Origin of the sequence: Cedecea neteri, from assembly GCF_000758305.1 — a bacterium.
Lineage (GTDB): Bacteria > Pseudomonadota > Gammaproteobacteria > Enterobacterales > Enterobacteriaceae > Cedecea > Cedecea neteri_C.
On the sequence record NZ_CP009458.1, the window covers coordinates 746951 to 804621 of the forward strand.

The window sequence follows — 57671 nt, forward strand, 5'->3', positions numbered from 1 at the left end:
GTGTCCAGCATGAGTAATACCTTTACGTTCCTTAATGCCGGTATTTTAATCTCTATCTTCCTGAACGCCTGGCTGATGGAAATCGTGCCGCTGAAAACCCAGCTGCGATTTGGTTTCCTGCTGATGGTGCTGGCCGTCGCTGGCCTGATCTTCGGTCATAACCTCGCGATCTTCTCCGCTTCCATGTTCGTTCTGGGGCTGGTGAGCGGGATAACCATGTCGATTGGTACCTTCCTGATCACCCACATGTATGAAGGGCGTCAGCGCGGTTCCCGCCTGCTGTTTACCGACTCCTTCTTCAGCATGGCCGGGATGATTTTCCCGATGGTCGCCGCTATTCTGCTGGCTCGGAGCATTAACTGGTACTGGGTCTACGTGTGTATCGGCCTGGTTTATGTTGCTATCTTCCTGCTGACCCTGGGCTGTGAGTTCCCGGCGCTGGGCAAACATGCGAAGAAAGACGACCAGCCTGTCACCAAAGAAAAATGGGGCGTTGGCGTGCTGTTCCTGTCCATCGCGGCGCTGTGCTACATCCTCGGCCAGTTGGGCTTTATCTCCTGGGTACCGGAATACGCCAAAGGCCTGGGCATGAGCATCAACGATGCCGGCAAGCTGGTGAGTGACTTCTGGATGTCTTACATGTTCGGCATGTGGGCGTTCAGCTTCATCCTGCGTTTCTTCGACCTGCAGCGCATTCTGACCGTGCTCGCTGGCGCAGCCACCGTGCTGATGTACCTGTTTAACCACGGTGACCCGGCTCATCTGGCCTGGTTTATTCTGTCGCTTGGTTTCTTCTCCAGCGCCATTTACACCACCATCATCACCCTGGGCTCTCAGCAGACCAAAGTGTCTTCGCCTAAGCTGGTTAACTTCGTTCTGACCTGTGGCACCGTGGGCACCATGCTGACCTTCATCGTCACCGGTCCAATTGTCGCGCACAGCGGCCCTCTGGCTGCGCTGCACACCGCCAATGGCCTGTACGCTGTCGTCTTCGTCATGTGCCTGCTGCTTGGTTTCGTCACCAAACACCGTCGTCATGGCGCAGAGGCTGCTGCGCACTAATCGCCCTGAGATTTGCCCTCTCCCAGCCGGGAGGGGGTTCCTTCACTCTCCCGCTATTATTACGATTTTCGCAATAATGAATTGCCGATAAGGCTTATTCCTGCCCATTGTTGCCTGTGGCAACCTGTTTGCATCGTTCGGGGCCCTTCCCGTTCAGCCAATCAGGAACCGATTTATGAAACTCTATGACTTCCCTCTGTCAGGCCATGCCCACCGCGCTCGTCTGTTTCTTTCCCTGCTCGGCCTGCCCCATGAGCTTGTTGAGCTGGACCTGAAGGCCGGCGCCCATAAGCAGCCGGAATATCTTGCGCTGAACCCGTTTGGGCAGGTCCCTCTGCTGGACGATGAAGGCACGCTGATCCCTGACTCCAACGCCATTCTTGTCTATCTGGCGAAAAAAAGTGGCCAAAGTGCCTGGCTGCCGGAAGACCCACAGGGCGCGGCAGCCGTTCAACGCTGGCTTTCCGTCGCCGCCGGAGACCTCGCCTTTGGTCCTGCCGCAGCCCGCCTGGTCACGGTTTTCGGTGCCAAATTTAACCCCGACGAGGTGATTGCGCGTGCTCACATCTTCCTGGGACGCCTTGAGCAGCATCTCGCCAATCGGGAATGGCTGGTCGGCGATCATCCAACCATCGCTGATGTCGCCATTTACAGCTATACCTCCAGCGCACCTGAGGGGAATGTAGATCTCTCCGGTTATCCAGCCGTTATGGCTTTCCTGCGCCGTATTGAAGCACTACCTGGGTTTGTACCTTTCGTCAAAACGGCCGCAGGCCTTAACGCCGTCGCCTAGCCTCACGCTTTCGGGGAGAAAAAAATGAGCGAGAAGATGACGAAAAAGTCGGTCTGGCATGAAGGTGAAATATTCCTGCAGGATAAGGCTGGCGTAACCGAACGCATGGCTGAAGTGGGCCAGCGAGTGATACGCGATTACATGCCTGAACAGCATCGTGACTTCTACGCTCAGTTGCCTTTTATCGTCATCGGCAGCATCGCCCCGAATGGCGAAGCGTGGGCAACATTTCTGGAAGGTGAGCCTGGTTTTGTCTTATCTCCGACCTCAACCCACCTGACGATTGCAGCGTCGGTGCCAGGTGAAGATCCGGCCAGAGAAGGAATGGTGCCCAACGCATCTATTGGCCTGCTGGGAATCGAGCTTCATACCCGACGGCGTAACCGGATGAACGGCACGCTGCAGCAGACGGAGGGCGGCCTTCAGGTTGAAGTCGACCAAAGCTTCGGTAACTGCCCGCGCTATATTCAACTCCGTGAATTCACTTTTACCCGTGCGCCCGGTAGTCATGCAGGTGGTACGGTAGAGACGCTCCCGGGGCTGGACGCTGAAGCAAGCGCAATGATTCAGGCAGCGGATGCCTTTTTTGTCGCCTCCTGGGCCGAAAGAGACGGTAAACAGCAGGCAGATGTTTCCCACCGTGGCGGCAAACCGGGCTTCATCCGGGTTAGCAACGACGGCACGCTGACCATTCCTGACTTCAACGGCAATCTCTTTTTTGCCACGCTAGGTAATATTCTGCTTAACGGCCAGGCTGGTCTGCTTTTCGTGGACTTTATCAGCGGCGACATGCTGCAAATGACCGGCGAAGCAAAAGTCATTCTGGACTCACCGGAAATCGCCGCCTTCCAGGGCGCAGAACGGCTATGGACGTTTAAAGCCCACCGGGTTGTACGCCGCCGCAACGCGCTGGCATTGCGCTGGAAGTCTGAGGCTAAAGGGCATTCCCCTCATTCACTGATGACCGGCAGTTGGCAGGAAGCTGCGAGCAAGATAAAAGCCACAGAGCTGGCAACACGCTGGCGACCATTTTGCGTGGTAAACATTGTCGATGAGAGCCGCTCGATCCGCTCCTTCTATCTTCAGCCGGATGATGGCGCGGGTCTGCTACCCCATCTCGCCGGACAGCACTTGCCCATTCGCGTGAAACTTCACGGCGCAGAAGCCCCGGCAATCCGTACTTACACGCTTTCATCGGCTCCGTCCGACGGCTTTTATCGCATTAGCGTCAAGCGGGAAGGAAGCGTCTCCAGCCACCTGCACAACGGCGTTTCCATTGGCGATATTATTGACGTTCGTGCTCCGGCAGGTGGTTTCATCCTTGATGCGCATGCGCCACGCCCTGCCGTATTGCTGGCCGGCGGCGTGGGCATTACCCCGATGCTCGCCATGCTGCGGCACATTGTCTATGAAGGGTTACGCAAACAACGTATCCGACAAACATTTTTGTTCCAGGCAGCAAGACAGGTGGAAGATTTGCCTTTTACTCAGGAGATTGGCGAGCTGGTCGCGGCAGCCAAAGGTGCCGTGCAAGTGATTCGCGTCCTCAGTCAGCCTGGAAGTGCTCAACCTGGTGTGGACTATGATGTTCATGGCCATATCGATATGCCTTTGCTGACCAGTCGTCTGCCGTTTAACGACTACGATTTCTACCTTTGCGGTCCGGCGACGTTCACCCAATCTCTCTACGACGGACTGCGGAAATACAACATCGGCGATGACAGAATCCATGCTGAAGCCTTTGGCCCCTCAGCGCTGGTTCGCACCACAGACAGCCAAACGTCAAAACCTGGCGCCCTACAGCCTTCCACCAGCCCCGTACCGATTGCTTTTATGCGTTCGCTAAAAGAAGCTCGCTGGTTGCCGGATTCAGGTTCGCTTTTAGAGCTGGCCGAAGCCAGGGGATTAACCCCGGAATTCAGCTGTCGGGAAGGCCACTGCGGAACCTGTCGGACTAAACTCCTCAAAGGCTCAGTCACCTACCCGAAAATCCCGTCCGCAAGCATGGCAAATGATGAGGTACTGATTTGCTGCGCAGTTCCGGCACAGCTGCCCGCAGGTGAAGAAAACCGCATTCAGCTTGAGTTATAACGCCGCGATTGCGTCATACCCGGCGAATAGCGAATACTGAAGCCCCCTTTTCGTCAGGCATGAGGTTGACCATGGATCGTTGGCAGGCGATGAAAATTTTCGTCAAAGTCGCAGAAACCGAGAGTTTTGCCGCAGCAGCGCGCCAGCTCCATATCAGTGCCCCGGTGGTCACCCGCGCGATTGCCGCGCTGGAAGAGGTCATCGGAACCCGGCTATTTATTCGCACCACACGCACAGTGAAGCTGACCGAGCCTGGCCTGCAATACCTCAACGACTGCCGCACGATTCTCACCAGCATAGAGGAAGCCGAGGCTGCAGCGGCAGGCTCCTATGCCACGCCGTCCGGGATCCTGTCGGTCACCGCCTCTGTTCTGTTCGGCCAGAAATTCGTCCTGCCTGTCATCACTGATTACCTTGATGCATGGCCAACCATGCGCGCCAGGTCGTTGTTCGTTGATCGCCAGGTGAACATCATAGAAGAAGGCATTGACGTTGCCGTACGTATTGGGCACCTGCCCGACTCCGGACTGACGGCAACCAAAGTCGGTACCGTTCGCCGGGTTGTATGTGCTTCGCCGGGCTACCTGGAAAAATACGGCACGCCGATAACACCTGCGGATCTTAAAAACCATCGTATTGCCTCTTCGGCCAGCGCCTGGGCCTCACCGGAATGGCGCTTTGCGGGTGAGCAACGCGTCATGATCAATGCCGCGCTCCAGTGCAACAACAACGAGTCATCAATTGCCACCGCAAAAGCGGGGTGGGGATTGACGCGAGTCCTGGATTATCAGATAGCGTCGGCCCTGCGCGACGGCACACTGCAAATCGTACTAAGCGATTACGAGCTTGAGCCACTCCCCATACATGTGGTGCATACCGAAGGCCGCCACGTTTCTGCAAAAGTACGCACTTTTGTTGATCTGATTGTTGCCCGGCTCCGCGCGAACCCTTTGCTGAACTGAATATCCCCTCATCTCTGCCCTGGCGAAAAACCAGTCAATTCCATAACTTACAAAAATACATCAAAATCAATGATATACCTCTTAATGGGTATATAAAGGCGCATTTGATTTGCATCAATAATCACCACGGCTGAATCGTTAAGGTAGGCGATAATAGAAAAGAAATTGAGGCAATTATGAGCAAAGTCAGAATCGCAGTGATCGGTAATGGCATGGTGGGCCATCGCTTTATCGAAGACTTACTTGATAAAGCCCCGCCGGACCAGTTCGACATCACCGTATTTTGTGAAGAGCCGCGTAAAGCCTACGATCGCGTGCACCTTTCTTCTTATTTCTCCCATCATACCGCTGAAGAACTCTCCCTGGTCCGCGACGGCTACTACGAAAAACATGGCGTAAAAGTCCTGATTGGCGAACGCGCCATCACCATCAACCGCCAGGAAAAAGTGATCCACTCCAATACCGGCCGCACCGTTTATTACGACAAACTGGTGATGGCGACGGGTTCTTACCCATGGATCCCACCGATTAAAGGCTCTGAAACCCAGGACTGCTTCGTTTACCGCACCATCGAAGACCTTAACGCCATTGAATCTTGCGCCCGCCGCAGCAAACGCGGTGCCGTCGTCGGCGGCGGCCTGCTGGGGCTGGAAGCGGCCGGGGCGCTGAAAAACCTCGGCGTGGAAACCCACGTTATCGAATTCGCGCCAATGCTGATGGCCGAGCAGCTTGACCGCATGGGCGGCGAGCAGCTGCGCAGCAAAATCGAGCGTATGGGCGTGCGTGTCCATACCGGCAAAAATACCCAGGAAATCGTCCAGCAGGGCACCGAAGCTCGCAAAACAATGCGTTTTGCCGACGGCAGCGAGCTGGAAGTGGATTTCATCGTTTTCTCCACCGGTATTCGTCCTCAAGACAAGCTGGCCACACAATGTGGGCTCGAAACAGCCCAGCGTGGTGGGATAACCATCAACGACAAGTGCCAGACTTCCGATCCGGATATTTATGCCATCGGAGAGTGCGCCAGTTGGAATAACCGCGTCTTCGGGCTCGTTGCGCCGGGTTATAAAATGGCTCAGGTCACAGCAGACCACCTGCTCGGGAGCGAAAACGCCTTTGAAGGCGCGGACATGAGCGCCAAGCTGAAACTGCTCGGCGTTGACGTCGGCGGTATTGGCGATGCTCACGCTCGCACGCCAAACGCCCGCAGCTATGTTTACCTCGATGAAAGCAAAGAGGTTTACAAACGTCTGGTGGTCAGCGAAGACAACAAAACCCTGCTCGGCGCAGTGCTGGTGGGCGACACCAGCGACTACGGTAACCTGCTGCAGCTGGTGTTGAACGCGATTGAGCTGCCGGAGAACCCGGATTCGCTGATCCTGCCAGCACACGCCAGCAGCGGCAAACCTTCAATTGGCGTCGATAAACTGCCGGAAAGCGCGCAAATCTGCTCCTGCTTTGACGTCACCAAAGGCGACCTGATCAAAGCCATCAATAAAGGTTGTCATACCGTCGCGGCGCTGAAAGCCGAAACCAAAGCCGGGACCGGCTGCGGCGGCTGTATTCCACTGGTAACTCAGGTGCTGAACGCCGAGCTGGCCAAAGCCGGTATCGAAGTGAACAACAACCTGTGCGAACACTTCGCCTTCTCGCGCCAGGAGCTGTACCACCTGATCCGCGTGGAAGGAATCAAATCCTTCGACCAGCTACTGCAAAAATACGGCAAGGGTTACGGCTGCGAAGTGTGTAAACCTACCGTGGGTTCGCTGCTGGCTTCCTGCTGGAATGACTATGTGCTGCAGCCGGAGCTAACGCCGCTGCAGGACACCAACGATAACTTCCTCGGCAACATCCAGAAAGACGGCACCTACTCGGTGATCCCGCGCTCAGCAGGCGGCGAAATCACGCCTGAAGGGCTGATGGAAGTGGGCCGTATCGCCCGCGAATACAACCTGTATACCAAAATCACCGGCTCCCAGCGCATCGGCCTGTTCGGCGCACAAAAGGACGATCTGCCGGAAATCTGGCGTCAGCTGATTGAAGCCGGGTTCGAAACCGGCCACGCCTATGCCAAAGCGTTGCGTATGGCGAAAACCTGCGTCGGCAGCACCTGGTGCCGCTACGGCGTGGGCGACAGCGTAGGGTTCGGTGTCGAGCTGGAAAACCGCTACAAGGGCATCCGTACCCCGCACAAAATGAAATTTGGCGTCTCTGGCTGTACCCGCGAATGTGCGGAAGCGCAGGGCAAAGACGTGGGCATTATCGCCACGGAGAAAGGTTGGAACCTGTATGTATGTGGTAACGGCGGCATGAAACCGCGCCACGCGGACCTGCTGGCGGCAGATCTCGACCACGATACCATCATCAAGTATCTCGACCGCTTCATGATGTTCTACATCCGCACCGCCGATAAACTCACCCGTACTTCCGTGTGGCTGGAGAACCTGGAAGGCGGCATTGATTATCTGCGTAGCGTGATTGTCGACGACAAGCTCGGCTTGAACGATCAGCTTGAAGCAGAGCTCAACCGCCTGCGCGAGAAAGTAATCTGTGAGTGGACAGAAACAGTGAATACGCCGCAGGCGCAGGTTCGCTTCAAACACTTTATCAACAGCCCGCAGCGCGATCCGAATGTGCAGACAGTTAGCGAGCGCGATCAACACCGTCCGGCCACGCCGTATGAGCGTATTCCGGTCACTCTGGTAGAAGTGGAGGAACACGCATGAGCCAGTGGACAACCGTTTGTCAGCTAGACGATATCCTGCCAGCAACCGGCGTTTGCGCCCTGGTCGGTTCGGCACAGGTGGCTATTTTCCGCCCACGTAAAGACGAGCAGGTTTACGCCATCAGCAATATCGACCCGTTCTTTGAAGCCAGCGTGCTTTCCCGCGGGCTGATTGCGGAACATCAGGCCGAGCTGTGGGTTGCCAGCCCGCTGAAAAAGCAGCACTTCCGCCTGCGCGACGGCCTGTGCATGGAAGATGAAAGCCGCTCCGTGCCGCACTATGAAGCTCGCGTGCAGGACGGGCTGGTGCAGATAAAAGCGTAATCCATAAAACAACCCTCACCCTGCCCTCTCCCTGAGGGAGAGGGTACCGACAGTATTCCTCCCTCGGGAGCGAGGGAACCGATCGAGCAACAATAGCGGCGACGGATGCCCCCCTCTCCCTTTGGGAGAGGGCCGGGGTGAGGGTAATTCATTCTAATTTTTATTTTTTAACTTCATTGGGATAGCAAAAATGTTCACCGATACCATCAATAAGTGTGCAGCGAATGCCGCGCGCATTAATCGTCTCTCACAGACAAACCCTCTGGGCTTCTGGGTGAGTTCCGCCATGGCGGGCGCCTACGTTGGCCTTGGCATCATCCTGATTTTCACCCTTGGTAATTTACTCGATCCGGCCATTCGTCCGCTGGTGATGGGTGCGACCTTCGGCATCGCCCTGACGCTGGTGATTATCGCCGGTTCCGAACTGTTCACCGGTCACACCATGTTCCTGACCTTCGGCGTGAAAGCGGGCACCATCTCTCACGGCCAAATGTGGGCGATTCTGCCGCAGACCTGGCTTGGCAATCTGGTAGGTTCAGTGTTTGTTGCGCTGTTGTATAGCTGGGGCGGAGGTAGCCTGCTGCCGGTAGATACCAGCATTGTGCACACCGTCGCGCTGGCAAAAACCACCGCGCCAGCGATGGTGCTGTTCTTTAAAGGGGCGCTGTGTAACTGGCTGGTTTGCCTGGCAATCTGGATGGCGATTCGTACCGAAGGGGCAGCGAAGTTCCTGGCAATCTGGTGGTGCCTGCTGGCATTTATCGCCTCCGGCTACGAGCACTCCATCGCCAACATGACGCTCTTTGCCCTCTCCTGGTTTGGTCACCACAGCGAGGCTTACACGCTGTCTGGCATCGGCCATAACCTGCTGTGGGTCACGCTGGGGAACACCCTTTCCGGCGTGGTATTCATGGGTCTGGGTTATTGGTATGCTACGCCGAAAGCCGAACGCCCGCAGCCTGCCGCCGCAGGCGCAGCGGAAACCGCCCGTAATTAATTGAGGATTGACCGTGGATCACCTGCCGATATTTTGTCAGTTACGTGGCCGCGCCTGCCTGCTGGTAGGCGGTGGCGATGTCGCTGAACGCAAAGCGCGTTTGTTGCTGGAGGCAGGTGCGCGCATCACCGTTAACGCCCTCGAATTCAGCCCGCAGTTTAAAGTGTGGGCTGAGCAAAATATGCTGACGCTGGCCGAAGGGGCGTTCTCTGAAACGCTGCTGGACGAAAGCTGGCTGGCGATTGCCGCTACCGACGATGATGAGGTGAATCAGCAGGTTAGCGATGCCGCTGAATCCCGCCGAATTTTCTGCAACGTGGTGGATGCGCCGAAACAGGCGAGTTTCATTATGCCGTCGATTATCGACCGTTCCCCACTGATGGTCGCGGTCTCTTCCGGCGGTACGTCCCCTGTTCTGGCCCGACTGCTGCGCGAAAAACTGGAAGCCAGCCTGCCACTGCATCTGGGTAAAATCGCCGCTTTTGCAGGTACTCTGCGTGGTCGTGTAAAACAAACTTTTGCCACCATGGGCGAGCGTCGCCGTTTCTGGGAAAAATTCTTTACTAACGATCGTCTGGCGCAGTATCTGGCCAACGAAGACCTGCTTGCCGTTGAAAAAGAGACGGAATCACTGTTCTCCACCCCACTCGATCACCGTGGCGAAGTAGTGCTGGTTGGCGCTGGCCCCGGCGATGCAGGCTTGCTGACGCTGAAAGGCTTGCAACAAATTCAACAGGCTGACGTTGTGGTTTACGACCGCCTGGTGTCAGACGACATCATGAATCTGGTCCGTCGCGATGCCGACCGCGTGTTTGTCGGCAAGCGTGCGGGCTACCACTGCGTGCCGCAGGAAGAGATTAACCAAATCCTGCTGCGGGAGGCGCAAAAAGGCAAACGCGTGGTTCGCCTGAAAGGCGGCGATCCGTTTATCTTCGGGCGCGGCGGTGAAGAACTGGAAACCCTGTGCAACGGCGGAATTCCGTTCTCTGTCGTCCCTGGGATCACCGCAGCGTCCGGCTGTTCCGCCTACTCAGGTATTCCACTTACTCACCGGGATTACGCGCAAAGCGTGCGCCTGGTCACCGGCCATTTGAAAACCGGCGGTGAACTCGACTGGGCGAACCTGGCAGCAGAGAAACAAACGCTGGTGTTCTACATGGGTCTGAACCAGGCCTCGGCCATTCAGCAACAGCTGATCGCCCACGGCATGGAAGAGAGCATGCCGGTGGCGCTGGTGGAAAACGGCACGGCAGTGAATCAGCGCGTCGTGGACGGCACGCTGAACCAATTAGGCGAGCTGGCCACCCAGGTCGGCAGCCCAGCGCTGATTATCGTGGGCCGTGTGGTGGGTCTTCGCGACAGGCTAAACTGGTTCTCAAACCATTAAATACCAAGGGAGGCATAAGGCCTCCCTTTTACTTTTCTGCCTCTGCACAGCTATCCCGCAAAATTCTTAATACGGTTTCTGCGCCACTGCGGTTAGGGTTGATGCGGATCATCCGCTTTTCGAGGCCAGGCTCGGCCTGCCTGAACGTCCCGGAAAGCCGATAAAAAAGCGGCGGGATCTCATACTTAGATTCTGCGCCTACCGGATAAGGCAATGCGCCCAGCTTTTGTGCGGCGGCCAGCACCTTTTCGGCAATCGGCCGATGAAACTCCACCAGCAGCACCTTCGACTGCGCATTGGCAATAAATGCATTTTTAACCTGAGGCACAGCGCCCTGAGACAATAGCTCAACCAGCGTATCGTTCACCTGTGCCTGAACGGCATGCATCACCGGGGCGAAGACCAAACCGCGCAGCACCTCCATAGCCTGAAAGCCCTGGACCTGGCTGCCGCCGGAGTACATGCTCTGGCGCACCGCCTGAACGGCCGATTTGTCGCCGACCACAACGCCGACGCCCACCGGGCCAAACAGTTTAAAGCAGGAGAAAGTCGACAACGTGGCCCCACACTCGCAGCCGATTTTGTCGACCTTCATCACCGCATAGTTATCGTCGGCCAGCGACGGCAAAGCGTGGCGATTAAAGCAGGCCACCACCTCAGCCAATGAATAGGCATCATCCAATGTCTGCCGGGTGTGCTGAATCAAAGCCGCGACGGGTCGATGAGCCGCAATAGCGGCTTCCACGTCATTTAACTTATTGAAATCGGCCCGAATCAGCGCCAGCCCCATCTGTTCGGCGATAACCGCCGTGGTCGGATACAGAGGAGCCTGATGAATCAGCAGCTTATCGCCAGCGTTTAGCAATGCCATCAGTCCGCTACGAATCGCCCCGGTTCCGGCCCCCTGCACCAGCGCAGCGGCTGGCGCAGAAAAGAAATCAGCCAGTACGGCCTCAACTCTCTGCGTAGTGTTTGGCTGATTCAGACCGGGTACCAGGCCGACATCCCCCAGGCTCAAAAAATCAGCGCCTGGAAAATGCCGGCAGATAATATCCACCAGGGCGAACTGCTTCTGCTGGGCCTGAGCCAGGCTCAGGCTTTGCAATGGCCAGCTTTCCACACAACCCCCTTAGGCCGGGATAAACAGGCCGCAGAAGAACAGAATATTCAGCACAATGCCGGTTATCATCACCGCCACAACCGGCGCGGCCATTTTCTGCACCGGGCGACCCAGTGATTCGTTCAGGAAGTACAGCGCCGTCGCAATGGTGAAGCCGGTATAGCCCGCCATCTTGATGGCGGCAAAGATAGAGCCAATCAGCAGCGCCATCTCCATCAGCATGTTCATCGCGTTACGAATGTTATCCGAGGCGTTGCGTACCGAAGGATAACGGCCCAGCCATTTCCCAATGGAGCGCAGCAACAGGACTTCGGCAGAAATCACCAGCGCGCCGACCACAAAAGCGATGAGCGGATTAGCAATCAGGTAGCCCACGGCAAAGACAAAGGTGAACCCGGCCACAGCGTAAACACCGGTCGCCAGCGCCGTCGTGGCAATCATCGGCACAAAGCCCAGGCCACGCATAAACTCGGCCAGCGCGGCCTGATCAATCAGGCTTTGAGACTGCGTCGGATCCAGTCCAACCTTGTAAGCTTTCTCCAGCGTAAAGATGGACACCTCACTGCCTGCAAACAGCTTCATGCTGGCAACGGCGGCGATCAGCCCGCCAACGATGGCAATATACGGCAAATTCTTGATAATCCGGGACGTCCGCTCTTCAAACACCGACTGCCCGTGAGCATCGTGTTCATGTTCACCGCGGGAGCGCAGATCCTGAAAAATCGCAATCGCCAGCAGCATAATCATGCCCACGAAGATTTCGATGGATTCCGGGTTAAGCTGCGGGAAGAAACGCACCACCAGCACGCGGGTCAGCAGTACAACCACCGCCGCGAACAGGCTGTTCTTCCAGCCAAACTGGTAGAAAATCGCGACCAGCGGGAACAGCGCAAAGGCAGAGACCACCGGAGAGCTCAGCTCACCCAACGAGCCGAGAACATCTACCGGCAGCGCGGTCAACAGGTGGTTCACCGGCACCAGGCAAGTAAGAATCAAAATCCCCCAGACGGCACCCAGTCCAAACGCCAGCACGCTGTTGGCCGCCAGCACGCCGAGGATGTCGGTCGGCAGGAACAGCAGCCAGCTGTTGAGCAGCCCGGTTTTCAGGGTGAAGGAGATCCCAACGGAAGCCACAAAGCCGATACTCAGACCGAAAGCGATACTCCCCGCCTCGCGGCGGTTCATATTGCCTTCAATAAGCTGCGGCAGAATCGGTCGAATCCCGTCGTGGAACACCGCCGCGGAGCGGTGCGCCAGTAAAGCCGTCATCCCGGTCAGCAAGGCAACAACAACAAGGTGAAGGTAGAATTCCATACGGATGCCTTTATTTTAAATGGTTAACGAGCAGTGGGATGGCGTGCTCGATATGCTCAACGGAAAGGCCAAACGCCACTTTGCCTTCTGAGACCAGGCGGGCGATTTGCTCTTCTTTCGCTTTAATACCGGGCTTGGCGATGGTGCAACTGCGGTTGTAGCCAATCACCGCGATGGCGATAGACAATGCCGCACCCGCCCCGGTATTACAGGCCCCAATGTAGTAATCAAGCTGGCCGGATTTCACCTTCAGCGCGGCGTCCATGTCGTTATAGATAAACACTTCGAAGCTGCCCGGTGCGGCGGTTTCGATGGTCTGTTTGATGAGTTCGCGCTGTAGGCCAGCGACACCGATCTTTTTCATGGGAAATCCTTACTTATAAAAGACAGAGGGGTTGTCACGTAACATCAAATCGACGTCTGACTGGCTGAAACCGGCCTCCAGCAGCATCGGCACAAACGTGGTAAGCAAATAGTCAAAACCAGGCCCGCCGTTCGCTTTCAAATGGGAGCGACGAGTAATGTCCATCGACAGCATGACGTGGTCGAGTAGCCCGCGATCTTTGAGCGCGCTCAGCATCGCAATGCGTTTTTCGTCCGGGTAATAGCTGTTTTTGCCGATGGTATCGAACTGGACGTAGGCGCCCTGATCGATCATCCGCAGGATGTTGTCCAGATTGTCTTTCAGATCGCAGTGCCCGACGGTGACGCGGGAAAGATCCACGCACCATGACTTCAGCAACGCGAGCTGTTCAAGGCCCATGGTGCTGAATGACGTGTGGGTAGAGATCGGCCTGCCGGTTTCATGATGGGCGATGGCTGCAGCCTGGAAAACTCGCTTCTCTACCGGGGTGATAACGTCCACGCTGGAGCCAATTTCCGCGATGATCCCGGCTTTTAATGCCGTGCCGTCGATACCGATTTCAATTTCATCGATCATCTCCTGCGCCAGCACTTTCACTGGCGTGGTGGCTACATGCGGCGGGAAGAAATCGTGCTGGTAATAACCGGTGCAGGCCATCACGTTCATCCCGGTATCACGGATGATATCCAGCAGGAACTGTGGGTTACGCCCCATGTAGCGGTTGGTCATTTCAATGATATTGCGCACGCCCTGCGCGTAGAGTGACTTCATCTCACCGCAAATCAGCTCGTACTGATCCAGTCGGCAATCGATGTTGTCCTTGAAGCTGGAAAGATCGATATGAAGATGCTCGTGGGCATAGGTATAGCCCGATGGATCGATATGCTTATGCCCCGTCATGGTTCACTCCACCTGTTGAAGAGATATTCAGCAGCGGCAGGAACGACGTTCCGTTCTGCGGCGCGGCTGCCCTAAAAAAGTCACAAACTGTGGCGCCCACATCTGAAAGCGTAGCGCGTGCGCCCAGATAAGTGCCTGTTATACCGGGTTGCCAAACCAGCAACGGCACGTTTTCACGGGTGTGCTTACTGTGGCCAATCGTCGGGTCGTTCCCGTGATCCGCCATCACAACAAGGCAATCCCCGACCTGCATATCGGCCATCAGCAGAGCCAGGTTTTTGTCTACCAGCTCAAGCCGCTCGGCGTAGCGCACAACGTCTTCTGCGTGTCCCGCCAGATCGGTTTCCTGAATATTGGTGCAAATAAAGGCGCTGCCAGGTTTATTCAGCTCATCCCGAGTGATATCGAGAATGTGCTGTGAGTCGACCAGATTCTGGTAGCTGGTTCCGTGTGGGTTAATGGCAATATCCGCCACTTTGCCTACCAGCACGGTTTTAACGCCGACATTATGCAGCTGCTGCGGAGCCTGAACGCTGGCATCCACGCCGTAACCCATATGCACCACCTGGAACCCACTTTTGTATACCCCGGAACGCGGGGCGTTAATGCCGACATAAAGCCCCTGTTTCTCTTCCGCGGCGTTAATCAGCTGCTCGCTGCTCTCAAGCAAGCCACCAAACGCAATGACCCGACCCACTTTGACGCAGCGGCGCACGACTTCGCCAATGGCACGTACTTGCTCAAACGATATGGCGCTGAGGTTGGCACTGATGTTAAACACCTGCCCGAGATCGGCCTCAAGATTATCGCCCACGGCGACGGCCTGATTTACCCACAGAAACTGCAGTTCAGCGCCTTTGCGTTCAACCTGCCAACCTGCAGCGCTTAGTTCACGTTCAACGTCGTCGATCACTGCAGAAAACGGCATACGGAGTGGCGTTTGTGGCCGAGTACCCAAAATTTCCTGATGCCCCATAAAGGTGTCACCGCCCTCATGCTGCAGCGCCGCAGTGCCATACACGGCATCGGCGTTCGGCTTCATCACATTGGCCGTAAAGCCCAGCGCATTAATCAGGCCCAGCTTCTCAAGCATGGGTAAACGCAGGTCGGGAAAATGCTGCAGGATATGTCCGCAGGTGTTCGCGCCGATGTCCTGCGGCCTGACCTCCGGCACATCATCCATCGCGCCTACGCCAAAGCTGTCTATCACCAACACCAGAAACTTACTCATGTTGACCTCCCGGAATAGGATGCCCAAGGCTGTCGTACAGCGCTTCAAGTACCGGGTTCCCGCTTTGGATGCCGGACACCAGCGCCACATCGCTGCGGGTGACAAAAATCTGCGTGCGGAAGCACATCACCACCGGGCTGCCAACGGGATAGCTGCCTTCCAGCGCCAGGTGATAGTCAATGCTGGTGTTGTCTGGCGGCAGCAATCGTGCCTGCTCGAGCTGTGTATCACTGCTGAACACCAGCGCATTCTGCGCATGGCCACGACGATAATATCCGCCGCCGAAGCAATAGCTTTTGCCCTGAAACTGGTGGGAAACTTCCGTCAGATAGAGCATCGCAATCGCCTCCGGCTGGTCACCATGCTGGTTCGCCGGAATGGTCCCGGTCAGCGCGTGGCCCGGTTCGGCATGAGTGACCCCGTGCTCCGCCAGAATAGAAAAAGTACTGCAGCTTGAGGCCGACGGCGCGTTGATTTGCTCGATCTCAATCCCCTGTTCGTGCAGCAGGTCCCGCGCCTTCAGCAGCGTCATCAAATTGCGGGTGGGCTGTGTCTGTTGCTGCTCTTCGTTCCAGAGCAGGCAGGGAAAATGCGTCAGCCCGGCAAGCCGAATGCCCGGCATAGCGCGAATGGCACCTACCACATCATCCAATTCACCCAGCGGGAAACCGGCTTCCTGACCCGGGTAAAGTCGGTCGTACTCGGCGAACACTTTCAGCATCACAGCCTGAACGCGCCCGCTCGCCAGCGCGGCATCAGAAACTTCACGGGCTTTTTCCAGCGAAAAAAGAGTGATGATTTCCGTCTCACTGTTCACATTTTCTTCAACCAGGGCCGCCGGCACCTGCACCAGATGGCCCACATGCGAAACGGGCACATTGGCTTCACGCAGCGTGCGGGCTTCTTTAAAATCAACGGCCACGGCGCCTTTAAAGCCCAGCTCAATCAGCTTGTTGGCAAGCCACGGGTTACGCCCGATTTGCTTGGTCATAAAGTAGAGCGTGATGCCGTGCTTCTGCGCGGCCGCGAGCAGCTTCCGGCCGTTCTCCAGAACCTGATCGACATCGATGATCCAGGTATCGGGAAGTACTGCGCCCTGCCGCCAAAGCGTTCTGGCGGCATCAATCAACACCGGGTTCTGTGCCTTGAGTGCCTCAATAAACATGCCTTGCCTCGCGACCTGAGAAATAAACCTCTTAAATAATCATTTTTTTGAATATTTAAGTTGAGAAAAAACGCTGCCGATAAATCCGTTAGCTCTTATGAATCAGCCACAGGCTGAACAGGTTAGCCAGCAGATACCCTTCTTCGTTCGGGTGCAACTGCACGTTGAACGGCGACAGTAATGCGTGGTGGGCCTGCTCCACTTCGCCAAAGACGCTGTCGCTTTTAATCTCCGCCAACAGTTCGGCATCCAACGGGTTCACCTCTTCCCCACGACGGCTACGCATCAGTGCGTTAGCCATGTGGGTGATCGCCATTGCCCCCTGGTCGTTCTGCAGCGGGATAGCCCAGTGGCTCTCGAGCAGCGTCACAACCACTTTCATGCCATCACAAATATCCCGGTCGATGACGCCTGCTTCACACAGCAGATTGAGCCGGTCTTCCATACTGATTACCTCTGTCAATAGCTTGGTTCCTGTTCACCGCTCAGCACGCTTTGCTGATGAGCCAGCAGGGCATTCTTATCCACCACCGTTCGCAGCAATTGCTGAATGGGGATATCTTCGCTGCGCGTCAGCACCACCGCTTCCGATGCCGTCAGGAAGCATTTGTCCCCGTTTAACGGGAGGGCGGTCAACCCCAGGGCCGTTAAATCGGCCTCGTTGCTAACGTTCCAAATCACTGCATCCACGCTGCCCTTCGCGATTCTGTGCAGGCACTCGTGGTAGGACACGTCGAGCAATTCCACATCCTGCCCGGCGAAATAAACATCCGTCATGATGCGCTGATCCGCCGAACGGGGATCAATCCCAATGCGGCGAATACTCTCCTGCTGCCCGGCGCGGCAAATCAGTTTGTGCTCGCCCACGTAGGTGTGCGGCCCCAGCGCCAGTGCGATAAAAAGATCCGGGTTGCTAAGGTAGCTGTCCGCAGCCAGCCTGGACACGACGGCCAGGTCATAAACGCCATTCAGCAAACATTCCACGCGAACATCCGACCCACGCATGTGGGCATAGTAAAACGGGATCCCGTCAAACTGCGCCTTCAAACCGCTGGCCAGCCCTTCATAAAGCCGGGTGTACGGCAGCGGCATAGCACACACTACATTGCCGATATCCGCGAACGCCAATAGGGCTTTGTTATCCATGCTCAGCAAGTAGCTACCGTTGCGGCCACGGCGTTCAACACTCACCGCTCCAGCCTTCTCCAGCGTCTTCAAAGCGGCCTGCGTCAGGCCAACGGAAAAGCCGCACTCGCCTGCCAATTCATCTATGGTTTTCAGTCTGTTACCACATTTCTCACCCAGTAAATAACGGGCCAGACTGGATTGGGCAACGCCCTCTTTTTTAATAAAGCTGCGGCTCATCAGTTATCTTCAATTTATTGAATGAATATATCTTCATAAAATTGAATATAGATGGCAAAGGGGAAAATGACAAAAGGAGAATGCAGTCACAAAAAAGAAATAACCCGCCAGGCGGCGGGTTATTCATAGGGAAAGATTATGGGTGAGCGACGAAACCGATCGCTTCATACACCTTTTTCAGCGTCTCACCGGCACGAGCACGGGCTTTTTCTGAACCTTCTTTCATTACCTGCTGCAGGAAAGCTTCGTCGTTACGGTAACGGTGGTAGCGCTCCTGAAGCTCGGTCAGCATACCGGACACGGCTTCCGCCACTTCGCCCTTCAGATGACCATACATTTTGCCTTCAAAGCTGGCTTCCAGCTCAGGAATCGCTTTGCCGGTGACGCCGGAAAGAATGTCCAGCAGGTTAGAAACACCCGCTTTCTCTTTCACGTCGTAGCGAACGACAGGCGGCTCTTCGGAATCGGTCACCGCGCGCTTGATCTTCTTCACTACGGATTTCGGGTCTTCCAGCAGGCCGATGACGTTATTGCGGTTATCGTCCGACTTAGACATCTTCTTGGTCGGCTCTAGCAGGGACATCACGCGGGCACCGGACTTAGGAATAAACGGCTCCGGCACTTTGAAGATGTCACCGTACAGCGCGTTGAAGCGGCTGGCCACGTCGCGGCTCAGCTCCAGATGCTGCTTCTGGTCTTCACCCACCGGGACCTGATTGGTCTGGTACAGCAGAATGTCTGCGGCCATCAGCACCGGGTAGTCAAACAGACCTGCGTTGATGTTTTCTTCATAGCGGGCAGATTTGTCCTTGAACTGAGTCATGCGGCTCAGCTCACCGAAATAGGTGTAGCAGTTCAGCACCCAGCCCAGTTGCGCGTGTTCCGGCACGTGGGACTGAACGAAGATGGTGCTTTTTTTCGGGTCAATGCCGCAGGCCAGATACAGCGCCAGAGTGTCCAGCGTAGCTTTGCGCAGCGCGGTTGGGTCCTGGCGAACGGTGATCGCATGCTGGTCAACGATGCAGTAAATGCAGTGGTAATCATCCTGCATGTTTACCCACTGACGCAGCGCACCCATGTAGTTACCGATAGTTAATTCGCCAGACGGCTGGGCGCCGCTAAATACGATGGGCTTACTCATGTTCTGCTTCCTGATTTGCTAAAGGTGGTAGCCCGAAAGCGGGCAATAAGTCTTCGAAACGATCGAACACAACGTCCGGGTTACTCAACCCAATCGCTTCGCCATAGTTATAGCCCCAGGTCAGGCCGACGCTTGGGCAGCCGGCCGCCTGTGCAGCCTGAATGTCATTGCGGGAATCACCGACAAAAAGCAGCTCATCAGCCGCTAGCCCCAGCGCTTCCATGACTTTGTACAACGCTTCCGGGTGCGGCTTTTTCTCTTTCACATCGTCACCGCCGATGATGGTCTGGAAATAATGGGCGATGCCCAGATCTTCCAGCAGCGGCGTAACAAAAGGCGTAGGTTTGTTGGTAACCACGGCGAGCGGCAAGCCTTTCTCTTTCAGAGCAGCAAGCGTTGCGGCTACGCCCGGGAACAAGAAGCTCCCCTCTTCAACCGTTTCCGCATAGTAGCGATCGAACAGTTTGCGCGCCATATTCAGCTGCGCGAGGTCGGGCTCTTTATCCTTCAGCGACCACTTAAGCGCCCGCTGCATCATGATATCTGCGCCGTTACCAATCCAGGTGACAACGCGATCTTCACCTGCCACTGGCAGTTCAAGCGCATAAAGCGCCAGATCAACGGCCTGGCTGAGGCCAAGCGCCGTGTCGATGAGCGTGCCGTCGAGATCGAAAGCAATACCCCGAATTTTTTGAAACTTATCCATGACTTACCTTAGCCAGTTCAGAACGCATGCGATCAACAACCGCTTTATAATCAGGCTGGCCGAAAATCGCGGAACCCGCGACGAACATATCCGCGCCCGCTGCGGCGATTTCCGCAATGTTGTCGGCTTTTACGCCACCGTCTACTTCAAGGCGAATATCATAGCCGGATGCATCAATGCGCTCGCGAACCTGGCGCAGTTTTTCAAGCGTGTGTGGAATAAACGACTGGCCACCAAACCCAGGGTTGACGGACATCAGCAAAATCACATCCAGTTTGTCCATGACGTGATCCAGCCAGGAAAGCGAGGTCGCCGGGTTCAGTACCAAACCTGCTTTACAGCCGTGCTCTTTGATCAGCTGCAGAGAGCGATCGACATGTTCAGAGGCTTCAGGATGGAAAGTAATAATGCTGGCACCGGCAGCGGCGAAATCAGGAATGATGCGGTCAACCGGTTTCACCATCAGATGAACGTCGATAGGCGCCGTAATGCCGTAATCGCGCAGTGCCTTGAGCACCATCGGCCCCATCGTCAGGTTGGGGACGTAGTGGTTGTCCATGACGTCAAAATGGACGACGTCACCACCTGCGGCAAGCGCTTTAGCCGTATCCTCGCCCAGGCGGGCGAAGTCGGCAGAGAGGATTGAGGGGGCAATCAAATACTGTTTCATCCGCTTCTCCAGGAGTCATTCATCTTTCGGCGGCGGGCGAAACGGCTCAGGCAACCTTTACTTTATAAAGGGCCAGAAGTTCGTCCACCTTGTTACGTTTACCACCGTTTCGGCTGATGCTGCGGCGAACCTGCAGCTTATGGAAATCGGTGGCGTTCTGATACCACTGGCGAGTCAGCTCGGTGTCATGATTCGAAATCAGCACCGGAATACTCTGCTCCCGCAGCCTTTCAGCCAGTTCGGCCAGATGCTGCTGCTGCACCATGCTGAAGCTGTCCGTGTGATAAGCGGTAAAGTTGGCGGTGGCGGAAAGCGGCGCATAGGGCGGATCGCAATACACTACGGAACCCGCGGCAACGTTTACCATGCTGACATCATAAGACTGGCAGACAAAAGTGGCATTTTTAGCCCGTTCGGCAAAGTTGTACAGCTCCTCTTCCGGGAAGTAAGGTTTGCTGTAGCGGCCAAACGGCACGTTAAATTCACCGCGCAGATTATAACGGCACAGGCCGTTGTAACAATGACGGTTGAGGTACAAAAACAACACCGCGCGCCGGAACTTGTCGGTGCACTGGTTAAACTCGGTCCGGCAGGCGTAATAAATCGCTTCTTCGTTTTGCGCTTTGGTAAAGAGCAAACGAGACTCCCGCACGTATTCATCCGCGCGATTTTTGACAATGTCGTAGAGGTTAATCAGGTCGCTATTGATATCGGCGAGGATGTAGCGCGAATAGTCGGTATTAAGAAATACCGACCCGGCGCCAACAAAAGGCTCAATCAGACAGTCGCCTTCCGGCAGATGCTTTTTTATGTCGTCCAGCAGGGGGAATTTCCCCCCTGCCCATTTCAGAAAAGCGCGATTTTTTTTCATGCTGTCTTACTATTTACACCTTATCCAGCTGTGGAAAGGCTCCGACAGCGACTGCGCTTATTTTCACTTGAGGTCAGACTGCACCTGATGAATAGGTTTTGCCCACGGATTCTTAGCCTGAACGTCTGCCGGCAGGCTTGTCACCGCGCGTTTGGCATCATCTTTCGTGGCATAAACACCGCTCACCAGCACGAACCAGGGTTGGCCGTTACGCTGAGTCTGGTAAACCATATAGTGCTGCAGGTTCTCTTTTTTCGCCCACGCATTCAGGTTTGCGGAGTTTGAAGAAGAGCTCAGCTGCAGCGTGTAGTGGCTACCTGGTGCACTCTTAATGGCGCTCGCATCACCCGTTACCGTGCCGCCAGTGCTGGCTGTCGCTGCAGCCTGCGGTGTCGCTTTAGGCGCAGTAGACGCCGTCGCTTTCGGTGCCGGGGTTGAAGTGGCAGCACTGGTTGATGGTGCGGTGACCGGAGCAGACACCGCCGGGGCAGGTTCGCTACGTTTCACCGTTGCCACTGGTTTGCTTTCAGCTTTCACCTGCGGTTTAGGCTCGGCTTTACGCACAGGCTCAATCACCGTTTTCTTGCGTTCAGGGCGAGATTCAACGGTGCGGGTTGGTTCCTGGGTACCGGCCAGCTTACGCGGCTCGGTTTTGCTGCCCGCGATTGGCGCAACGGTAGCCGGTTCAGTTGGCAACGTGGAATTACTGACCACGTTGTCAATCTGGCCCTGCTGCTGAGGCTGAGTAAGCGCGTTATTCAGGTTCCCAGGGACTTCAACACGCTGCTGCCCTTCCGGCTGCGGCTGGGTCTGCGCCTGGGTTGGCGTAGAGGAAATAGGTGGCAAGGAAACATCCTGCGGATTCTGCTGACCAGCAGCTGAGGTATTCCCTTGCTGTGGCTGAGCAGCGTTTGCCTGGTCGGCAGGTGCCGCACCGTTGGAACCGGAGAGATCGATATTCTTCTCTGCGCCTGGTTTTTGCTCGGCTGTATCTGGGGTGGATGAAGGCGCTTTCAGGGCAGAACCAATGCCGATGATAAGCAGCAATAGAACCAGAATCCCGACGCCCATCATGATGTGCTGACGAGAAGCAGGTGCTTTCTGTTTTGCTGCCTTTTTACGCCCACGCGCCGGACGAGGTTCTGCGGCCAGACCGTCATCACCTTCGTACTCTTCCTCAACCTCTTCTTCACGCTCACGACGTGAACGAGAAGGACGACGGTCGTCCGCATCAAGATCGACGTCATCAACGTTGATCTGCGGTTCTTTATCGAACTCGTCAGGTTTGCGGGAACGCCCAGGACGACGATCGCTTGGATCGGGTTTCAGCTCGTCTTCTGGTTTAAATTCATCCATTTAACACCCCACTCAAAGGCGTATGCTCATCTCTGCATCACGCCCGAAGTTAAATACTATAAAAATTCTAGTTTTAAGCCTGCTGGCAATCAGCAATGGCTGATAGAACGACATCGTGCGGTACTCCACCGCGCACTTCACTCTTCCCTATCGCCAGCGGCAGAATCAAACGCAGCTCACCGGCTAATACTTTTTTGTCACGCATCATGTGGGGCATATACGCGTCAGGGGACATTTCCTGCGGCCCGTTAACCGGTAACCCGGCTCGTACCAGCAGCGCGATCACGCGCTGAACTTCTGCCTCACTGAATTGACCCAGACGCTGAGCGGTACGCGCCGCCATCACCATCCCGGCAGCTACGGCTTCGCCATGCAGCCAGTTGCCATAGCCCATTTCAGCTTCAATGGCATGGCCAAACGTATGACCCAGATTCAGTAAAGCACGTAAGCCGCTTTCTCGCTCGTCTGCGGCAACAACTTCGGCTTTCAGCTCACAACAACGACGAATGCAATACGCCATTGCCTTGCCGTCCAGCCTCAACAATGCGTCGATATTCTCTTCCAGCCAGTCAAAGAACTCACCGTCCAGAATGATGCCGTATTTAATAACTTCCGCCAGGCCCGAAGCCAGCTCCCGCGCAGGTAAAGTCGACAGGCAATCGAGATCCACCACAACCGAAGCCGGCTGGTAGAACGCGCCAATCATATTTTTACCAAGGGGATGGTTAACGGCCGTTTTGCCGCCAACGGAGGAATCCACCTGCGAAAGCAGTGTGGTAGGGACCTGGATAAAACGCACCCCGCGCTGATAGCTCGCTGCGGCAAAACCGGTTAAATCACCCACAACGCCACCGCCTAAAGCAATCAAGGTGGTGTCGCGACCGTGAGGTTTTTCCAACAGCGCCGTAAAGACGGTATCAAGCACCGCGAGGCTTTTAAACTGTTCGCCATCCGGAAGAATGACGGTATCCACTTTAACGCCTGCCTGTTCCAGAAGACCACGAACCTTGTCCAGATAGAGCGGTGCAAGGGTTTCATTGGTAACCAGCATGGTCTGGTCGCCAGCCTTCAGCGGCCAAAAGGAAGCCGGGTCATTGAATAACCCGGCGGCAATGGTAATAGGGTAACTACGTTCCCCGAGAGTGACTGTCAGCCTCTCCATTACGCGGAGCCCACCTTATTGTTGCTTTGCCCGCAGGCGTTTCATGATTAAGCCAGAATCAGTTGCTTTCCAGCATATGGATGATCTGGTTTGCGACCACTTTGGCGCTTTGATCATCGGTGCGAATCGTGACATCTGCAATCTCTTCATACAGCGGATTGCGTTCGCCAGCCAGCGCTTCCAGCACTTCACGAGGTGGAGTCTCAACCTGCAGCAGCGGACGTTTTTTATCGCGCTGAGTACGTGCAAGCTGTTTCTCAATGGTGGTTTCAAGGTAAACCACTACGCCACGGGCGGAAAGACGATTGCGGGTTTCACGAGACTTCACGGAACCGCCGCCGGTAGCCAGCACGATGCCCTGTTTTTCAGTGAGTTCGTTGATGATTTTTTCTTCGCGATCGCGGAAGCCTTCTTCGCCTTCAACGTCGAATACCCAGCCCACATCAGCTCCGGTACGTTTCTCAATCTCTTGATCAGAATCGAAAAATTCCATATTGAGTTGCTGAGCTAACTGACGCCCAATAGTGCTTTTGCCGGCACCCATAGGCCCAACCAGAAAGATATTGCGTTTCTCTGCCATTTTTTCGGTACTACTAAGACAATTCGTTGATGATAAACCCGCCCGGTAACAACTTGCTGCGGCGAGACATGAACTGAAACCTCATAAGCGTGAGTTCGAGAATCAGACTAAAAATTATCTCAACACTCAAGGGGGTTTGGCAACCGAATAAATCACCTGGCGCCCGGCTCGGGACGAAAAGCGTGCGCCAGCTTTACCGGCCACAGGCTCTTAATACCCAGCCTCCCGAAACGGTACACCTTGTAAGCTAATTCCTCTCTGCCGTCAAACACCTGGGCGCTGTTTGGCAGAAAAACCCGCAGGCTGAAGAGGAAAGACGCTAAGGCAACGCAATCAACCTGGGCGTGATGAACACGACTAATTCCCGACGTTGCTGCTTTTTCCCGTCGTGCCGGAACAATTGGCCGATAAAAGGAATATTTCCAAGTAAAGGAACGCTATCCCGGGTGTGGTTGTTCTGCTGCTGGAAGATTCCGCCTAATGCCAGCGTCTCACCATCCTTCACCTCGACCTGCGTTTCAATCTCTTGCTTATCAATGGAGAGCGCTTCCCCATCTGCGTGCTGGATGCTGCGTCCTGGCATATTTTGGCTGATGCGAAGCTGCAGGCGAATGGTTCCGTGGTGACTTATCGTCGGCATGACCTCCATACCCAACACTGCCTCCTTAAATTCCACCGACGTGGCTTCATTTTTGCCATTAGAGACTTGATAGGGAATTTCTGTGCCCTGTTTGATGCTGGCAGACTGTTGGTGTGCTACCAGCAGGCGTGGGCTGGCGATGATTTCCAACTGCTGTTGCTGTTCAAGCGCGCTGAGCTCCAGCTCAAGCATCCGGCCGTTAATGCGGCCAATATTAAACCCCACTGTCGTGGTTGCCGCTTTCACCGCTAACTCACTTGAGACGGTTGTGGTTTGGTATTGCCCTGATGCAGTTTCACCTGCCGGAGCACTCCACTTCACGCCGAGCTCGCGTAGCTTGTCCTGGTTAATGGTGACAATATGCGCGGACAGTTCGACCTGCCCCATCGATACATCCATATCTTTAATCCAGGCCGCAACGCGTTTTTGTGCCTGCTGGCTGTCGCGGACTACAAGCCGATTTGTGCGCTTATCTACGGTAATGCTGCCCCTTGGCCCAAGCAGTTTTTCTTCATTAGCTTTGATCCCTGCAGCAAGGTCGGCCACTTCAGCGTAGCGCGGCGTATAAACCGCTTGTACCAACGGCTGATCGAGCGCTTTTTGCTTACGAGCGGCCTCTTGCTGAGCTCGCCGTTGCGCCGGATCCTGTTTTTGCTGGATTTGAAGAATATTGCCCGTCTTAGATGAAGTCAGGTTTGCCAATCTGAGTACCTGTTGGAAAGCCTGCTCCCATGGCACATCAGCCAAACGTAGCGAGAGATTTCCCACCACCTCAGGCGCAATCATCACGTTGAAGTTTTGCTGCTCGGCCAACGCCTGCAGAACCTGCACGACCGGCGTTTCATCTAACGTCAGAGTAACGCGATCGTTCGCCCGCCCCATCAGGGACGTCAGTATCAGTACGCTTCCCACGATATGCCTTATCATTGATTCCTCCCTGTATTTTCCAGTGGTAGTAGCGCCCTTCGCAGGCACCTTTGAGCGAAACTCTCAGTTGCCGCTCAAGAAGCGTGGTCACCTGCACATCTGGCTCCAGAAACAAACCTTCTTTTACCCTTTGCCAGCGTTTCCCCGAGAATTGCATTAAGGCAATGCTTTCTGCAGAACCCGTCGGGTAAAACACGCCACGCAACTGCCAGCTATCCAGGCGCTTAAGCAGCGCTTCACAAGGCGATGCGGGCAAAAGAAAGGGATTACGCGGCAACGCCTGCAGCGGCGCACTGAGCACGGCCAGTAACATCCAGCTAACGACTTTCATCGGTAAACTCCAGAGTGATCACAACCCGCACATGTTCCCCGGCTTCGCTCAAGATAAAGGTCGGCAGTTTCAGGCTGGCATAGCCGGCCAACGCCCTAAAAAACGGCGGCACTCTGGGCCAGGGAAGCAGGATTTCCAACGTTGAATGTCGCGAATCGGGCTGCCACTTCACCAGTCTCCCGCCAGACCGTTTTATAGCCTCCATGGCGGAAAACACCTCCAGAGGAACGCTATCAGGCAGCGGCTCTGGCTTCGGCAAAGCTGCGATTTGCCGCTGCAGGGAAAGCACATGCTGCCAGCGCTGCTGATAGTGCGGTTCTTGCGTCCGCAACTCTTGCCGCAGGGGCCAAATCCACAGCCACAAACAGATTAACGCGGTGGCAAAAAGGCACCCCAACAGGCTCAAAACCCGATATGCAACATGCCCATCCATAAGGCGATCCAGGTTATTCAGCATGTTCGCCCCCCATGGGGGTCAAGGTGAAGGTAAAGACCAGACCTTTGCCTTTTTCATCACGCAGCTCTCCAGGCTTGACCTTGAACGCTCCTGGTAAATCGGCCAGAACTGCCTCAAACCGATCCAGTTCTCGTGCATCGCCCGCCACGCCGGAGATGGTTGCGCTTTCATTTTGCCAACTAACCCTCTGCAGCCAGCTATTTTCAGGCAACCGTGAGGCCAGCATATTCAGCACATTTTCCCAGCGTGAAATATTGTCTTTCCGCGTCACCTCCGCCTGCAAGATCGCCAGCCGCTGCTGACGCGCCTTCAACTCTTTTTGTTGACGCGATAACAGCGCCTTCAGGGCGGATTCCTGCACCTCCAACTGGGTAGCCTGAGCCTGTTGCCAGCGCACTTTTACGGCGAGAGAATGGGTCCAAAGCAGCATAGACCCCGTAATCAAAAGCACGCCAAACAACAGAATGCAGCCCCAGATTTTGAGCCGATGCCGGCGTCTCAGCGGCCGCCACGGCAGGAGATTTATCAGCGGCATCATTAGCGTTCGGATCCCAGGGCCAGCCCCAATGCGAGTGTATAAAGTTCACCGTGACGCGGCAGAGGTGGTAGCTGGCGGACAATGGGTTGCCACGCATTCAGTTTTTCTGCTCCGGCAGGACAAGTGCTTTCAACGTCGGCATGACTAAAGGCAATGTCGCAGGCGCTGGCCTCTAGTTGCTGACACAGGGCCGGGAAATCCACAGCCTGCCGTTTATCCAACCAGCCGGAGCGTTCGCGATTATTCACTGACGCCCACAGCCAGTAGCCTCGCTCTTCATGAACAAGAAAACGACAGTGTGCTGGATAGCAACCCTGAGGCAAGGCGCTCAGAATTTTGTCTCCCGGCGTTATCGTCCGGGGAAAGAGATTCATACTGGCAAAAATGGCCTGCAGTGCAGCAATATCCGCCTGTTTCACCGCCGTCACGCAAAATGATGAATCCTCCGTCAGGTAGTCATAACAGAGTTGCTCCGTGGGCATTTGTAGCTGGCGAGCCGTTGCACCCGCGATATACTTTTCTTGAGCTGATTCCTGCAATCGCCGTGGCGGTCTGGGTACCTGACGTTGCAAAGCCCGCTGTGCCGGAAAACCAACCCGCAGATGATGGCGCACCGGGATTTCTTTACGCCATGCAGCAAGTGCCTCGCGCAGGGTGTCAGGTTCGGGTAACATGCCGTCCGCAAGTGTTTGTTTCGGGAAAGGTAAATACCACCAATGGCGCAACTGCCACCCTTGCCGGTGCCACTGTACCGCCGCGGCACGTACACCTTCCGCCTGGATATCCAGGCCAATCCGCCAACCAGGAAACATCATGGTTTCGATCTCCTTATCCGGATGATAAACAGCCCTGACCCCGAAACAGTAACGGGTATATCAAAGCTCCTGGCTTGCCTTTATACTACCGCGCGGTTGTTTAGAAACTGCCCAATTGAAACCTGATGGGAAATTTAAGGTGAAGTTCGTAAAGTATTTATTAATCCTTGCAGTCTGTTGCGTTCTGCTGGGAGCTGGCTCGATTTACGGTTTATACAAATACATCGAGCCCCAGCTGCCCGACGTGGCAACATTGAGAGATGTGCGGCTGCAGATTCCAATGCAGGTTTACAGCGCTGACGGCGAGCTGATCGCTCAGTACGGCGAAAAACGCCGTATTCCACTGACCCTGAACCAGATCCCTCCGGTGATGGTAAAAGCGTTTATCGCGACAGAAGACAGCCGCTTTTACGAGCACCACGGCGTTGACCCGGTGGGCATCTTCCGTGCTGCAAGCGTAGCGCTGTTCTCGGGCCATGCTTCTCAGGGCGCAAGTACCATTACGCAGCAGTTGGCGCGTAACTTCTTCCTTAGTCCCGAACGCACCCTGATGCGTAAAATTAAGGAAGCGTTTCTTGCGGTTCGCATTGAACAGATGCTGAACAAAGACGAGATCCTTGAGCTCTACCTGAACAAAATCTACCTCGGTTACCGCGCCTATGGCGTCGGCGCTGCCGCTCAGGTTTACTTCGGCAAAACGGTCGATCAGCTGACCCTGAGCGAGATAGCGGTGATTGCCGGGCTGCCTAAAGCGCCGTCAACGTTTAACCCGCTGTACTCCATGGATCGTTCAACGGCACGTCGTAACGTGGTGCTGTCGCGTATGCTGAGCGAAGGTTACATCAGCCAAAGCCAGTACGATGAAGCGCGCAGTCAGCCGATTGACGCCAGCTATCACACGCCTGAAATCGCCTTCTCAGCGCCATACCTTTCAGAGCTTGTGCGTCAGGATATGGTCGCCCGCTACGGCGATAAAGCCTACGAAGATGGCTACAAGGTTTACACCACGCTGAGTCGTAAAATTCAGCAAGGTGCCCAGGAAGCCGTTCGCAACAACGTCATGGCCTACGATATGCGCCATGGCTACCGCGGCCCATCTAATGTGCTGTGGAAAGTGGGAGAAAGCGCGTGGGATAAGAAAAAAATCACCGACTCGCTGAAAAATCTCCCGGTCTATGGCCCATTATTCCCGGCGGTTGTCACCCGTGCCACGCCTGATGAAGCATCGGCGATGCTGGCCGACGGCAGCTCCGTTTCGCTGGGTATGGAAGGCATGCGCTGGGCGCGTCCGTATCGTTCCGACACCGCGCAAGGCGCTACGCCACGCAAAGTAACGGACGTGGTACAGGCCGGACAGCAGATTTGGGTACGCAAGGTGGACGATGCCTGGTGGCTTAGCCAGGTGCCTGACGTTAACTCGGCGCTAGTTTCGCTCAATCCACACGATGGCGCCGTGCTGGCGCTGGTCGGCGGTTTTGACTTTAACCAAAGCAAGTTCAACCGTGCGACCCAGGCACTGCGGCAGGTTGGTTCAAACATCAAGCCATTCCTGTATACCGCGGCAATGGACAAAGGCCTGACGCTGGCGAGCATTCTTAATGATGTGCCGATTTCACGCTGGGATGCCGGGGCGGGTTCCGACTGGCGACCGAAGAACTCTCCGGCCCAATACGCCGGGCCGATCCGTCTGCGTCAGGGGTTGGGCGAGTCCAAGAACGTGGTGATGGTACGAGCAATGCGGGCGATGGGCGTCGATTATGCCGCTGAATATCTGCAGCGCTTTGGCTTCCCTGCCGCAAATATTGTTCATACCGAATCACTGGCGCTGGGCTCCGCCTCATTTACGCCAATGCAGGTTGCCCGCGGTTACTCCGTCATGGCAAACGGCGGCTTCCTGGTTGATCCTTACTACATCACCAAAATTGTCGATGACGCAGGGAACACCGTGTTTGAGACGAAGCCCAAAGTTGCCTGCGCCAGCTGTGATATTCCGGTCATTTACGGTGATACGCCGAAATCAACGGTACTGGAAAACCAGGACGTAGAAGACGTTGCCGTCTCGCAAACGCCGCAAAACAGCAGCGTGCCAATGCCGCAACTGGAGCAGGCTAACAGCGCTCTGGTAGCAAAAGCGCAAGGTGAGGAGTACGCCCCACACGTGATCAACACGCCGCTGGCGTTCCTGATCAAAAGCGCGCTTAACAGCAACATTTATGGTGAACCAGGCTGGCAGGGAACCGGCTGGCGCGCTGGCCGTGATTTGAAGCGTAAGGATATCGGCGGCAAAACCGGGACAACCAACAGTTCGAAAGACGCCTGGTTCTCCGGCTACGGTCCGGGCGTGGTCACGTCGGTCTGGATTGGCTTCGACGATCATCGCCGCGACCTTGGCCGCACCACAGCTTCAGGTGCAATTAAAGATCAGATTTCCGGCTACGAAGGCGGCGCAAAGAGCGCCCAGCCGGCGTGGGATGATTTCATGAAAATTGCTCTGTCAGGCGTGCCAGAAGAGCCAATGACACCTCCACCAGGGATCGTCACCGTCAATATTGACCGGAGTACCGGGCAGTTAGCCAACGGCGGCAACAGTCGTGAAGAGTATTTCATCGAAGGCACGCAGCCTACGCAGCAGGCCGTGCATGAAGTAGGCACGACGCTTATTGATAACGGGGAAGAGCACGAGTTGTTCTAACCCGAGCCAAAATAAAAAGGGCCGCTAAGCGGCCCTTTTTATTCTTTTGCAGTCAGATTTACAGTCGACCCTGTTGCCTTAACCATTCGCGAACAAGGAACAAAGCGCTGACGTTACGCGCCTCGCTGAAATCATCTTCATTGAGCAAATCCATCATTTTCGCCAGCGGCCACCGTACCTGCGGCAGTTCTTCCGGCTCGTCCCCTTCAAGCGATTCGGGATACAGATCTTCTGCAACCACAATGTTCATTTTGCTCGAAAAATAGGACGGTGCCATCGTCAGCGTTTTCAAAAACGTCAGCTCGTTCGCGCCAAAACCCACTTCTTCTTTCAGCTCGCGGTTGGCGGCCTCAAACACCGTTTCACCCGGGTCGATCAGCCCTTTAGAAAACCCTAGCTCATAGGATTCTGTGCCAACCGCGTATTCACGGATTAAGATCAAGTGGTCATCAACAACAGGTACTATCATGACCGCCTCACGTGAAGACGGTTTCATACGTTCGTAGACGCGGCGAACGCCATTGCTAAATTCCAGATCCACCGTTTCGACGTTAAAAAGCCGCGAACGCGCCACGGTTTCGACATTTAAAATCGTTGGTTTTATTAGTGATTTGCTCATGTGGCCGGGATCAACAGTGAAAGAGGTAAGTTATTGTGCGGCATGCCGCACATATCGTGCAACGAGCATTGGCTATTATTTACATTTTTGTAACTTCTATTGAGCCAAAACACGCAATGCAGCCCCCTGTCAAGGCAGGTACTATTGAATAGGAATTTACTTGTATTTCGGACGAAGTCGCTTTGCTAACATTGTGTTACTGTAGGCCGGTCGCCTTAAAAACAGCTCAAGTTTGCAGCTTTACCTGCCGATAATGACTTCTGGCGTCTTAACCTTTTGAAAGGCCGATCTTTTGCCGATTTTGATGAAAAAGACGATTGTTTGATGGGGAAAGCATGAGCACCTTATTATTTCTGTTAGCTGCTATGCTGGCCTGCGTACTGATTGCCGGATGGCTGATTTGGCGAAGCCTGAGGCTTCGTGCCCGGGTTTCGCACGATCGTTCCTTCTCCGGTGCCACCACGCGTAAACTGACCCCAGAAGAGCGCGTTGCCGTCGAAAATTACCTCGAGCGCTATTCGCGTTCTCAGGAACTGATCGGCCCATCCGGTGCAAGCAATCCACCGCCAAGGTTAACGCTCACCGCGCAAAGCAGCATGGTTTTCTCCCTGACCCGATCTATCACTCGCTACGGCCTCTCTGCCGATGACGCCAATAAATGGCGTTATTATCTTGATTCTGTTGAAGTGCATTTGCCGCCATTCTGGGAGCAATACATCACCAACGATAACGACGTGGAGCTGATTCGGACAAGCAGCATCCCGCTGGTGATTTCACTCAATGGCAATACGCTGCAAAACGATACGCTGGACACGCAGCAGTATGCCCTGGAAGGTTATTCAGGCACTCAGGCATCCATCCGGGGCGAAGAAAGCGAGCAAATCGAGCTGCTAAATATTCGCCAGGAAACCCAGGAAGAATATTCCCTGAGCCGCCCTGACGGCGTCCGTGAAGCCGCACTTATTTGCATCGCTTTTATCATGCTGTTCCTGAGTCTCGTGACGCCGCCCGTGTTCCTGCCCTGGCTCATTGGCGGTGCCGTTTTGCTGATTGCCGCCGGGTTATGGGGCCTCTTTGCTCCTCCGGCAAAAACGGCATTGCGCGAAATCCATTGCCTGCGCGGCACACCTAAGCGCTGGGGGCTGTTTGGTGAATCCAACCAGGATCAGATGAACAATATCTCCCTGGGGATTATCGACCTGGTTTATCCACCGCACTGGCAGCCTTTTGTAGCGCAGGATTTGGGGCAGAAAACCGACATCGATATCTACCTTGACCGCCATGTAGTGCGTCAGGGGCGTTTCCTTTCTCTGCATGATGAAGTGCGTAACTTCCCGCTACAGCACTGGGTGCGCAACCTTCTTATTGCCGCTGGTGCGCTGTTGGTCCTGCTGATGATGACCATTTGGGTGCCATTGGAAATGCCCATTAAGCTCAGCGCCTCATGGTTAAAGGGCGCTCAGTCCATCGAAGCCACCAGCGTTGAAGACCTCGCCAAATACAAGCTGCAGGTTGGCGATACGCTTAGAGTCAACGGCACGGGGATGTGTAATATTCAAACGCCCGGCGGTTATCACGCGCGGCAAAATTTCCCGTTCACCCCCTTCGACTGTTCACAAATTATCTGGAATACCGCCCGTCCTCTGCCCTTGCCTGAGTCGGAAATCATGGACAAAGCGGTCGCCCTGACCAAAGCCGTCAGCGGGCAAATCCATCCTCAGGGTGGCGAAGCTGACAGCAAGGTAAACCCCCAGCTCGCGGACGCCATTCAGAAATCAGGCATGGTCCTGTTGGATGATTTTGCCGGGATTGTGAAAAAAACGCAGGCGCTGTGTACCGCAGAGGAAGAGTGTGTGCGCCTGAAAAATGCGCTCGTAAACCTGGGCAACACTAAAGACTGGGATTCTCTGATCAAGCGTGCGGATTCAGGAAAACTGACCGGGGTGAATGTCCTTCTACGGCCGGTTAGCGCCGAGTCGCTGGATAACCTGGTGACCACCTCAACCGCGCCATTCTTTATCCGTGAAACCGCCCGCGCAGCTCAGGCGTTAAACAGCCCGGCGCCGGGCGGCTACATCATCATCAACGATGAAGGCGGCGATCTCGTGGACCAACCGCTGCCGCCAATGTCGCTGTATGACTTCCCGGCTCAGGAACAATGGACCGAATTCCAGCGGCTGGCGGAAATGTTGCTGCAAACACCGTTCCACGCCGAAGGAATCATTACCGGCATCTACACGGACGCTAACGGCACACAGCACGTCACCCTGCATCGGATTTCCGATACACACAGCCTCTGGAGCTACATCGGTATTTCTCTGATGCTGATTGCGATGCTGGCCTGCGCCGCGATAAACGGCGTTCTGGCGGTGACTCGCTATCGCCGTGCCAGTACGCGGCTGGCTGAAATTCAGCGCTATTATGATAGCTGCCTCAACCCCACACTGACTCCGCCCACGCCGCTGAAGTAGCCGCTACGGGTAAACTTTGCGTACCGGGTTGTGCTACCCTGGTACGCTATTTTCCCTCAATCGAGACTAAAGCTATGTCTGGTGCTATTACCTGGCAGGATGTTGACACCCTGTTGCTGGATATGGACGGGACCCTGTTGGACCTGGCCTTTGATAACCATTTCTGGAAAAAGCTGGTACCGGAAACCCTTAGCCTTGAGCGAGGTATTCCCCTGCAGGATGCCTATGAATTAATTTCCCGCGAATACCACGCCGTGCAGCATACGCTAAACTGGTACTGTCTCGACTACTGGAGCGAACGCCTCGGGCTGGATATCTGTGCCATGACCACAGAACAGGGGCCAAAAGCCACGCTGCGTGAAGATACCGTACCGTTTCTTGAGGCGGCGAAAGCCAGCGGCAAGCACAGAATTTTGCTCACCAACGCGCACCCGCATAACCTGGCGGTGAAGCTTGAGCATACGGGTTTGAACCAGCACCTTGATTTATTACTTTCCACCCACACATTTGGTTATCCGAAAGAAGATCAGCGTTTATGGCAGGCGGTGGCCGGACATACCGGATTCGATGCGGCCCGAACCGTCTTTATCGACGACAGCGAAGCCATTCTTGATGCAGCCGCAACGTTTGGGATTCGCTACTGCTTTGGCGTTCTGAACCCGGATTCAGGTGAAGCGGAAAAAACGTTTGAGCGCCACCCAGGCCTGAGCGATTACCGCAGCCTGATTCCTTCGCTTTCCGCTTAAGGAGGCGCAATGAAAGAAAAAACCGCCGAGGGCGTACGCCTGGACAAATGGCTATGGGCCGCACGCTTTTACAAAACCCGTGCGGTTGCGCGGGAAATGATTGAAGGCGGGAAAGTGCACTACAACGGCCAGCGCAGCAAGCCGAGCAAACTGATTGAGCTGAACGCGGTTCTCACGCTGCGTCAGGGAAACGACGAGCGCACCGTAACCGTACTGGGTATTACCGAACAGCGCAGGCCAGCCACAGAAGCCACTCAGCTTTATGAAGAGACGGCGGAAAGCATCGCCAAACGGGAGAAAGTGGCGCTGGCGCGCAAAATGAACGCGCTGACCATGCCGCATCCCGATCGCCGCCCGGACAAAAAAGAGCGGCGAGATTTGATGAAATTTAAACACGGTGGCGAAGATTAAATTCGCCGACCAGTAAGAGAGATGACGATGACTCAACACGACCAACTACACCGCTATCTGTTTGAAAACCACGCCGTGCGCGGCGAGCTGGTGACGGTTTCCGAAACCTGGCAGCAGATCATGGAAAACCATGATTACCCGCAGCCAGTCAAAAAAATTCTGGGCGAACTGCTGGTCGCCACCAGCCTGCTGACCGCCACGCTGAAGTTTGACGGCGATATCACCGTTCAGCTCCAGGGGGATGGCCCAATGACGCTGGCCGTGATTAACGGTAATAACAAACAGCAAATGCGCGGCGTGGCTCGCGTACAGGGTGATATCCCGGCAGATGCGGCATTAAAAGATCTGGTGGGTAATGGTTATCTGGTGATCACCATCACCCCAGCCGAAGGCGAGCGCTATCAGGGCGTAGTCGGTCTGGAAGGGGATACGCTGGCCGCCTGCCTGGAAGATTACTTCATGCGTTCCGAGCAGTTGCCAACTCGCCTGTTTATTCGTACCGGCGAAGTTGACGGTAAAGCGGCTGCGGGCGGCATGCTGCTGCAGGTTCTGCCGGCGCAAAACGCTGAAACCGACGACTTCAACCACCTGGCGACGCTGACCGAAACCATCAAGGCCGAAGAGCTGCTGACGCTGCCAGCGACCGATGTGCTATGGCGCCTGTATCACGAAGAAGAAGTCACGCTGTACGATCCGCAGGACGTAGAGTTCAAATGCACCTGCTCACGCGAGCGCTGTGCTGACGCGCTGCGCACGCTGCCGGATGAAGAAGTCGACAGCATTCTGGCCGAAGACGGCGAAATCGACATGAACTGCGATTACTGTGGCAGCCGCTATGTGTTTGACTCCATGGACATCGCAGCGATCCGCAACAATGCCTCTCCGGCGGATCCGCAGGTTCACTAAGTTTGCAAAACGCCTCCAATCGGAGGCGTTTTATTTTCAGCGGTAATAGTCAATTTTAACCCGCTGCCCCTGCACCATCACGTCCTGCCAGACCTTCGGCGCCGCCGTTAGTTTTCCTTCAGAAGCAGCCTGCTTCAGCGCTGACATCATCTGGTTTTTGTCCAAATCACGGGCCTGGCCGATATCCTTCCAGCTTCCGTCGACCTTGCCATACACTTTGCAGTAGCTCATTTCCGGCTGGCACAGCAGCCATTCATCCTGCCCATCGCCGTTCAGATCCATCCCAACCAGCAGACACTTATCCTCGTCATCCAGGCATTCACGGGCCTGGTAACTTTCATCTTTTACCATGGCCTGCCACCACGCGTTTTCCGGCACGCGGTTTTTATCCGCCAGCACGATACGCTGACGCAGAGATTCAACCGTCAGCTTCGCAACCGCCACACCGCCCGCTTTGCCGTTGCTCAACAACATCGCCAATTGTCTTCTGCGGTCAGGGCTGGCGACAAACACCGGGTCTTTTTGCAGCTCGCTGAGCGCATCATAGCCCCGCCGCCCGGCATATTGCAGCATGGTCATACTCACCTTCTCGGGCTTCAGGATGCCGCTGTGGTAACGCGCCATTTGGTTATTAACGCTGATCCGGTAAGGGTCCAGAAGCGGAGAATTCACCGCAACCAACAAGGCCAGCGCCAGCAAAAGCACCGCGCGGTTAATCCCTCCCGGCTGTAGAACAGGCTCCCGACGCTGGCGAATAATCGTGGCAATATAGCCAAAGGCCCACACCAATACGGTGAAGGTTATCAGTGCCGCATATACCCTTGTCGGCGTCCAGCCGTATGACGAAACGCGCAACCACAGCGCATAGCTTGCCAGCAAGGCATAAACCGGCGACAGCAATAACGTCAGCTTTATCGCGCCATCAAGCAAAGCGGGATAAGGTCGGGTTTCTCTTTCCGGGTGATAGGCCACTGCGGCAGTGCCCATCACCATCAGCGTCAGCGTGTTGAGCAGCGCATTACAGGAAAAGTGCAGTGAAATAGACCCCAGACCGACCACCGGCAGCGTCGCCAAAAACATCAGAGAAATCAGCGAAAGCAGCGGTAAAAGCCCCGTCGCAAAAACGCTGAAGAAATGTTTTACCGCGTTAATGGCCCGAACCTGGTCACGACAAAGCGTGACCGCCAGCGCCGCTGCCGTACAGGTAGCAATCCAGGCAAATGCCGACGAACTGAAAAACAGGCGATCAAAGAAGGTGATATCCACCAGCTTGAATAAGCCGGCCCAAAGCGCCAGCACGCCCCAGAAAAAGAGCACCAACAGCCCGGTCAGCAGCAGAGTAATACCGTTCCGCCAGAGCTGGCCGTAGAATACCTGCCAGCCTCCCCAACCGCGATTCGAGTGCAGCCGCCCCTGCAGCCAGGGCAAGGCCAGAAACAGCATCGCCGCCAGCGAACAGAGATACCCCAGCACAATATCGTGCCGGTTCCAGCTTTCCAGTCCCTGAGTCGTCCAGTTCACCCAGCCGCTCATCAACGCCACAATCGGCAGGGGGAGTAGCGCCAGGCCCCAAAATCGCAGGCCATTGAAACGCACGGTGATAAGCGCCAGCGTCGCCGCCAGCACCACGGACAGAGAGCGCAGATACAGGGCCTGATTATCCCCTCGCAGCCAGAGGCTACTCACCCTGTCTCCTTCGGTGAGGTACAGCACCACGCCTAAAAGAAACCCCACCAGCAAAATCCCCCAGCGGGTCGCCTTAGGTAACGGCTCAGACATGAACATGGTTGTCATCCCTTATTAGATCATTTTTGACTTAATGTAACGGCCTGCTGCGACTTGCAAATGACGGTCTTGTTTCATTGAGTTGCGTATGAGAGCGCGTTCATTCACAAAGTTCTCCGTTATTATCCTAATTATTAACATATCCGCTATATTTTCCCCGAAAGCCAGCGAATTCCTGCCATACTCTGCCCCCGTTGCGGCATCCCCTGTGCATTTCCCCTGTTAAATTTAAGCAGGCGCGTAAATTTATGATAGTGGTCGCGGTTAACACCCCCTAAACAACCCTACAATATTCGGCAGTATAAATTGGCTAAGGAGCAGTGAAATGCGAGTTAAAGGCATAACCCCGCAAGATCTCAAGGCTTATGGCATTCATGACGTCAGCGAAGTCGTCTATAACCCCGATTACGACACCCTTTACCGCGAAGAACTCGACCCTAACCTGCAGGGTTTTGAGCGCGGTGTGGTCACTAACTTAGGCGCTGTCTCCGTAGATACCGGGATCTTCACCGGCCGCTCTCCAAAAGATAAATACATCGTCCGCGATGACACCACCCGCGACACCTTATGGTGGGCCGACAACGGTAAAGGCAAAAACGATAACAAACCGCTTTCCGAAGAAACCTGGCACCAGCTTAAAGGGCTCGTCACTCATCAACTGTCGGGCAAGCGCCTGTTTATTATTGACGCTTTCTGCGGCGCCAACGCCGATACCCGCCTGTCAGTACGTTTTATCACCGAGGTTGCCTGGCAGGCCCACTTCGTGAAAAACATGTTTATTCGCCCAACGGACGAAGAGCTGGAGACGTTTGAGCCTGATTTTGTGGTGATGAACGGAGCTAAATGTACCAATCCAAACTGGAAAGAACAGGGCCTGAACTCCGAAAACTTCGTGGCGTTTAACCTGACTGAACGCATGCAGCTTATCGGCGGCACCTGGTACGGCGGCGAGATGAAGAAAGGGATGTTCTCTATCATGAACTACCTGCTGCCGCTGAAAGGCATCGCTTCCATGCACTGCTCGGCAAACGTCGGTGAAAAAGGCGATGTGGCGGTGTTCTTCGGGCTGTCCGGCACCGGTAAAACAACGCTGTCTACCGACCCGAAACGCCGCCTGATTGGCGACGATGAGCACGGCTGGGACGACGACGGCGTGTTTAACTTTGAAGGCGGCTGCTACGCCAAAACCATTCGCCTGTCGGAAGAGGCAGAGCCGGATATCTATCACGCGATCCGCCGCGATGCGCTGCTGGAAAACGTCACCGTCCGTGCTGACGGCACAATCGACTTCGACGATGCGTCCAAAACGGAAAACACCCGCGTTTCTTACCCGATTTATCACATCGACAACATTGTTAAGCCAGTGTCGAAAGCGGGCCACGCGACCAAAGTTATCTTCCTGACTGCGGACGCGTTCGGCGTATTGCCGCCGGTTTCCCGTCTCACCGCGAACCAGACTCAGTACCACTTCCTGTCCGGTTTTACCGCCAAACTGGCGGGCACCGAGCGCGGCGTGACTGAGCCAACGCCAACCTTCTCCGCCTGCTTCGGCGCAGCGTTCCTGTCGCTGCACCCAACTCAGTATGCGGAAGTGCTGGTGAAACGCATGCAGGCATCCGGCGCGCAGGCGTACCTGGTGAATACCGGCTGGAACGGCACCGGCAAACGCATTTCGATCAAAGACACCCGCGCGATCATCGACGCTATTCTCGACGGCTCACTGGACGACGCAGAAACCTTTACGCTGCCGATGTTTAACCTCGCTATTCCAACCGCTCTCGCAGGCGTGGACACCCAGATTCTGGACCCACGTAATACCTACGCCTCTCCGGAGCAGTGGCAGGAAAAAGCAGAGCAGTTGGCGAAGCTGTTTGTCGAAAACTTCGAGAAATACACCGACACCCCTGCCGGGGCGGCCCTGGTCGAAGCTGGTCCGAAGCTGTAAATCTGAAACATTAGACGAAAAAAAACGAACCCTTCGGGGTTCGTTTTTTATTGGGCCACAGGGAAACTAGCTTTCCCGATGAGTCACCACCCGGGTTATCGGCAGCGGGAGATAAGCCCTGATACGCAACCCTCCTCGCTCGCTCTTCCCGAGATCCAGCATCCCATTATGGTTGTCGATGATACGCTGCACGATGGCCAGGCCCAGCCCGGTGCCGCTGGTACTGCGGGCGCTGTCGCCGCGCACAAACGGCTGGAACAAATGCTGCAGCTGATCTGGTTCAATGCCCGGACCGTCATCTTCCACCTGGAACCAGGCGCGGTTTAACTCGCTGCCGCTACTGACTTTGATCCAGCCATTGCCGTAGCGCGCTGCATTCACCACCATGTTGGCAACCGCACGCTTGATAGACAGCGGATGGATATTCAGGCGGATTTCACCGGCCTGCAGGTCAGTGTCAATTTCACGCTCGTAGCCGCTTTCTGCCGCAATCACTTCCCCGAGTACGCTGTTGAGATCCGCCATCTCCAGCGGCATCTCCTGCCCGGTGCGCAGGTAGTCGATAAATTGTTCGATAATCGCATTACACTCTTCGATATCTTTGTTAATCGACTCGGCCAGATAGCCATCCTCCTGCCCCATCATTTCGGTCGCCAGGCGAATACGCGTCAGCGGCGTGCGCAGATCGTGGCTGACGCCCGCCATCAGCAGCGTGCGATCGTCGGCCAGTTGTTTCACGCCCGCGGCCATATGGTTAAATGCGCGAGTCACCGATCGCACTTCCGAAGCGCCATATTCGCGCAAAGGAGGAGGAATAATCCCTTTACCGACCTGCAGCGCAGCGTGCTCCAGGTCGACCAGCGGTCGGTTCTGTATTCGAATAAACAGCCATGCGCCGCCTATCGCCAACAGCATGATCGCCAGCGTATAGCGGAACAGCGGGGAGAAATCACCCTGATGGATTTCGGTCAGCGGAACGCGGACCCAGATATTCGGCGACAGCCAGGTTTTCAGCCAGACAACCGGGGAGCTTTTGTTCACCTCAACGCGCACTTCGGTCGGGCCGCCAAGCTGCTGCGCCATTTGCTGACTCAGAAACTCGTAGTGCTGCGCCCAGCGCAGGCCAGCGTCTTCCGCCGCCTCGTTGGAATAAAGTGAAATGCCCAGCTCGCGGTAAATCTCACGACGAAACGCAGGCGGCACCACAAGCTGGGTGCCATCTTCAAGCTGCAGTTTGTCGGTCATTAGCATTCTGACTTCGTACGCCAGCACCTTATTAAACTGCTGCAGGCTCGGCAAAATCGCGAAGTTCAGAACGACAAGATAAGTCGTCACCAGGCTGACGAACAGCAAGGTGACGATCAGCAACAGCGTACGGGCAAACGAGCTTCTGGGGGAGAAGCGAACTCGCCTCATGCCTTAGCGCCGTCCGGGACAAAGACGTAGCCAAGACCCCAAACGGTCTGGATATAACGCGGATGCGCCGGGTCCTCTTCCACCATGCGGCGCAGGCGGGAGATTTGCACGTCAATAGAACGCTCCATCGCGGAGTATTCGCGGCCACGGGCCAGGTTCATCAGTTTGTCGCGGGAAAGCGGCTCGCGCGGGTGGCTGACCAGCGCTTTCAGCACCGCAAACTCACCGCTGGTCAACGGCATAGGCTCGTCTTCACGGAACATTTCGCGGGTGCCGAGGTTCAGCTTGAACTTACCGAAAGCGATAACCGCTTCTTCCTGGGAAGGCGCACCCGGCAGCTCGTTGGCCTGGCGACGAAGCACGGCACGAATTCGGGCCAGCAGTTCACGCGGGTTAAACGGCTTAGGAATATAGTCATCAGCGCCGATTTCCAGGCCGACGATACGGTCAACTTCTTCGCCTTTCGCGGTCACCATAATGATCGGCATTGGGTTACTCTGGCTGCGCAGACGGCGGCAGATAGAAAGACCATCCTCGCCCGGCAGCATGAGGTCCAGCACCATCAGGTGGAAGGATTCACGGGTCAACAGGCGATCCATTTGTTCGGCGTTAGCGACGCTGCGAACCTGGAAGCCCTGTTCGGTGAGATAACGCTCTAACAGCGCGCGCAGACGCATGTCGTCATCGACCACCAGAATTTTATAGTTCTCTTGCATCGTTTGTACTCCCAAAGGCTCGAACAGTTGAGTGTGTATTCTTAAAAAACTGCGCTAATACAACCAGTCAATTCTGGTATACATTCTAGTCGAAATTGTTACAAAGCATATTAAACAGTCGGTTATCAACGTTTTAAATCAAAATTTGGTGACTTGCTTCCCAAAATGCGCCGGTTGCATTCCTCATTGAGCATCGGTTTAAATCACACTCTGATTTTACAGGCTGCAGGGCAGAAAGATGAAAACGCCGTTAATCACCCGTGAAGGCTACGAAAAGCTCAAAAAAGAGCTGGATTATCTGTGGCGTGAAGAGCGCCCCGAAGTGACCAAAAAAGTGACCTGGGCCGCCAGCCTCGGCGATCGCAGCGAAAATGCCGACTACCAATACAACAAAAAACGCCTGCGTGAAATTGACCGCCGGGTTCGCTACATCACCAAATCCCTCGAGCGCCTGAAAATCGTCGATTACTCACCGCAGCAGGAAGGCAAAGTCTTCTTCGGCGCGTGGGTCGAAATAGAAAACGACGACGGCGATCTGCTGCGTTTTCGCATCGTCGGCTACGACGAAATCTTTGGCCGCAAGGACTACATTTCTATTGATTCGCCGATGGCGCGCGCGCTGCTCAAAAAAGAAGTGGGCGATTTAGCCGTGGTGCAAACACCAGGGGGAGAAGCCCAGTGGTACGTCAATGAAATTGAATACCCTAAACCCGAGTAACGCGCACAGAACTGTCTGAAACCCAATATCCGGGGGTCGTCGGCTGGCATTTTCGCGCCCCGATCCGTATAACTGTTTGCTGAATTTTCCGTACTACACAGATGAAAAGCCATGATGAATGATTCGCTTTGCCGCATTATTGCGGGTGAGCTTCAGGCCAGAAACGAACAGGTAGAAGCTGCCGTTCGCCTGCTGGATGAAGGGAATACCGTGCCGTTTATTGCACGTTATCGTAAGGAAGTCACCGGCGGTCTGGATGACACGCAACTGCGTCAACTGGAGACTCGTCTTAGCTACTTGCGCGAGTTGGAAGAGCGCCGTCAGGCCATCCTCAAGTCTATTTCCGAGCAGGGTAAACTGAGCGACGAACTTGCCAGCGCCATCAACGGCACGCTGAGCAAAACCGAACTCGAAGACCTTTACCTGCCGTATAAACCCAAGCGCCGTACCCGCGGGCAAATCGCTATCGAAGCTGGCCTTGAGCCGCTGGCGGAGTTGCTGTGGAACGAGCCTTCGCACGACCCGGAGCAGGAAGCCGCCCGCTTTGTGGATGCCGACAAAGGCGTCGCTGACACTAAAGCTGCGCTGGACGGGGCGCGCTACATCCTGATGGAACGCTTCGCTGAAGATGCCGCGCTGCTGGCAAAAGTACGCGACTATTTGTGGAAGAATGCGCACCTGGTTTCCGCCGTGGTAAGCGGTAAAGAGGAAGAAGGCGCAAAATTCCGCGACTACTTCGCCCACCACGAAGCCATTGCCACCGTTCCTTCCCACCGCGCGCTGGCGATGTTCCGCGGGCGTAACGAAGGTATTTTACAGCTGTCGCTGAATGCCGACCCGCAGTTTGATGAGCCGCCGCGCGAGAGCTACTGCGAGCAGTTGATTATCTCTCATCTGAATCTGCGCCTGAACAATGCCCCGGCCGACAGCTGGCGCAAGGCCGTGGTGAGCTGGACCTGGCGTATCAAGGTGTTAATGCACCTTGAAACCGAGCTGATGGGCACCGTGCGCGAACGCGCCGAAGATGAAGCCATCAATGTTTTCGCCCGCAACCTTCACGATCTGCTGATGGCTGCCCCGGCCGGACTGCGCGCCACGATGGGCCTCGATCCTGGCCTGCGCACCGGCGTAAAAGTCGCGGTGGTTGACGCCACCGGCAAACTGGTCGCGACCGATACCATTTACCCGCATACCGGTCAGGCTGCAAAAGCCGCCGTGGCCGTGGCGGCGCTTTGTGAGAAACATAACGTCGAGCTGGTCGCTATCGGCAACGGTACCGCATCCCGTGAAACCGAGCGCTTCTTCCTGGATGTGCAAAAACAGTTCCCGAAAGTCACCGCCCAGAAAGTGATCGTCAGCGAGGCAGGGGCTTCCGTTTATTCTGCTTCCGAGCTGGCGGCGCTGGAATTCCCGGACCTGGACGTTTCTATCCGCGGCGCGGTCTCTATCGCCCGTCGTCTACAGGACCCGCTGGCAGAGCTGGTGAAAATCGACCCGAAATCTATCGGCGTGGGCCAGTACCAGCACGATGTCAGCCAGACTCAACTGGCGAAAAAGCTGGATGCAGTCGTCGAAGACTGCGTGAACGCCGTTGGCGTAGATCTCAACACCGCTTCCGTGCCGCTACTGACCCGCGTAGCTGGCCTGACCCGCATGATGGCGCAAAACATCGTCAACTGGCGCGACGAAAATGGCCGCTTCCAGAACCGCCAGCAGTTACTAAAAGTCAGCCGCCTGGGGCCAAAAGCTTTTGAGCAGTGCGCGGGCTTCCTGCGTATCAACCACGGCGATAACCCGCTGGATTCCTCTACCGTTCACCCGGAAGCGTATCCGGTGGTCGAGCGTATCCTGGCCGCCACTCAGCAGGCGCTGCAGGACCTGATGGGCAACAGTAGCGAACTGCGCGATCTGAAAGCCAGCCAGTTTACCGATGAGCGTTTCGGCGTCCCTACCGTAACGGACATTATCAAAGAGCTGGAAAAACCGGGCCGCGACCCGCGCCCTGAATTTAAAACTGCACAGTTTGCCGAAGGCGTTGAAACCATGAATGACCTGACGCCGGGCATGGTGCTGGAAGGTGCGGTGACTAACGTCACTAACTTTGGCGCATTTGTCGACATCGGCGTGCATCAGGATGGCCTGGTTCACATTTCGTCCCTGTCGGACAAATTCATCGACGATCCGCACAAAGTGGTGAAAGCGGGCGATATCGTGAAGGTCAAAGTGCTGGAAGTTGACCTGCAGCGCAAACGCATCGCCCTAACCATGCGTCTTGACGAGCAGCCAGGCGAAGGTGGCAGCCGTCGCGGCAATAGCGGTAACAATGCTTCTCGCGAGCAAAAAGGCAGACCAGCAGCGCAGCAAAAACCACGCGGCCGAGAAAACGCCGGCGGTGGGAACAGCGCGATGATGGATGCTCTGGCCGCAGCAATGGGCAAGAAGCGTTAATTGTCTGACCTCTCCCTTCGGGGAGAGGTTTTATTTCTTCCGTAGGCTATAAAAGCAGAAAAATAACGTACTCTTGATCTAAATCAATTTTCAATATTTACCCTACCGTGAAACCAGTAATTATCATCTCTGTAACATCAGCAATAGCGAAATAACATCCATCGCTCTCTAAAGAGAAGTTATTACTCTATTTTTCATGCAATTAATAAACATCTTTCTTTACGAAGTTAATAACAGTCTCGCCAGGCTAGCCTCGAAAATACCTATTTTGGTTAAATCCACCCAGAAAAATAAATATTGTCGACAGTAACCATTCTCATTATCATTGCATTGAACGATATTTCTTCTCTTTCTTCCGATAGCTTAATTCGTTTTTATTACACGCATCACTTGCGAATAAAACGATCATTCAGTCAGCGTCAATGCAGAGCCCAGCTCTAAGTAGGTCCTATGCAATTCATACCGAATAGCGCGTGGAAAATTACTGGCTTCGCCAGTGAAATCAGTCCGGCTTATCGACAAAAATTATTGTCCCTCGGCATGCTGCCGGGCTCTTCATTCAACGTCGTCCGTGTAGCGCCTCTCGGCGACCCTATTCATATCGAAACGCGCCGCGTAAGCCTCGTGCTGCGCAAAAAAGATCTCGCGCTGGTCAATATCGAAGCCGTTGCCTAACGGTAGGGAAGCGTCCGCGCCTTTTGCACATTCAACGAAGTTCACGAATAAAATGAAAAACTTAACCATAGGTTTAATCGGCAACCCTAACTCGGGTAAAACCACGTTATTTAATCAGCTGACGGGTGCCCGTCAGCGCGTGGGGAACTGGGCGGGTGTCACCGTAGAACGCAAAGAAGGTCAGTTTTCCACCCTTGAGCACCAGGTCACGCTGGTTGATTTACCCGGCACCTACTCACTCACCACCATTTCGTCGCAAACTTCGCTTGATGAGCAAATCGCCTGTCATTACATCCTGAGCGGCGATGCCGACCTGCTAATCAACGTAGTGGATGCTTCTAACCTTGAGCGTAACCTCTATCTGACGCTCCAGTTGCTTGAGCTGGGCATTCCGTGCGTGGTGGCTCTGAACATGCTGGATATCGCCGAGAAGCAGGCCATCCGCATCGATATCGACGCGCTGGCCGCTCGCCTTGGCTGCCCCGTCGTGCCGCTGGTGTCGACTCGCGGGCGCGGTATTGAAAGCCTGAAACTCGCCATTGATCGCAAGCAACCCAACGAGAATAACGAGCTGGTGCACTATCCGCAGATTTTGCTGCAAGAGGCAAAAAAGCTGGCCCAAGATATGCCGCAGGACATGCCGGTGACGCAGCGCCGCTGGCTGGCGCTGCAGATGCTGGAAGGGGATATCTACAGCCTCGCTTATGCGGGCAATGCCACAGACAATCTTGACGCTGCGCGGGGCCGTCTGGCCGAGACCGTTGACGATCCAGCCCTGCTCATTGCGGATGCGCGTTACCAAAGCATCGCTTCCATTTGTGATGCAGTTAGCAATAGCCTGACCGCCGAACCCAACCGGCTGACGGTGGCGATGGATAAAATCATCCTCAATCGTTACCTCGGCCTGCCGATCTTCATGCTGGTGATGTACCTGATGTTCCTGCTGGCGATTAACATCGGCGGCGCGCTACAGCCCATTTTTGATGGCGGCTCGGTGGCGATATTCATTCACGGTATTCAGTGGCTCGGTTATACGCTGCACTTCCCGGAATGGCTGACGATTTTCCTGGCCCAGGGCATCGGCGGCGGGATCAATACCGTGCTGCCGCTGGTACCGCAAATCGGCATGATGTACCTGTTCCTGTCTTTCCTGGAAGATTCGGGCTATATGGCTCGCGCCGCTTTTGTGATGGATCGCCTGATGCAATCTCTGGGGTTGCCGGGCAAATCCTTTGTGCCGCTAATCGTCGGCTTCGGTTGCAACGTGCCTTCGGTCATGGGTGCCCGCACGCTTGATGCGCCACGCGAAAGACTGATGACCATCATGATGGCGCCATTTATGTCCTGCGGCGCACGCCTGGCGATTTTCGCGGTGTTTGCCGCCGCATTCTTCGGCCAGCAGGGTGCGTTAGTGGTGTTCTCGCTTTATATTCTCGGCATCGTAATGGCTATTCTTACCGGCCTGATGCTGAAGCACACCATCATGCGCGGCGAAGCCTCGCCCTTCGTCATGGAGCTGCCGGTTTACCACGTCCCACATCTCAAGAGCCTGATTCTGCAAACCTGGCAGCGCCTGAAAGGCTTCGTGCTGCGCGCCGGGAAGGTCATCGTGATCGTCAGTATTTTCATCGGCGCCCTGAATAGCTTCTCCTTTAGCGGTAAGCCGGTAGATAACATTAACGATTCCGCCCTTGCCTCCGTCAGCCGCGTGTTAACCCCTCTGCTGAAGCCGATCGGTGTCCACGATGACAACTGGCAGGCCACCGTTGGGCTGTTTACCGGCGCGATGGCAAAAGAAGTGGTGGTCGGTACATTGAATACCCTTTATACCGCCGAAGATATCCATAACGAGGAATTTGATGCCGCAAGCTTTAACCTGCTTGATGAGCTGGGCGCCGCAGCCGATGAAACCTGGCAGGGGTTGAAAAACACCTTCAGCCTGAGCGTGCTGGCGAACCCGATTGAAGCCAGCAAAGGCGACGGCGAAATGTCCTCCGGGCCGATGGGCGTGATGAGCAGCAAGTTTGGCAGTGAAGCCGCCGCCTATAGCTATCTCATTTTCGTTCTGCTCTATATTCCGTGCATCTCTGTGATGGGCGCGATAGCCCGTGAATCAAGTCGGGGCTGGATGACGTTCTCCGTGCTTTGGGGGCTGAACATCGCCTACTCGCTCTCTACGCTGTACTACCAGAGCGTTACCTTCAGCGAGCATCCTCAGTTCAGCCTGGTTTGCATCCTGGCGGTAATATTGTTCAACGTCCTGTTGCTTGGCGGCCTCCGCCGGGCAAGAAGCCGCGTGGATGTATCGCTACTTGCCACCAGAAAAACGCCTTCGTCCTGCTGCCAGAGCAGTACCGGTGACTGTCACTAAGGAGCGATGATGGCAAGCCTGATTGATATCCGTAACGCCCTGGCGCTTCAGGGCCGCCTCGAGGCGAAGCAGATAAGCCAGCAGCTTGCCACGCCTCTGCCACTGGTCGCCGCCATGCTCGATCGACTGGAAGCGATGGGTAAAGCCACACGTATCAGTGAAGACCCGAGCAGCTGCCTGACGGGAAGCTGCAAAAGCTGTCCAGAAGGGAAAAAGTGCGCCCGGGAAGTTTGGGCGCTGCGTTAAATGAAAAGGGCGGGTCATCCCCGCCCGGCTTCATAAAATACGTGTTATTTCGCTATCTTGTAGACATCCGCAGTGGCGCGAACGTTTTTGGTATATTTCTCGGCGCTGGTCACCACGTAATAGTCACCGCCCAGCTTATCGGCTTGCTTAACCAGATCGCGCTTCGCATCCATCGGAGCGGAAGTTTTATCCGTTACGATCGTGCCGATCTTCGTTAATTTCATGCCAGCCACTTTATCTTTCTCAAGCTCTTTAGCCGCAAAAGCGCCAAAGGAAACAGCACCAACCAACAATCCAGTAACAATGCCTGTTATCAATTTCATAGCCAGTACTCTCCGTAGGTATCTGCTTTTTTAATAACCGGGGTTCAACCCCGCAACGGTTTAATTATTCACCCTTCGCAAGGTGAATAATTGAGTATTGGCACAAATTGCTTTTTTCGCCACGGATGAACAACTTACCGCCCCAGGCTTTGCTCCCACTCCCGTACCGCCTGGCAAAACTCCGCCGGATGAGAGATAAACGGCGCATGGGCGGCCTTGTCGAAGATAACCGAGCAGGACTGCGGCCACAGGGCGTCCAGCAGGGGAACCACTTTGCGTGGCACAAGCCCGTCCAGTCGGCCATACATGCGTAAATGGGGTACAGCTGATGCGGCAAGACTCGTGCGCAAATCGGCGGTTCTCAGGATCTCAAGTCCACCATTAAGTACTTCCACCTCCGGCATCGGCTGATCCAGAACGACGCTTTTCAGCAGACGAGCATCCTGCCGCGCCGTTTCCGTGCCCAAGGTTTGCAGCGCCAGAAAACGCTCCACGGTGCGTTGAAAATCCTCACTTAACTGCTGCTGGAACCCGGCCAACACGTCCGGCTTAATGCCCGGCCAGTTTTCTGCGGCGGTAAAACAGGGGGAGGAAGCCACTGTCACCAGCGCCTTCACGCGCTCAGGCCTGGCGAGTGCGGCCTGACTGGCGACCAGGCCGCCTAAACTCCAGCCAAGCCAGAGGGCGCAGTCAGGGGCTTTAGCCAGTACAACGTCGGCCATTTCTTCCAGCGTTAGCGCCCCAAACCCCTTGCTTCGACCATACCCCGGCAAGTCGACCAGATGCAGCCGAAATTGCGAGCCGAGTTCTGATTCTATGTTGTGCCAAACCTCCGCATTCAGTCCCCATCCGTGCAGCAGCACAAGATCGCGTTTTCCTTCACCTTTTGTTTGCCACCACAGCTCACTCATCAGTTACCGTTCTCATTTTCATCAGCAAGGAGAACGCTATGCTAGCAATCCCTGGCCGCTGTTGGCTATGCCAGTTACCGCTTGCTTGCCCGACATGGGGCATTTGCTCGTGCTGCACCGCTTCACTGCTTCAGCCCCTGGCCTGCTGTTTGCAGTGTGGTTTACCGGCGTTAAGCGGCCATTTGCCCTGCGGACGCTGCCTGCAAAGAGCACCGGAGTGGGATGCAATCGCCTATGTGACAGACTACCTGCCGCCGTTAAGTACGCTTATCCATCACCTGAAATTTACCGGTACGCCGTCACTTGCGCCGGCCTTAGCCCGTCTTTTGCTGCTGCGTATCCTGATGGCCAGGCGTGAAAAGAGGCTTCACTTGCCCGATGCCATTTTGAGTGTGCCGCTGCACCATACCCGGGCGTGGCGACGGGGCTACAACCAAAGCGCACTTATTGCTACTCCACTCTCACGCTGGCTGGGACGAGAGCATTATCCCTCTGCAATCAAACGCATACGTTCTTCGCCGGCGCAGCACACGTTAACGGCCAAAGAGCGAAAGAGGAATTTGAAAGGCATCTTTAGGGTTGAAATTCCCGTCGCGGGTCGCCATATGGCTATTGTGGATGATGTCGTGACGACGGGTAGTACTGTTGCGGAGATAGCGCGGTTGCTGAAAAAGCAGGGCGCAGCGACTGTCCAGGTATGGTGCCTGTGTCGAACCTTGTAGACCCTCGACGATGGGCGTATTATAACCGACTAAAATAGTCAACTATTGAGCAATCGTTATGATCCGTATTTCCGATGCTGCACAATCCCACTTTGCCAAACTGCTGGCAAATCAGGAAGAAGGGACGCAAATCCGCGTATTCGTAATTAATCCTGGCACCCCGAATGCGGAGTGTGGTGTGTCTTATTGTCCGCCGGATGCGGTTGAAGCGACCGACACGGCGCTGCCGTTCGAGCAGTTAACGGCTTATGTTGATGAGCTGAGTGCGCCTTATCTGGAAGATGCCGAAATCGACTTCGTCACCGACCAGTTGGGTTCCCAGCTGACGCTGAAAGCGCCTAATGCAAAAATGCGTAAGGTTTCTGACGACGCGCCGCTGATGGAGCGCGTTGAGTACATGTTACAGGCTACCGTTAACCCACAGCTGGCTGGCCACGGCGGTCGCGTGACGCTGATGGAAATTACCGATGAAGGCTACGCCATCCTGCAGTTTGGCGGCGGTTGTAACGGTTGTTCTATGGTGGATGTGACGCTGAAAGAAGGGATCGAGAAACAGCTTCTGGCTGAGTTCCCTGAGCTGAAAGGCGTGCGCGACCTGACCGAACACCAGCGCGGTGAGCACTCTTACTATTAATTAGATAAGCCCCTCACCCCGACCCTCTCCCCAAAGGGGAGAGGGAGGAAAAAAGGCTCCCAGATTTAACCATTCGGTTCCCTCTCCCCCAAGGAGAGGGAGGAAAAAAAGCTCGCAGATTTCACCGTTCGGCTCCCTCTCCCCCAAGGAGAGGGAGGAAAAAAGGCTCGCAGATTTCACCGTTCGGTTCCCTCTCCCCCAAGGAGAGGGAGGAAAAAAGGCTCGCAAATTTCACCGTTCGGTTCCCTCTCCCCCAAGGAGAGGGAGGAAAAAAGCTCGCAGATTTCACCGTTCGGTTCCTTCTCCCCCAAGGAGAGGGAGGAAAAAAGGCTCGCAGATTTCACCGTTCGGTTCCCTCTCCCCCAAGGGGAGGGAGGAAAAAAAGCTCGCAGATTTAACCATTCGGTTCCCTCTCCCTTCCAGGGAGAGGGTTAGGGTGAGGGTCACCAAATCACAGCTTCTTACGCCGCTTATCCAAATCCTTCAGCAGCTTATTCACCCGTTCGTCCGCAAACATCGCTTCCAGCGAAGCGGTTAGCTTACGCCGCCAGTTTTTATACTGATCGCTGGTGCCAGGAATATTCACCGGCTCGGCCATATCCAGCCAATCCTCCGGCTGCAGCCCCAGCAGCGCGCTATGGCTGTCGGCGATATAGCGCTGCATTCCACGGTTGAGCGTGTCGGTCATCGTCATTAACGCAGCCTTGTGCCCCGCCCGCTTCGGCAAGCAGCCGTACTTATGCAGCCCGTCCAGCAAACCCTGTTTCGCCCTCTCGCGGTCTTCATATAGCCCCGCCAGCACCTCTTCGTCAGGATAAAGCCCCAGCGTTTTGCCCAGCGTTAAATCGCCGCTATTCCAGTAGCCACGCAGCGTAGGTAAATCATGCGTAGTCGCAACCGCCATCGACTGCGTTGGCCATGTGGCCGGGGCCCGGAATTGCTTCTCGCCATCGTGCTCGAAGTACAGCACTTTGTAAGAATAAACGCCGCTGTCGCGAAGCTTGCCGACAATTTCAACCGGCACGGTACCTAAGTCCTCGCCAATCACCATGCAGCGGTGGCGCTGGCTTTCCAGGGCCAGAATCGAAAGTAGATCGTCTACCGGATACTGCACATAGGCGCCCTTATCCGCCGTCTCGCTGTAAGGGATCCACCACAGCCGCAGCATCGACATAACGTGGTCAATGCGCAGCGCGCCGCAGTGGGTCATATTGGCGCGCAGCAGTTCGATAAACGGCTGATAGCCGCGAGCGGCCATGACGTGGGGATCCATCGGCGGCAGCCCCCAGTTTTGGCCTAACGGGCCCAGGATATCCGGCGGTGCGCCAACAGAGGCTTTCAGGCAGTAAAGTTCACGGTCACACCAGGTCTCAGAGCCACCTTCCGCCACGCCCACCGCCAGGTCGCGATAAAGGCCAATCGGCATCCCGTCATGCTGGCTGGTATCCCAGCAGGCCTTAAACTGGCGCCAGGCGAGATACTGCAGCCAAAGCCAGAAGTTAACCTCATCGCGATGCTGCTCGCAGAACTGCTTCACTTCCGGGCTATGGGCATCACGATAGCCTTCCGGCCACACCGGCCAGCCCCAACGCAGGGGATCTTCGTTAACCTGGTTCGCATGAAGTGCATCGTAGGCGGCCTGGTAGAACAGTCCTTCGCCCCCTTCCGCAACAAACCGGCCAAACGCAACAACCTGTTCATCGCTGGCTTTACGCAGGGAGAACTGCTGCCACGCTAAACGCAGCGCCGCAACTTTAAGCGCCGTAACGGCGGAATAATCCACCCACTCGGTATCTCTCGCGGCCTGAATCTGTTTCTGCACGGTGGATTTTTTCCACCACGCCTGCGCCGCTTTGCTGTTCTGGAAATCTTCTACCGCGTTAACGTCGATATAGATGACGTTCAACCAACGGCGTGACGATGGGCTATACGGGCTGGCGCTCTCCGGGTTAGCCGGGTAAAGCGAATGAATCGGGTTGAGGCCAATAAACGCGCCGCCACGCTTCGCCACATCCCCCAGCATCTGCTTTAGATCGCCAAAGTCACCGATACCCCAGTTAGACGCTGAGCGTAGCGTGTAAAGCTGCACGCACGCGCCCCACAGCTTTTTGCCCTGCAATAAGGCATCCGGCTCATAGCAACGCGGCGGGGCGACGATAATCCGGCTCGCCCAGCGCTGTTTTTGTCGGCTGACCACCAGCGAGTGGTAGCCCTCCGGCAGCTTCGTCGGCAGCGTTAGTTTCTTGCCGCCAGAAACTTGTCCGTCGTGGGTGTGGCCTTCTTCGGTCGTCAGCACCCAGCTAAATTCGCCCTCACCTTCAAGCACCAGCTGCATCCGCTTTCCGGCAGTGAAAACCACAACCGCTGGCACAGTATCGGCCGACTGTTTTGGTAAAGCAGTGCGATTCATGGCCTCGAGCAGACGCAGTTTTGTCTCCGCAGGAATAGCCTGCGGTTTGCCATGGGCGTTGATGTAGTTCGGGCTGATCCCTGCCGCCAGCGCGGCGTTATCAAGACGTTTACTCTCCATGGCGCTCCCTTAGCGTTTCGCCTGCCAGATACGTTGCTGGTAATCGCGGATTGAGCGATCGGAGCTGAACATGCCGCAGCGGGCGCTGTTCAAAATGGCCGCGCGCGTCCAGGCTTCCTGGTCCAGATAAAGTTTGTCGGCAAGCTTCTGCGCTTCGACGTAGGCGGTAAAGTCCGCCATCAGCAGGTAAGGATCGCCACCCTCTTTGCCGATGCTGTGCAGCATCTGGTCAAAGGCATGTTTATCTCCTTCGCTGTATTTGCCCTGTTCCAGCTCTTTGAGGACGGCATCCAACACTTTATCTTTTTTGCGCCATTTCACCGGGTCATAGCCTTTGGCTTTCAGGGCTTTAACCTGCTCGACGGTGTGGCCGAAAATAAAGATATTCTCTTCACCCACCTTCTCGGCGATTTCAACATTAGCGCCGTCGAGAGTTCCTACCGTTAGCGCGCCGTTCAACGCCAGCTTCATATTGCCTGTGCCAGAAGCTTCTTTGCCTGCAGTAGAGATCTGTTCGGAAATGTCGGCCGCCGGGATCATGATCTCCGCCGCAGACACGCAGTAGTCCGGCAGGAAAACCACCTTCAGTTTGTCGCCCACCAGCGGATCGTTGTTGATCGCCTCGGCCACTTTGTTGATCGCAAAGATAATATTTTTTGCCAGGTAATAGCCCGGCGCTGCTTTCGCGCCAAACAGGTAAACGCGCGGCACGCGGTCTGCTTTAGGGTTCTCGCGGATATCTTTGTACTGCGCCAGTATATGCAGCAGGTTCAGGTGCTGGCGTTTGTATTCGTGCAGCCGTTTGATTTGCACGTCGAACAACGCATCCGGGCTGATCACGATGCCGGTACGAGCCTTCACAAATGCAGCCAGCTTCACTTTGTTCTGGTGCTTGATTTCACGCCAGGTCTGGCGGAATTTGGCGTTATCGGCGTGCTTTTCAAGCCCTTCCAGCACGTCGAGATTATTCGCCCACTCTTTCTTCAACGTCTTGTCGAACAGCGCGGCAAGTGCGGGGTTACACTGTTTGATCCAACGGCGCGGCGTAATCCCATTCGTCACGTTATGGAATTTATTCGGCCAAAGCTGGTGGTATTCCGGGAACAGATCTTTCACCACCAATTCGGAATGTAGCGCCGCCACACCGTTCACCGCAAAGCCTCCGACCACGCACAGGTTAGCCATACGTACCTGTTTGTTATGCACCACGGCGAGCTTCGCCCAAACGGCTTCATCCCCCGGCCAGTTTTTGTCGACCAGCAGCTTAAAGCGCTTGTTAATCTCATTGATAATTTGCATATGACGCGGCAGCAGCGCTTTCACCAGTTTCTCGTCCCAGCACTCCAGCGCTTCAGGCATCAGGGTGTGGTTGGTATAGGCGAAGGTCTTACTGGTTATCGCCCACGCGTCTTCCCAGCTCAGCTGATGCTCGTCAATCAGCACACGGAGCAGCTCCGGGATGGCGATGGTTGGGTGGGTATCGTTCAGTTGAATCACTTCGTAATCCGGCAGCTCGGCGAGCTTGCGTCCCGCCAGATGATGGCGGCGCAGAATGTCTGCCACCGAACAGGCGCACTGGAAATACTGCTGCATCAGGCGCAGCTTTTTGCCGTTCAGGTGATTGTCATTCGGGTAGAGCACCTTGGTGAGCTTTTCAGCGTCAATGCCCTGCTGCTCGGCCTTAAGGAATTCGCCGTCGTTAAATTTCGTCAGATCAAACGGATGTGCATGTTTTGCCTGCCATAGTCGCAGCGGCTGTGCCACGCCGTTTCGGTATCCCAGCACAGGGAGATCCCAAGCCTCGCCCTGGAAAATAAAGGCCGGTTCCCAGCGCTGTTTTTTTCCATTCTTCACCACTTTACCGCCAACCCCAACCTGCACATCCAGCGCACTGTTGTGACGGAACCAGGGATAGTTGCCGCGCTGCCAGTCGTCCGGGGCTTCCATCTGTTTGCCATCCTTAAAGGACTGACGGAACAGGCCATACTGATAGTTCAGGCCATAGCCGATGGCCGATTGCCCGACCGTGGCCATAGAATCAAGGAAACAGGCCGCGAGTCTACCCAGCCCGCCGTTGCCTAATGCCGGGTCCGTCTCTTCTTCCAGTAAATCGGTGAGGTTAATCTGGTAACCCTTCAGGATATCGCTCACCTCAGTGAACCAGCCCAGGTTAAGCAGGTTATTCCCCGTCAGACGACCAATCAGAAACTCCATCGAGATGTAGTTTACGTGGCGCTGTTTGGCGTCAGGTTTTGCTGCTGGTCGAGCCGATAAAAGCTCGGCAAGCGCACCGCTAACCGCGTGCCACCACTGATGCCGGGTCATTTCACTGGCATCATCGAGGCCGTAACGCTGCCACTGGCGCGTCAGAGCGGACTGGAACTGTTCTTTACTGAAAATCGGCTGTGACATAGGAAATCGGTCCTGTAATGTTCGAAAATCATTACCCGTTAGTGTGCCGGGCAGCCTGGGGGACTTCCTCCTCCCGGCGCGGATTACGCGGGGAGGAGTAGCGAGGATGAGTGAAAAATGTGATCCCTGCCACTCGGTGAGACGATGTAACAGGTTTCAGCCGTGTTGCCATAGGGAGTGAGCAAACGTATTCATGAAAAAAATGGAACTGTGACAGGGTGCAACTTACCGAGAACGGAAAGTTCAACAACCTTGCAATAAAAAGCATTCTGGCAGACCTTATCGGTAAGCATTAATTACGAAGCGTAAAAAAAATCGCATCCTTGAACATTTCCCTCCATGATTCCTTCTGCAGCGCGGTAAGACCGCCCTGCGGGCGCGGAATATGTCGGGGAAATTTATACACAGTGAAGTGATCAACTATGTTAATCCCATCCAAATTAAGTCGTCCTGTTCGGCTGGAAAACACTGTGGTTCGCGACCGACTGTTGGTAAAGCTTTCGACTGCCGCCAACTATCGCTTAGCGCTGATCGCCAGCCCTGCCGGTTATGGTAAAACGACCCTGGTCTCACAATGGGCTGCCGGGCGAAAAGAGCTGGGCTGGTACTCCCTTGACGAAGGGGATAACCAGCAGGAACGCTTTGCCAGTTACCTGATTGCTGCCCTGCAGCACGCTACCGGGGGCCACTGTGTCAGTAGCGAAATCATGGCGCAAAAGCGGCAATATGCCAGCCTGTCTTCACTCTTTTCGCAGCTGTTCATCGAACTGGCAGGATGGGATAAGCCGCTATATCTGGTGATTGATGATTACCACCTGATCGCCAACCCGGTGATCCACGAAGCCATGCGCTTTTTCATTCGCCATCAGCCAGAAAACCTGACGCTGGTGATTCTGTCGCGTAACTTACCGCAGCTTGGTATTGCCAACCTTCGCGTACGCGACCAGTTGCTGGAAATCGGTAGCCAACAGCTCGCCTTTACGCATCAGGAAACCAAACAGTTCTTCGATAACCGCCTGGCAACGCCGATTGAGCAAGCGGACAGCAGCCGCCTGTGTGATGACGTTGCGGGCTGGGTTACTGCACTACAATTGATTGCCCTGTCTGCACGCCAGAGCAACACGCCGGCTCAACATTCTGCACGCCGCCTGTCGGGCATTAACGCCAGCCATCTTTCCGATTATCTGGTGGATGAAGTCCTGAATAACGTGGATGCCGATACCCGCAATTTCCTGCTGCGAAGCTCCATTCTGCGCTCCATGAATGACACGCTGATAAGCCAGGTCACAGGCGAAGAAAACGGCCAGATGCGCCTCGAAGAGACCGAGCGCCAGGGCCTGTTCCTGCAGCGCATGGATGATTCTGGCGAATGGTTCTGTTTCCACCCACTTTTCGGCAGTTTCCTTCGCCAGCGTTGCCAATGGGAGCTGGCTGCAGAGCTGCCGGACATTCATCGGGCGGCCGCTGAAAGCTGGATGGCGCAAGGCTTCCCAAGCGAGGCTATTCACCACGCTCTGGCGGCAGGCGATGCCAATATGCTGCGCGACATTCTGCTGGGTCACGCGTGGGCGCTGTTTAACCACAGTGAACTGACGCTGCTGGAAGAGTCGCTTAAGGCGCTGCCGTGGGAAAGTCTGCTGGAAAACCCAAAACTTGTGCTGCTGCAGGCCTGGCTGATGCAAAGCCAGCACCGCTACAGCGAAGTGAACACGCTGCTGGCACGCGCCGAGCAGGAAATGAACCTGGTTATCGACGACACGCTGCACGGTGAATTTAACGCTCTCAGAGCCCAGGTTGCCATCAACGCAGGCGATCCGGCGGAAGCTGAACGTCTGGCTATGGTGGCGCTGGAAATGCTGCCGTTGGCCAATTTTTACAGCCGTATTGTCGCCACCTCGGTTCACGGCGAAGTGCTGCACTGCAAGGGCGACCTTACGAAGTCGCTTTCCGTTATGCAGCAGACAGAGCAAATGGCCCGCC

General features: G+C 55.4%; 50 protein-coding genes (2 of these 50 running past the window's edge). 22 read left to right on the top strand and 28 right to left on the bottom strand.

What is annotated here, in order from left to right:
- The 8 genes from tsgA to cysG all read left to right on the top strand — a co-directional run.
- On the top strand, positions 1 to 1062 hold the 3' portion of the coding sequence (gene tsgA / locus LH23_RS03585; RefSeq protein WP_039288369.1) for an MFS transporter TsgA. It extends 123 nt beyond the left edge of the window; the window shows 1062 of its 1185 coding nt (coding positions 124–1185); the start codon falls outside the window, past its left edge; the stop codon is at positions 1060 to 1062.
- A gap of 175 nt (positions 1063 to 1237) precedes the next feature.
- Positions 1238 to 1855 (top strand): glutathione S-transferase family protein, encoded by a 618-nt coding sequence (locus tag LH23_RS03590; protein WP_039288372.1) that lies wholly within the window; start codon positions 1238 to 1240, stop codon positions 1853 to 1855.
- Positions 1856 to 1879: 24 nt separating this feature from the next.
- On the top strand, positions 1880 to 3946 hold the full coding sequence (locus LH23_RS03595; RefSeq protein ID WP_039288375.1) for a pyridoxamine 5'-phosphate oxidase family protein: 2067 nt from the start codon (positions 1880 to 1882) through the stop codon (positions 3944 to 3946).
- Positions 3947 to 4017: 71 nt separating this feature from the next.
- On the top strand, positions 4018 to 4908 hold the full coding sequence (locus LH23_RS03600; RefSeq protein ID WP_039288378.1) for a LysR family transcriptional regulator: 891 nt from the start codon (positions 4018 to 4020) through the stop codon (positions 4906 to 4908).
- Positions 4909 to 5084: 176 nt separating this feature from the next.
- Positions 5085 to 7634: a nitrite reductase large subunit NirB gene (gene nirB, locus LH23_RS03605; RefSeq protein ID WP_039288381.1), complete on the top strand. Its 2550-nt coding sequence runs from the start codon at positions 5085 to 5087 to the stop codon at positions 7632 to 7634.
- Entirely contained in the window at positions 7631 to 7957 is a 327-nt protein-coding gene (gene nirD, locus LH23_RS03610; RefSeq protein WP_039288385.1) for a nitrite reductase small subunit NirD, read from the top strand. Before nirB ends, nirD begins: the two co-directional genes overlap by 4 nt.
- A 190-nt stretch (positions 7958 to 8147) precedes the next feature.
- Positions 8148 to 8954, top strand: coding sequence for a nitrite transporter NirC (gene nirC, locus LH23_RS03615; protein WP_039288388.1), 807 nt, complete (start codon positions 8148 to 8150; stop codon positions 8952 to 8954).
- A 13-nt stretch (positions 8955 to 8967) separates the two neighbouring features.
- Complete coding sequence (cysG, locus tag LH23_RS03620) at positions 8968 to 10341, top strand: siroheme synthase CysG (protein ID WP_039288390.1); 1374 nt, start codon at positions 8968 to 8970, stop codon at positions 10339 to 10341.
- 28 nt (positions 10342 to 10369) lie between these two features.
- On the opposite strand, the gene LH23_RS03625 is transcribed toward cysG, so the two are convergent.
- From LH23_RS03625 to LH23_RS03720, 20 genes are all read right to left on the bottom strand, one after another.
- The gene (locus LH23_RS03625; protein WP_039288393.1) at positions 10370 to 11461 is read right to left on the bottom strand and encodes a PLP-dependent transferase; all 1092 of its coding nucleotides are present in this window, start codon (positions 11459 to 11461) and stop codon (positions 10370 to 10372) included.
- Between the two features lie 9 nt (positions 11462 to 11470).
- Positions 11471 to 12775, bottom strand: a complete 1305-nt coding sequence (locus LH23_RS03630) for a YhfT family protein (RefSeq protein ID WP_039288396.1) — start codon at positions 12773 to 12775, stop codon at positions 11471 to 11473.
- A gap of 10 nt (positions 12776 to 12785) precedes the next feature.
- Positions 12786 to 13139, bottom strand: coding sequence for a DUF2620 domain-containing protein (locus LH23_RS03635; RefSeq protein WP_038478118.1), 354 nt, complete (start codon positions 13137 to 13139; stop codon positions 12786 to 12788).
- Positions 13140 to 13148: 9 nt separating this feature from the next.
- On the bottom strand, positions 13149 to 14039 hold the full coding sequence (locus LH23_RS03640; RefSeq protein WP_039288399.1) for a phosphotriesterase-related protein: 891 nt from the start codon (positions 14037 to 14039) through the stop codon (positions 13149 to 13151).
- Entirely contained in the window at positions 14026 to 15270 is a 1245-nt protein-coding gene (locus LH23_RS03645) for a phosphopentomutase (protein WP_039288402.1), read from the bottom strand. The genes LH23_RS03640 and LH23_RS03645 overlap by 14 nt, the downstream gene beginning before the upstream one ends.
- Positions 15263 to 16435: a YhfX family PLP-dependent enzyme gene (locus LH23_RS03650; protein ID WP_039288405.1), complete on the bottom strand. Its 1173-nt coding sequence runs from the start codon at positions 16433 to 16435 to the stop codon at positions 15263 to 15265. The genes LH23_RS03645 and LH23_RS03650 overlap by 8 nt, the downstream gene beginning before the upstream one ends.
- 88 nt (positions 16436 to 16523) lie before the next feature.
- On the bottom strand, positions 16524 to 16880 hold the full coding sequence (locus LH23_RS03655; protein WP_039288408.1) for a hypothetical protein: 357 nt from the start codon (positions 16878 to 16880) through the stop codon (positions 16524 to 16526).
- 14 nt (positions 16881 to 16894) lie between these two features.
- A complete protein-coding gene (yhfZ, locus tag LH23_RS03660) occupies positions 16895 to 17800 on the bottom strand; it encodes a GntR family transcriptional regulator YhfZ (RefSeq protein WP_039288412.1) in 906 nt (301 codons plus the stop codon).
- 136 nt (positions 17801 to 17936) lie between these two features.
- Complete coding sequence (trpS, locus tag LH23_RS03665; RefSeq protein WP_039288414.1) at positions 17937 to 18941, bottom strand: tryptophan--tRNA ligase; 1005 nt, start codon at positions 18939 to 18941, stop codon at positions 17937 to 17939.
- A complete protein-coding gene (locus LH23_RS03670) occupies positions 18934 to 19647 on the bottom strand; it encodes a phosphoglycolate phosphatase (RefSeq protein WP_039288417.1) in 714 nt (237 codons plus the stop codon). The genes trpS and LH23_RS03670 overlap by 8 nt, the downstream gene beginning before the upstream one ends.
- Positions 19640 to 20317 (bottom strand): ribulose-phosphate 3-epimerase, encoded by a 678-nt coding sequence (rpe, locus tag LH23_RS03675; protein WP_039288419.1) that lies wholly within the window; start codon positions 20315 to 20317, stop codon positions 19640 to 19642. The genes LH23_RS03670 and rpe overlap by 8 nt, the downstream gene beginning before the upstream one ends.
- Before the next feature lie 46 nt (positions 20318 to 20363).
- On the bottom strand, positions 20364 to 21188 hold the full coding sequence (dam, locus tag LH23_RS03680) for an adenine-specific DNA-methyltransferase (RefSeq protein ID WP_039288422.1): 825 nt from the start codon (positions 21186 to 21188) through the stop codon (positions 20364 to 20366).
- A gap of 63 nt (positions 21189 to 21251) precedes the next feature.
- Positions 21252 to 22544, bottom strand: a complete 1293-nt coding sequence (damX, locus tag LH23_RS03685; protein ID WP_039288425.1) for a cell division protein DamX — start codon at positions 22542 to 22544, stop codon at positions 21252 to 21254.
- Positions 22545 to 22617: 73 nt separating this feature from the next.
- On the bottom strand, positions 22618 to 23706 hold the full coding sequence (aroB, locus tag LH23_RS03690) for a 3-dehydroquinate synthase (RefSeq protein WP_039288428.1): 1089 nt from the start codon (positions 23704 to 23706) through the stop codon (positions 22618 to 22620).
- 58 nt (positions 23707 to 23764) lie between these two features.
- Positions 23765 to 24286, bottom strand: coding sequence for a shikimate kinase AroK (aroK, locus tag LH23_RS03695; RefSeq protein ID WP_008457837.1), 522 nt, complete (start codon positions 24284 to 24286; stop codon positions 23765 to 23767).
- A 319-nt stretch (positions 24287 to 24605) separates the two neighbouring features.
- On the bottom strand, positions 24606 to 25853 hold the full coding sequence (gene pilQ, locus LH23_RS03700; RefSeq protein WP_071842691.1) for a type IV pilus secretin PilQ: 1248 nt from the start codon (positions 25851 to 25853) through the stop codon (positions 24606 to 24608).
- Positions 25768 to 26184 (bottom strand): HofP DNA utilization family protein, encoded by a 417-nt coding sequence (locus LH23_RS03705; protein WP_039288436.1) that lies wholly within the window; start codon positions 26182 to 26184, stop codon positions 25768 to 25770. The genes pilQ and LH23_RS03705 overlap by 86 nt, the downstream gene beginning before the upstream one ends.
- Positions 26171 to 26641: a hypothetical protein gene (locus LH23_RS23060; protein WP_052050123.1), complete on the bottom strand. Its 471-nt coding sequence runs from the start codon at positions 26639 to 26641 to the stop codon at positions 26171 to 26173. Before LH23_RS23060 ends, LH23_RS03705 begins: the two co-directional genes overlap by 14 nt.
- Entirely contained in the window at positions 26631 to 27179 is a 549-nt protein-coding gene (locus LH23_RS03715; protein WP_039288439.1) for a PilN domain-containing protein, read from the bottom strand. The genes LH23_RS23060 and LH23_RS03715 overlap by 11 nt, the downstream gene beginning before the upstream one ends.
- Positions 27179 to 27994, bottom strand: a complete 816-nt coding sequence (locus tag LH23_RS03720; protein WP_039288442.1) for a hypothetical protein — start codon at positions 27992 to 27994, stop codon at positions 27179 to 27181. Before LH23_RS03720 ends, LH23_RS03715 begins: the two co-directional genes overlap by 1 nt.
- A 139-nt stretch (positions 27995 to 28133) precedes the next feature.
- On the opposite strand from LH23_RS03720, the gene mrcA reads away from it, so the two are divergent.
- Positions 28134 to 30686, top strand: a complete 2553-nt coding sequence (gene mrcA, locus LH23_RS03725; RefSeq protein WP_039288445.1) for a peptidoglycan glycosyltransferase/peptidoglycan DD-transpeptidase MrcA — start codon at positions 28134 to 28136, stop codon at positions 30684 to 30686.
- Between the two features lie 58 nt (positions 30687 to 30744).
- Here mrcA and nudE read toward each other — a convergent pair whose 3' ends face one another.
- Complete coding sequence (gene nudE, locus LH23_RS03730) at positions 30745 to 31305, bottom strand: ADP compounds hydrolase NudE (protein WP_039288447.1); 561 nt, start codon at positions 31303 to 31305, stop codon at positions 30745 to 30747.
- A 335-nt stretch (positions 31306 to 31640) separates the two neighbouring features.
- On the opposite strand from nudE, the gene LH23_RS03735 reads away from it, so the two are divergent.
- From LH23_RS03735 to hslO, 4 genes are all read left to right on the top strand, one after another.
- Positions 31641 to 33776 carry an intracellular growth attenuator family protein gene (locus LH23_RS03735; RefSeq protein WP_039288449.1) on the top strand — a complete coding sequence of 712 codons (2136 nt, stop codon included), beginning with the start codon at positions 31641 to 31643 and terminating at the stop codon, positions 33774 to 33776.
- Between the two features lie 74 nt (positions 33777 to 33850).
- On the top strand, positions 33851 to 34522 hold the full coding sequence (gene yrfG / locus LH23_RS03740; RefSeq protein ID WP_039288452.1) for a GMP/IMP nucleotidase: 672 nt from the start codon (positions 33851 to 33853) through the stop codon (positions 34520 to 34522).
- Between the two features lie 9 nt (positions 34523 to 34531).
- Positions 34532 to 34933: a ribosome-associated heat shock protein Hsp15 gene (gene hslR, locus LH23_RS03745; RefSeq protein WP_039288455.1), complete on the top strand. Its 402-nt coding sequence runs from the start codon at positions 34532 to 34534 to the stop codon at positions 34931 to 34933.
- Between the two features lie 27 nt (positions 34934 to 34960).
- The gene (gene hslO, locus LH23_RS03750) at positions 34961 to 35839 is read left to right on the top strand and encodes an Hsp33 family molecular chaperone HslO (protein WP_039288459.1); all 879 of its coding nucleotides are present in this window, start codon (positions 34961 to 34963) and stop codon (positions 35837 to 35839) included.
- 36 nt (positions 35840 to 35875) lie between these two features.
- On the opposite strand, the gene LH23_RS03755 is transcribed toward hslO, so the two are convergent.
- On the bottom strand, positions 35876 to 37624 hold the full coding sequence (locus LH23_RS03755; RefSeq protein ID WP_052050125.1) for a DUF4153 domain-containing protein: 1749 nt from the start codon (positions 37622 to 37624) through the stop codon (positions 35876 to 35878).
- A 325-nt stretch (positions 37625 to 37949) separates the two neighbouring features.
- Here LH23_RS03755 and pckA point away from each other — a divergent pair, with 325 nt between their 5' ends.
- Positions 37950 to 39569 (top strand): phosphoenolpyruvate carboxykinase (ATP), encoded by a 1620-nt coding sequence (gene pckA, locus LH23_RS03760; protein ID WP_039288462.1) that lies wholly within the window; start codon positions 37950 to 37952, stop codon positions 39567 to 39569.
- A gap of 66 nt (positions 39570 to 39635) precedes the next feature.
- Here pckA and envZ read toward each other — a convergent pair whose 3' ends face one another.
- Both envZ and ompR read right to left on the bottom strand, forming a co-directional pair.
- The gene (envZ, locus tag LH23_RS03765; RefSeq protein ID WP_039288465.1) at positions 39636 to 40985 is read right to left on the bottom strand and encodes a two-component system sensor histidine kinase EnvZ; all 1350 of its coding nucleotides are present in this window, start codon (positions 40983 to 40985) and stop codon (positions 39636 to 39638) included.
- Entirely contained in the window at positions 40982 to 41701 is a 720-nt protein-coding gene (gene ompR / locus LH23_RS03770) for a two-component system response regulator OmpR (protein WP_006177890.1), read from the bottom strand. Before ompR ends, envZ begins: the two co-directional genes overlap by 4 nt.
- 238 nt (positions 41702 to 41939) lie before the next feature.
- Between ompR and greB the strand changes: the two genes are divergently transcribed.
- From greB to feoC, 5 genes are all read left to right on the top strand, one after another.
- The gene (greB, locus tag LH23_RS03775; RefSeq protein ID WP_039288469.1) at positions 41940 to 42419 is read left to right on the top strand and encodes a transcription elongation factor GreB; all 480 of its coding nucleotides are present in this window, start codon (positions 41940 to 41942) and stop codon (positions 42417 to 42419) included.
- 111 nt (positions 42420 to 42530) lie between these two features.
- A complete protein-coding gene (locus tag LH23_RS03780) occupies positions 42531 to 44867 on the top strand; it encodes a Tex family protein (protein WP_039288472.1) in 2337 nt (778 codons plus the stop codon).
- Between the two features lie 450 nt (positions 44868 to 45317).
- On the top strand, positions 45318 to 45542 hold the full coding sequence (gene feoA, locus LH23_RS03785; protein WP_008457875.1) for a ferrous iron transporter A: 225 nt from the start codon (positions 45318 to 45320) through the stop codon (positions 45540 to 45542).
- A 52-nt stretch (positions 45543 to 45594) separates the two neighbouring features.
- Positions 45595 to 47913, top strand: coding sequence for a Fe(2+) transporter permease subunit FeoB (feoB, locus tag LH23_RS03790; protein ID WP_039288477.1), 2319 nt, complete (start codon positions 45595 to 45597; stop codon positions 47911 to 47913).
- A gap of 9 nt (positions 47914 to 47922) precedes the next feature.
- Positions 47923 to 48159 (top strand): [Fe-S]-dependent transcriptional repressor FeoC, encoded by a 237-nt coding sequence (gene feoC, locus LH23_RS03795; RefSeq protein ID WP_039288480.1) that lies wholly within the window; start codon positions 47923 to 47925, stop codon positions 48157 to 48159.
- Between the two features lie 44 nt (positions 48160 to 48203).
- On the opposite strand, the gene LH23_RS03800 is transcribed toward feoC, so the two are convergent.
- A complete protein-coding gene (locus LH23_RS03800; protein ID WP_039288482.1) occupies positions 48204 to 48482 on the bottom strand; it encodes a YdgH/BhsA/McbA-like domain containing protein in 279 nt (92 codons plus the stop codon).
- A 134-nt stretch (positions 48483 to 48616) separates the two neighbouring features.
- The gene (gene bioH, locus LH23_RS03805; RefSeq protein ID WP_039288485.1) at positions 48617 to 49393 is read right to left on the bottom strand and encodes a pimeloyl-ACP methyl ester esterase BioH; all 777 of its coding nucleotides are present in this window, start codon (positions 49391 to 49393) and stop codon (positions 48617 to 48619) included.
- 38 nt (positions 49394 to 49431) lie between these two features.
- Between bioH and gntX the strand changes: the two genes are divergently transcribed.
- Positions 49432 to 50115: a DNA utilization protein GntX gene (gene gntX, locus LH23_RS03810; RefSeq protein ID WP_039288488.1), complete on the top strand. Its 684-nt coding sequence runs from the start codon at positions 49432 to 49434 to the stop codon at positions 50113 to 50115.
- A gap of 58 nt (positions 50116 to 50173) precedes the next feature.
- Positions 50174 to 50749 (top strand): Fe-S biogenesis protein NfuA, encoded by a 576-nt coding sequence (gene nfuA / locus LH23_RS03815; RefSeq protein ID WP_008457887.1) that lies wholly within the window; start codon positions 50174 to 50176, stop codon positions 50747 to 50749.
- 451 nt (positions 50750 to 51200) lie between these two features.
- Here nfuA and malQ read toward each other — a convergent pair whose 3' ends face one another.
- Both malQ and malP read right to left on the bottom strand, forming a co-directional pair.
- The gene (malQ, locus tag LH23_RS03825) at positions 51201 to 53279 is read right to left on the bottom strand and encodes a 4-alpha-glucanotransferase (RefSeq protein ID WP_039288495.1); all 2079 of its coding nucleotides are present in this window, start codon (positions 53277 to 53279) and stop codon (positions 51201 to 51203) included.
- Between the two features lie 9 nt (positions 53280 to 53288).
- Positions 53289 to 55691, bottom strand: a complete 2403-nt coding sequence (malP, locus tag LH23_RS03830) for a maltodextrin phosphorylase (RefSeq protein WP_039288498.1) — start codon at positions 55689 to 55691, stop codon at positions 53289 to 53291.
- A gap of 422 nt (positions 55692 to 56113) precedes the next feature.
- Here malP and malT point away from each other — a divergent pair, with 422 nt between their 5' ends.
- Positions 56114 to 57671, top strand: the 5' portion of a protein-coding gene (gene malT, locus LH23_RS03835; protein WP_039288501.1) for an HTH-type transcriptional regulator MalT. The gene runs 1148 nt beyond the window's last position; 1558 of the gene's 2706 nt are visible here — the first part of the coding sequence; its start codon is at positions 56114 to 56116; the stop codon falls past the right edge of the window.

Excerpts from the sequence above, each read along its gene's own strand:
- LH23_RS03590 (WP_039288372.1), top strand. The coding sequence starts at position 1,238 with ATGAAACTCTATGACTTCCCTCTGTCAGGCCATGCCCACCGCGCTCGT.
- LH23_RS03595 (WP_039288375.1), top strand. The coding sequence starts at position 1,880 with ATGAGCGAGAAGATGACGAAAAAGTCGGTCTGGCATGAAGGTGAAATA.
- LH23_RS03600 (WP_039288378.1), top strand. The coding sequence starts at position 4,018 with ATGGATCGTTGGCAGGCGATGAAAATTTTCGTCAAAGTCGCAGAAACC.
- nirB (WP_039288381.1), top strand. The coding sequence starts at position 5,085 with ATGAGCAAAGTCAGAATCGCAGTGATCGGTAATGGCATGGTGGGCCAT.
- nirD (WP_039288385.1), top strand. The coding sequence starts at position 7,631 with ATGAGCCAGTGGACAACCGTTTGTCAGCTAGACGATATCCTGCCAGCA.
- nirC (WP_039288388.1), top strand. The coding sequence starts at position 8,148 with ATGTTCACCGATACCATCAATAAGTGTGCAGCGAATGCCGCGCGCATT.
- LH23_RS03630 (WP_039288396.1), bottom strand. The coding sequence starts at position 12,775 with ATGGAATTCTACCTTCACCTTGTTGTTGTTGCCTTGCTGACCGGGATG.
- LH23_RS03635 (WP_038478118.1), bottom strand. The coding sequence starts at position 13,139 with ATGAAAAAGATCGGTGTCGCTGGCCTACAGCGCGAACTCATCAAACAG.
- LH23_RS03640 (WP_039288399.1), bottom strand. The coding sequence starts at position 14,039 with ATGACGGGGCATAAGCATATCGATCCATCGGGCTATACCTATGCCCAC.
- LH23_RS03645 (WP_039288402.1), bottom strand. The coding sequence starts at position 15,270 with ATGAGTAAGTTTCTGGTGTTGGTGATAGACAGCTTTGGCGTAGGCGCG.
- LH23_RS03650 (WP_039288405.1), bottom strand. The coding sequence starts at position 16,435 with ATGTTTATTGAGGCACTCAAGGCACAGAACCCGGTGTTGATTGATGCC.
- LH23_RS03655 (WP_039288408.1), bottom strand. The coding sequence starts at position 16,880 with ATGGAAGACCGGCTCAATCTGCTGTGTGAAGCAGGCGTCATCGACCGG.
- yhfZ (WP_039288412.1), bottom strand. The coding sequence starts at position 17,800 with ATGAGCCGCAGCTTTATTAAAAAAGAGGGCGTTGCCCAATCCAGTCTG.
- trpS (WP_039288414.1), bottom strand. The coding sequence starts at position 18,941 with ATGAGTAAGCCCATCGTATTTAGCGGCGCCCAGCCGTCTGGCGAATTA.
- LH23_RS03670 (WP_039288417.1), bottom strand. The coding sequence starts at position 19,647 with ATGGATAAGTTTCAAAAAATTCGGGGTATTGCTTTCGATCTCGACGGC.
- rpe (WP_039288419.1), bottom strand. The coding sequence starts at position 20,317 with ATGAAACAGTATTTGATTGCCCCCTCAATCCTCTCTGCCGACTTCGCC.
- dam (WP_039288422.1), bottom strand. The coding sequence starts at position 21,188 with ATGAAAAAAAATCGCGCTTTTCTGAAATGGGCAGGGGGGAAATTCCCC.
- damX (WP_039288425.1), bottom strand. The coding sequence starts at position 22,544 with ATGGATGAATTTAAACCAGAAGACGAGCTGAAACCCGATCCAAGCGAT.
- aroB (WP_039288428.1), bottom strand. The coding sequence starts at position 23,706 with ATGGAGAGGCTGACAGTCACTCTCGGGGAACGTAGTTACCCTATTACC.
- aroK (WP_008457837.1), bottom strand. The coding sequence starts at position 24,286 with ATGGCAGAGAAACGCAATATCTTTCTGGTTGGGCCTATGGGTGCCGGC.
- pilQ (WP_071842691.1), bottom strand. The coding sequence starts at position 25,853 with ATGATAAGGCATATCGTGGGAAGCGTACTGATACTGACGTCCCTGATG.
- LH23_RS03705 (WP_039288436.1), bottom strand. The coding sequence starts at position 26,184 with ATGAAAGTCGTTAGCTGGATGTTACTGGCCGTGCTCAGTGCGCCGCTG.
- LH23_RS23060 (WP_052050123.1), bottom strand. The coding sequence starts at position 26,641 with ATGCTGAATAACCTGGATCGCCTTATGGATGGGCATGTTGCATATCGG.
- LH23_RS03715 (WP_039288439.1), bottom strand. The coding sequence starts at position 27,179 with ATGATGCCGCTGATAAATCTCCTGCCGTGGCGGCCGCTGAGACGCCGG.
- LH23_RS03720 (WP_039288442.1), bottom strand. The coding sequence starts at position 27,994 with ATGATGTTTCCTGGTTGGCGGATTGGCCTGGATATCCAGGCGGAAGGT.
- nudE (WP_039288447.1), bottom strand. The coding sequence starts at position 31,305 with ATGAGCAAATCACTAATAAAACCAACGATTTTAAATGTCGAAACCGTG.
- LH23_RS03735 (WP_039288449.1), top strand. The coding sequence starts at position 31,641 with ATGAGCACCTTATTATTTCTGTTAGCTGCTATGCTGGCCTGCGTACTG.
- yrfG (WP_039288452.1), top strand. The coding sequence starts at position 33,851 with ATGTCTGGTGCTATTACCTGGCAGGATGTTGACACCCTGTTGCTGGAT.
- hslR (WP_039288455.1), top strand. The coding sequence starts at position 34,532 with ATGAAAGAAAAAACCGCCGAGGGCGTACGCCTGGACAAATGGCTATGG.
- hslO (WP_039288459.1), top strand. The coding sequence starts at position 34,961 with ATGACTCAACACGACCAACTACACCGCTATCTGTTTGAAAACCACGCC.
- LH23_RS03755 (WP_052050125.1), bottom strand. The coding sequence starts at position 37,624 with ATGTTCATGTCTGAGCCGTTACCTAAGGCGACCCGCTGGGGGATTTTG.
- pckA (WP_039288462.1), top strand. The coding sequence starts at position 37,950 with ATGCGAGTTAAAGGCATAACCCCGCAAGATCTCAAGGCTTATGGCATT.
- envZ (WP_039288465.1), bottom strand. The coding sequence starts at position 40,985 with ATGAGGCGAGTTCGCTTCTCCCCCAGAAGCTCGTTTGCCCGTACGCTG.
- ompR (WP_006177890.1), bottom strand. The coding sequence starts at position 41,701 with ATGCAAGAGAACTATAAAATTCTGGTGGTCGATGACGACATGCGTCTG.
- greB (WP_039288469.1), top strand. The coding sequence starts at position 41,940 with ATGAAAACGCCGTTAATCACCCGTGAAGGCTACGAAAAGCTCAAAAAA.
- LH23_RS03780 (WP_039288472.1), top strand. The coding sequence starts at position 42,531 with ATGATGAATGATTCGCTTTGCCGCATTATTGCGGGTGAGCTTCAGGCC.
- feoA (WP_008457875.1), top strand. The coding sequence starts at position 45,318 with ATGCAATTCATACCGAATAGCGCGTGGAAAATTACTGGCTTCGCCAGT.
- feoB (WP_039288477.1), top strand. The coding sequence starts at position 45,595 with ATGAAAAACTTAACCATAGGTTTAATCGGCAACCCTAACTCGGGTAAA.
- feoC (WP_039288480.1), top strand. The coding sequence starts at position 47,923 with ATGGCAAGCCTGATTGATATCCGTAACGCCCTGGCGCTTCAGGGCCGC.
- LH23_RS03800 (WP_039288482.1), bottom strand. The coding sequence starts at position 48,482 with ATGAAATTGATAACAGGCATTGTTACTGGATTGTTGGTTGGTGCTGTT.
- bioH (WP_039288485.1), bottom strand. The coding sequence starts at position 49,393 with ATGAGTGAGCTGTGGTGGCAAACAAAAGGTGAAGGAAAACGCGATCTT.
- gntX (WP_039288488.1), top strand. The coding sequence starts at position 49,432 with ATGCTAGCAATCCCTGGCCGCTGTTGGCTATGCCAGTTACCGCTTGCT.
- nfuA (WP_008457887.1), top strand. The coding sequence starts at position 50,174 with ATGATCCGTATTTCCGATGCTGCACAATCCCACTTTGCCAAACTGCTG.
- malQ (WP_039288495.1), bottom strand. The coding sequence starts at position 53,279 with ATGGAGAGTAAACGTCTTGATAACGCCGCGCTGGCGGCAGGGATCAGC.
- malP (WP_039288498.1), bottom strand. The coding sequence starts at position 55,691 with ATGTCACAGCCGATTTTCAGTAAAGAACAGTTCCAGTCCGCTCTGACG.